Origin of the sequence: Paraplanobispora takensis (assembly GCF_016863195.1) — a bacterium.
Lineage (GTDB): Bacteria > Actinomycetota > Actinomycetes > Streptosporangiales > Streptosporangiaceae > Planobispora > Planobispora takensis.
Window position 1 is genome coordinate 1 of sequence record NZ_BOOK01000039.1, and the last position, 57,113, is coordinate 57,113.

Consider the following 57,113-nt stretch of genomic DNA (forward strand, 5'->3'; position numbering starts at 1 on the left):
CTCCACCATCCGGGCCAGCAGGGTGCGCTGGGGAGGCATGCGGGGACCCTGACAAGATCGCCGGATCCGCCCAGTCGAATTACGAGCCATCGCCTGGGGAGGGATCTACGGCGTGACCTGGTCGGCGGGCGGCCGCGTCAGGGTGACCCGCGTTCCCCACCCGCTGAGTCGGATGTCGCTGGTGGTCTTCACCGTCCCGAGGAGCTTGTTCTGCTTCCGCCAGGTGGAGACGAGCCGGCGGGGGAGCCGGTCGCGGCCGATCCACAGCGTCCAGCGCACCTCCATCGCGGCGTCGTCCTCGGTCGGGTCCCTGTCGTCGAAGGAGGACCGGTAGGACGGCGACACCCGATAGAGGGTGGCGCCGGTGAGGGCGCCCTTGTAGACGGTCGTCGAGTCAGCGCCGGGGGACGTGCTGGAGGCGGTGGTGAGCAGGGTGTTCAGCGTGGCGGGTTCCAGCATGTAGATCGGGGACGTGAAGGGGGAGGGCACGGCGCTTGATGTGACCCTCAGCCATTTCTTCCCCTTGGGGAGAATGTCGTCGGCGAGGCCGCCCCTTCCATATCTCGTTGAGCCTACGGCGAGAATGCGCCCGGGTTTGGTGTCCTTTCCCAGGGGATCGGATTTGATGAGAATGTCGTGGCCGGCGGGACCGGAACGGTTGAACCCGACGACGCCGTTCTTCTTCGCCGAAGAGGAGTGATAGTCGTCGGAGGACGACTCGGTCTTCTCTGTGATCTTCACGCCGCGCCCGGGGACGAACTGCTTCTTCAGCGCCGTCACCGGTCCGGGGGGAGCCGTCTGCGCGTGGGAAGGCGAGACCAGCGCCGGAACGGCCAGGGCCACGGCCGTGACCGCGGCCGTCGCCGCTCCGGAGGCGAAGCGATTCATGTGATTCTCCCGAGTCGTTCTCCCCGGTTCGCGTGGGAGGACCCTGGAGATCTTCGCAATCGGATGTAACGATCATGTATCCGGACCGGCCGGGTGCCAGGTGGTGACTCCTCCGGTCGCGGCGATCCGTGTCTTCGCGTGCGGGCGGGGCGAGGTGTGGAGGGGCGGGCGACCGGTGGCGCCCCGGGGGGCCTGGCCGGTTACGCTGCGGGCAGCCGCAATGCCGTGAATGTGGCGCAGACGAGGAGGTCTGTAGATGGATGCCGTGTCGAGAATCCGCGTCGTCATCGCCAAGCCCGGGCTGGACGGGCACGACCGGGGTGTGAAGATCGTGGCGAGGGCGCTGCGGGACGCCGGGATGGAGGTCGTCTACACCGGCCTGCACCAGACGCCCGAGCAGATCGTGCGCACCGCCATCCAGGAGGACGCCGCCGCGATCGGCCTGTCGATCCTGTCGGGGGCGCACATGACGCTCTTCGCGAAGGTGATCGAGCTGCTGAAGGAGCAGGACGCGAGCGACATCGTGGTGTTCGGCGGGGGGATCATCCCGGAGGACGACATGCCGGAGCTGGAGCGGATGGGCGTCGCCCGCGTCTTCACGCCGGGGGCCACCACCCAGGAGATCGTCGAGTGGGTTCGCAGCGCCGTTCCCGCCCGCGTCTGAGCGTGACCCGGCCCCGGTGGCCTCCCCGGGCCGCCAGGGCGGCTAGGCTTCATTGGCGCGAAAATCGCCAGGCTCCCGCCGAGGCCGTGGAGCCGGCCCGCCGACATCTGTACACAAGCCGGACAAGCAAGGACGGACCCTCGTGGACCTGTTCGAACATCAGGCGAAGGAGCTCTTCGCGGAGTACGGCATCCCGGTGCCGCGCGGCATCGTCGCGCACACCGTGGAGGAGGCACGCGCGGCAGCCGAGGAGCTGACCGGCCGTGTCGTCGTCAAGGCCCAGGTCAAGACCGGTGGCCGCGGCAAGGCGGGCGGCGTGAAGGTCGCCGACGACGCCGCCGACGCGGAGCGCAAGGCCACCGACATCCTCGGCATGGACATCAAGGGCCACACGGTCCACAAGGTCCTGATCGAGGAGGCGAGCAACATCGCGGAGGAGTACTACTTCTCCTTCCTGCTCGACCGCGCCAACCGCACCTTCCTCGCGATCTGCTCCGCCGCGGGCGGCATGGACATCGAAGAGGTCGCGCACAGCACCCCGGAGAAGGTCGCGAAGGTCCCGGTCTCCCCGATCGAGGGCGTGGACCGCGCGAAGGCCCGTGAGATCGCCGAGGCCGGCGGCCTGCCGGAGCGGTCGCTGGACGGCGCCGCCGAGCTCATCGAGAAGCTCTGGGCCGCCTTCGTCGACGAGGACGCCACCCTGGTCGAGGTCAACCCGATGATCCTGTCCGCCGACGGCCAGGTGAAGGCCCTCGACGGCAAGGTCACCCTCGACGACAACGCCGCCTTCCGTCAGCCCGAGCACGAGGCCTACGCCGACAAGGCCGCGGAGGACCCGCTGGAGGCCGCGGCCAAGGCCAAGGACCTCAACTACGTCAAGCTCGAGGGCAGCGTCGGGATCATCGGCAACGGCGCGGGTCTGGTCATGTCCACCCTCGACGTCGTCGCCTACGCGGGCGAGGCCTTCCCCGGCCAGCCCAAGCCCGCCAACTTCCTCGACATCGGCGGCGGCGCCTCGGCCGAGGTGATGGCGGCCGGCCTGGAGATCATCATCTCCGACCCCTCCGTCAAGTCGATCTTCGTCAACGTCTTCGGCGGCATCACCGCCTGTGACGCGGTGGCCAACGGCATCGTCTCCGCTTTCCAGCTCCTGGAGAGCCGCGGCGAGGCGGTCACCCGCCCGCTCGTCGTCCGGCTGGACGGCAACAACGCCCTCCTCGGGCGGCAGATCCTGGCCGACGCCAAGCTTTCCGGCGTCGAGCTGGTCGACACGATGGACGACGCGGCCAAGCGTGCCGCCGAGCTCGCTGCGGTAGGTGCGTAATGGCTATCTGGCTGACCGAGAACAGCAAGATCATTGTTCAGGGCATGACCGGCGGGGAGGGCACCAAGCACACCCGGCGCATGCTGGCCTCCGGCGCCAAGGTGGTCGGCGGCGTCAACGCCCGCAAGGCCGGCACCACCCACGAGGGCCTGCCGGTCTTCGCCACCGTGGCCGAGGCCGTCGAGGCCACCGGCGCCGATGTCTCGGTGGTGTTCGTGCCGCCGGCCTTCACCAAGGACGCGGTCAAAGAGGCCATCGATGCGGCCATCCCGCTGTGCGTGGTGATCACCGAGGGTGTGCCGGTGCACGACAGCACCGAGTTCTGGGCCTATGCGACGGCCAAGGGCAACGTCACCCGGATCATCGGGCCCAACTGCCCGGGCATCGCCTCGCCGGGCGCCTCCAACGCCGGCATCATCCCGGCCGACATCACCACCGCCGGCCGCATCGGGCTGGTGTCCAAGTCCGGCACGCTGACCTACCAGCTGATGTATGAGCTGCGTGACTTCGGCTTCTCCACGGCGGTGGGCATCGGCGGGGATCCGGTGATCGGCACCACGCACATCGATGCGCTGGCGGCCTTCCAGGATGACCCGGGCACGGATGCGATCGTGATGATCGGGGAGATCGGCGGGGACGCCGAGGAGCGGGCCGCGGCCTATATCGAGCAGCATGTGACCAAGCCGGTGGTGGCCTATGTGGCCGGGTTTACCGCGCCGGAGGGCAAGACGATGGGGCATGCGGGGGCGATCGTGTCGGGTTCGGCCGGCACCGCGCAGGCCAAGAAGGAGGCGCTGGAGAAGGTGGGGGTGCGGGTGGGCAAGACGCCCAGCGAGACCGCCCGCCTCATGCGCGAGATCATGAAGTCCCGCTGAGATCGTGGGAAGGGCGCCCGGTGTTCGCCGGGCGCCCTTCGCGCCTCCCGGTACGGGACTCGCGACACGCGGGTTCGATGAGAGCGCGTCCGCATCCAAGATCCTGAGACCATCGACTATTGTGACGGCCTTTCTCGACCAGCTCCGGACGGCTCCTCGGACCGTTCTCAGCCGCATCCCCCTGCCCGGCGTCACGGGTGACGACGACGTCCGCCGCCCGCTTCCCGTCTCCGGGATGCTCGCCGCGGTCTGGACGCTCGGCGTCGGACTGGCGGTGCTCACCACGCTCACCCTGATCGGCTGGATCGCCGCGCCCCGCGGGGCGGTCGGTCCCGGGCTGTCCGGGGTGTTCCGTACGGCGGCGCAGCTGTGGCTGGCGGCTCACCACGCGGGGTTCGCGATCCCCGGCGGGTCGGTGGGGCTCATCCCGCTCGGGCTCATGGTCCTGCCGGCCTTCCTGCTCTACCGGGCCGGGATCTGGATGGCCCGCGACGCCGACCTGCGGCTGCGGATGCCCGCCCGGCTGCCCAAGAACAGCCCCAAGGACGAGGCCAACGCCCGGCGCAGGGCCCAGCTCGTCCTGATCGGGCAGGCGGGCGTCTCGCTGGCGGCGCCGTACGCCCTGCTGGCCGGGGGGATCGCGCTGGTGGCCCGCAACGAGATCACCCAGCCGTTCCTCGGCGACGTGCTCGTCAGCCACCTGGCGCTGGCCTTCCTCGCCGGCGCGCTGGCCACCGTCAGGGCGATCGGGCCGTGGCGGGCGATGTTGCGCCTGCTGCCCGAGCGGGTGCGCTCGGTCGTGGTCGGTACGGCCGCCGCGGTGGGGATCATGCTGGCGGCCGGCGCCCTGCTGGTCCTCGGCTCCATCGTGGTGAACTTCGGCCAGATCAGGCAGCTGACCGAGGTCCTGTCGCCGGGGATCGTCGGCGGCGGCCTGCTCCTGCTGGTGCAGGGGCTCTATCTGCTCAACACGTTCATCTGGGGGATGTCCTACATCGTGGGACCGGGTTTCGCCGTGGGCACCGGCACGCTGATCGCCCCGACCGGCGTGCAGCTGGGCGGTGTGCCCAGCCTGCCCATCCTGGGCGCGCTGCCGGAGGCCGGGTCCACCTCGCCCTGGGTCATGACGGTGATCGCGGTCCCGTTCGTGGCCGGGGCGGTGGGCGGCGTCCTGCTCGTCCGGGTCGCCCCCTCGCCCTCCTACGAGGGCGCACCGCTGTGGGGGTTCGCCTGCGGGGCGACGACCGGACTGGTGGCCGGGCTGCTGGCGGCCCTGTCCGGAGGCTCGCTGGGCGGGACCAGACTCGCCGCGATGGGCCCGGCGGGCTGGGAGGTCATGCTCTCGGTGACGCTGGAGGTCGGCGTCGCCGCCGGGATCTCGGCGGGGCTGGCCAACTGGTGGCTGATCTTCCGGGGACAGAACGTCGCCGTGCTCAGGGCCGCCGCCAAGGTCGGTACGGCCACGGCCCCGGTCCGCAAGGCCGGCGCCAAGCTCGTCAAGGCCGCCGGATCGGTGGCGAGCAAGGCGGGGTTCGCCGAGGCCGACCAGCCCCACGTGCTGCCCGGCCACTGGATGGACGCCACCGAGTGCGACACCCAGCCCATACCGGTCATCCGCGACGACTGGGAGGACGAGCACGCCTCGGCCGCGGAGCAGGGCCCGCCGAAGCTGCGGGACCGCGAGCCGCCCCACCCGCCGCGGCGCGACATCGTCGACGAGACCGACGACAAGGGCGGCCATGTGATCTATCTGGACCCCTACGCCTGGGACCGCGACTGACCGCCGGCCCCGCCCGGACGACGGGCGGGGCCGGCGGTGCGGAGATCAGGGCGGGAACGGGAACTGCAGCTCGCCGGGCTGGAGGAAGGAGAACCTCTTCTCCATGGCCCGCTCAAGCTGGTCCACGCACTCGTTCTGGGCCGTGACGGTGCCGGCGCCGATCTTGCACTCGGCGTAGGCCGCCAGCTCGTCGCTGAAGTAGAACTGCATCGCGGTGACCCCGATCGCGACCAGGAGCGCCAGCGACGAGATGACGATGCCCACGACGGCCGTGGTGGCGGGCTTGGCCACGGACCTGAGCGCGGGGACGGCGCGGATCGAGACGACGAGCGCGAAGATCGCCATGAACAGCCCCGCGACGGGGAGCATGAGCGTCAGCACGATCGCCGCGAACGCCATCCACAGCGCCCGTCGTCCCGCGCCCTCCGCGGGCCGTAGCTGGACGGGTGTCGTCACCTGCAGGACCTCCTTGCGTCACGTGAGCGGCCAGGCCGATACCCTTGCAGCGGCGTGAGTCCCCTCTTCGAATGGAGTGCGTCGGTGTCATCCCAGGCCGCTCGGCTTGTGGTTCTCGTGTCCGGCTCTGGAACAAACCTACAGGCCCTGCTGGACGCCGTGGCAGATGAGGGTTATGGTGCGCGGATCGTGGCGGTGGGCGCCGATCGCGACGGCATCGAAGGGCTGGACCGCGCGGAACGCGCCGGAGTGCCCACCTTCGTCGAGCGCGTCCCCGACCATCCGGCCCGCGAGGCGTGGGACCTGGCGATCGCGGACAGGATCGCCGAGTACAAACCCGATCTCGTGGTCTGCGCGGGGTTCATGAAGATCCTCGGTGAGCCCACGCTCTCCGCCTTCCCCGTGCTCAACACCCATCCCGCTCTGCTGCCGTCCTTCCCCGGAGCGCACGGTGTACGCGACGCGCTCGCCCACGGCGTGCGGGTCACCGGCTGCACCGTGATGCTCGCCGACGCCGGGGTCGACACCGGGCCGATCATCGCCCAGGAGGCCGTGCGCGTCTACGACGGCGACGACGAGCACACGCTGCACGAGCGCATCAAGGCCGTCGAGCGGGGCCTGCTCGTCGAGACCGTCGGCCGGATGGCCCGCGAGGGCTGGACCGTGACCGGCAGGACCGCCCGCTTCGGGCGGCCCCGTGACGTCGGGCGCGCCGGCTAGCCGGCGACCCGCGACCCCCCGGGCGCGCCGGTCCCCCGGAACGCCCGGCGAACTCGGACGACCCGGCGCATGAGCCGGGCGACCCGGACCACCGGAGACAACAGGAGGACCAGGAAGTGACCCGCATCGCCATCCGGCGCGCGTTGATCGCGGTATACGACAAGAGCGGCCTGGAGGAGCTGGCACGCGGGCTCGACGCCGCGGGGGTGGAGATCGTCTCCACCGGCGGCACCGCCGCGAAGATCGCCTCCTTCGGCGTCCCGGTCACCCCGGTCGAGGCGCTGACCGGCTTTCCCGAGTGCCTCGACGGCCGGGTGAAGACCCTGCACCCGCGGGTGCACGCGGGCCTGCTGGCCGACAGCGGCAACCCCGCCCACGTCGCGCAGCTGGAAGAGCTGGAGATCGACCCGTTCGAACTGGTCGTGGTCAACCTCTACCCGTTCCAGCAGACCGTCGCCTCCGGCGCCTCCGACGCCGAGTGCGTGGAGCAGATCGACATCGGCGGCCCGGCGATGATCCGCGCCGCCGCCAAGAACCACGGCACCGCCGCGGTCGTCGTGGACCCCGCCAAGTACGGCGAGGTGCTCGCCGCGGTCGGCGCCGGCGGCTTCACCTCCACCGAGCGCCGCCGTCTGGCCGCCGCCGCCTACGCCCACACCGCCGCCTACGACACCGCCGTGGCCTCCTGGTTCGCCAACGTCTACGCCGCCGAGGGCGAGGAGTGGCCGGCCTTCATGGGCGCCTCCTGGGAGCTGGCCTCGTCCCTGCGCTACGGCGAGAACCCGCACCAGCGCGCCGCGCTGTACAGCGCGGGCACCGGCGGCCTGGCGGGCGCCGAGCAGCTGCACGGCAAGGAGATGTCCTACAACAACTACCTCGACGCCGACGCCGCCTGGCGGGCCGCCTGGGACTTCGCCGAGCCCGCCGTGGCGATCATCAAGCACCAGAACCCGTGCGGCATCGCGATCGGCGCCGACGTGGCCGAGGCGCACCGCAAGGCGCACGCCTGCGACCCGGTCTCGGCCTACGGCGGCGTGATCGCGGTCAACGGCGAGGTGACCGAGGAGCTGGCCCGGCAGATCGCCGAGGTGTTCACCGAGGTCGTGGTGGCCACCGGGTTCAGCGACGAGGCGCTGGCCGTACTGACCGGGAAGAAGAACATCCGGCTGCTGGTCTGCCCGCAGGGTCCGGCCAACCCGGCCGAGTTCCGCCGGATCGACGGCGGTCTGCTGGTGCAGACGGCCGACCGGGTGGACGCGCCCGGCGACGCCTCCGAGACCTGGGAGCTCAAGGCCGGGCCCGCGGCCTCCCCGGAGGTCCTCGCCGACCTGGCCTTCGCCTGGAAGGCCTGCCGCTCGGTGAAGTCCAACGCCATCCTGCTCGCCTCGGACGGCGCGAGCGTCGGCGTGGGCATGGGCCAGGTCAACCGGGTCGACTCGGCCCAGCTCGCGGTCACCCGCGCGGGTGAGCGCGCCAAGGGGTCGGTGGCGGCCTCCGACGCGTTCTTCCCGTTCGCCGACGGCCCCGCCATCCTCATCGAGGCCGGGGTGAAGGCGATCGTGGAGCCCGGCGGCTCGATCAGGGACGACGAGGTGATCGCCGCGGCCGAGGCCGCCGGGATCACGCTCTACTTCACCGGCACCCGCCACTTCTTCCACTAGAGAGCCCGGTTCCGCTGGAGAGCCCGGTTCCAGGGGAGATTTCCGGAAGAAGGCCCGGCGGAGGTTCCGAAAAGATCTCCGGGGGAAGGGGTCCCGCCCGAGGGGCGTGATCCCTCCCCGGCCGTGGCGGTCCCGGTGGCGAGGCGCGTAAGCCGCCGGGCCCGCCACGGTCACAGACGGCGGTCACAGACGGTGGTCACAGACGGTGGTCACAGACGGCGGTCACCGCATCCGGGCGCCGTGCCGGGGCGCTGAGACCCGTCACGGCCGTCGGCGCCGTCTCCGCGATGCGGCCGTCCCCGTGATGCGTGGGGACTCGTGAGGCGTGGGGACTCGCCCATATTTCCCCGACGAACTTGCCGGAAGACCTACACCCCGGGCGCGGGCCGCCGATACTTCTGGTGTCGCTCCCGTCCAGTCCCTCTCCGGCCACAACGCTGAGGCGTGTGGGATAGGTGACAAGAGAGTGGCGAAATAAGCAGGTTGCTTTGGGTTTAACCAGACTTTTGCCGTGGTTAGCCTGAAGCGTTCCTTCCCTAGGCCCGCTGGAGATCTCCCATGCCGATGCTCGACTTCATCCTGCCCGCCCTCGTGATGATCGGCGGGTTCTGGAAGACCCCGGTCGCCCTCGTGGTGATCGCGCTCGGCTCGGCCTACCTGAGCGGCAAGGCCGTGGAGATCATCCCCTTCACCCGCAGGATCATCGAGCGCCGGGAGGCCCGGGAGGCCGAGCGCGGCTGATCCCCGCCCTCCGGCCGTCTCATGAGGGTGCCGGGAGCCCGCTCCCGGCCGGTCCCATGAGAAGGTTGGCCCTATGAGCGCGCAGATTCTGGACGGCAAGGCCACCGCAGCGAAGATCAAGGCAGACCTCACGGCGCGGGTGGCCGCGCTGAAGGAGCGGGGGATCACCCCGGGGCTCGGGACGGTCCTGGTGGGCGACGATCCCGGCAGCCAGATCTATGTCGCGGGCAAGCACCGTGACTGCGCGGAGGTCGGCATCGCCTCCATCCGCAAGGACCTTCCGGCCAACGCCACCCAGGCGGAGCTCGACGAGGTCATCGACGAGCTGAACGCCTCGCCGGAGTGCACCGGCTACATCGTGCAGCTTCCCCTGCCCCGGCACCTGGACACCCAGGCGGTCCTGGAGCGCATGGACCCCGCCAAGGACGCCGACGGCCTGCACCCGGTCAACCTGGGGCGCCTGGTCCACATGGTCGACGCCCCGCTGCCCTGCACCCCGCACGGCATCGTGCTGCTCCTGCAGGAGTACGGTGTGCCGATCAAGGGCGCCGAGGTCGCCGTGGTCGGCCGCGGCATCACCGTGGGCCGCTCGCTCGGCCTGCTGCTGACCCGCCGCACCGAGAACGCCACCGTGACCCTCTGCCACACCGGCACCCAGGACCTGGCGGCCCACACCCGGCGCGCCGACATCGTGGTCGCCGCCGCGGGCGTCCCGCACCTGATCACGGCGGACATGGTCAAGCCCGGCGCGGCCGTGCTCGACGTCGGCGTCTCCCGGGTCGACGGCAAGATCGCCGGTGACGTCGCCCCCGACGTCAGGGACGTCGCGGGCTTCTTCTCGCCCAACCCCGGCGGCGTGGGCCCGATGACCCGGGCCCTGCTGCTGGCGAACGTGGTCGAAGCAGCGGAGAAGGCCGCCGGCAGGGCCTGACTCAGGACGCCCGGCGGCTGCCGACCGTGGTCGTGGCCGGTGACGACTCCGGGGTACCGGTCGCGCGCTGCGACGGCACCACCGGGGTCGGCCTGACCAGGCCCAGGGCGACGACCTCGTTGGCCAGTCTGGTGCGCCGGTTGGTGCCCTCCGGGATCCGGAACTTCTGATAGAGCCGCAGCAGATGCTGCTTGACCGCGGCCTCGGTCACCACCAGGTCGTCGGCTATCTCGCGCGCGGTGGCCGGCGCGACGAACGCCTCGTCCGACAGCGCGGGACGGCACAGCGACGTCAGGACGTCGACCTCCCGTCTGGTCAGCTCCGGTGCCGCGGCGCGGCGGAGCTCGACCTCGGGGGCGAAGTCCTCGCGGGGGACGCCGCCGATCCTGCCGCGAGCGGCACCGAAGGAGACGACGTCGCCGTCGTCAAGGACCCTCCGGGCGATCGGCCTGCCGTTCACCCGCGTGCCGTTGCGGGACAGGCCCAGATCAACGACGTACAGGTAGGGTCCGCGCCTGACGAATTCCGCGTGCAGCCGGGACACACTCGGATCGGTGAGCCGGATGTCCACTCCCCGGCCTCGCCCGATCGTTGTGATCTCGGGGCGCAACGGGACCACCTCACCGGTGTCCTCGATGCGTATGAACGGCCCCTCCACGGCAGTTCCTCCCCAGGTAGCCCGCCGTAACTATTACTACAGCTCCGGCTTACCCAAACGAGGGGATGCGGAATCGCCTTTGCCAGAAGCAGAATCCTTCGTGAAATTGGTCTGGACCTCTCGGGGAGGTTTCCGCTGCTCACGGGTAGACTTCGGGCGAAGATAAGCGGAGGAAACACTCATGGCGGACAAGCCCACCAAAGGCCTCGCCGATGTCGTGGCCGCGTCCACAGCGCTCAGCGACATCGACGGTCAGGCCGGTCGCCTCTTCTATCGTGGGTACGACATCCACGACCTGGCCGGCCGCACCACCTTCGAAGAGACCGCTCACCTGCTGCAGTGCGGCAAACTCCCGAACCGGGAGCAGCTGAACGCCTACGGGGCTGAGCTCGTCCGGGGCCGCACCCTCGGCGCCCTCGTCGAGGCGAACATCCCCGAGATCGCGGAGAAGCAGGCGCCCATGGAGGCGCTGCGCACGCTGGTCTCCCTGGCCGCGGCCGACGATCCCGACAAGGACTCCAACAGCCCCGAGGCGAACCTGCGCAAGGCCGCCAGGCTGACCGCGCAGCAGCCGCTCCTCGTGGCCCGCTACCACGGGGCCAGGACCGGGACCACGGTGCCCGACCCCGATCCCGAGCTGAGCATCGCGGCCAACTTCCTTCTGCAGATCACCGGCCGCCCCGCGGACTCCCGCGCCGTCGGGATCTTCGACGCCTGCCTGGTCCTGCACGCCGACCACACGATGAACGCCTCGACGTTCGCCGCCCGCGTCTGCGCCGCGACCCTGTCGGACATGCACTCGGCCGTCGTCGCCGCGATCGGCACGCTGAAGGGCCCGCTCCACGGCGGCGCCAACGAGCAGGTCATGCGCACCCTGGAGTCGCTCGACCCGAGCGGCGTGGCCCAGGCCGTACGGGACAAGCTCGCCGCCGGTGAGAAGATCATGGGCTTCGGGCACCGGGTCTACAAGACCGAGGACCCCCGCGCCACGCACCTGCGCCGGATGTCGCAGGAACTCGCGGAGGCCTCGGGCGACGACACCTATTACCGGATGTCCAAGGAGATGGAGGAGGTCGTCTTCGAGACGAAGGGCCTCTATCCCAACGTGGACTTCTACGCCGCGACGGTCTACCACTACCTCGGCATCCCGACCGACCTGTTCACGCCGGTGTTCTCGGTCAGCCGCATGTCGGGATGGACCGCGCACGTCATCGAGCAGCACGCCGACAACCGCCTGATCCGCCCGGACAGCGAGTACATCGGCGAACGCGACCAGAAGTGGAAGTCGATCGACGAGCGGTGAGCACGATTGAAGAGCGCTGGGGACCGTACCCGCTGATCCTGGTGGGTGCGGTCCTCGCCGTGGCGTACGCGGCACTCGTGGACCCCTACTGGGGTGGTTTCGCGCTCGGCGCCGTCATCGCGCTGGGCGCCGTCGTACGGCTGGCCGGGGGTGGGCGGCTGGCCGTGCGGAAGAAGGCGACAGACGTCGTCACACTCGGTGTTCTCGGCCTGGCGCTCATGGCGGGCGCCCTCGTCCTCGAATACTCGGAGCTCATGCCGTTCTGAGCACCGTACCGCCATGAGTCGGATGACCGGGTGGCCCGCGAACCGCGGGCGCCCGTCCGATAGCCTCAACGGTCAGTGAGCCTCAAAAGGACTGTCTGGCCAGTGTTCGTTCAGAAGGGGAACCACACGCATGCCCAAGATCAAGGTAGAGGGTCCCGTCGTCGAGCTTGACGGCGACGAGATGACCCGGATCATCTGGCAGTTCATCAAGGACCAGCTGATCCTTCCCTACCTCGACGTCGACCTGAAGTACTACGACCTCGGCATCGAGCACCGCGACGCCACCGACGACCAGGTGACGATCGACGCGGCCAACGCGATCAAGCAGTACGGCGTCGGCGTCAAGTGCGCCACCATCACTCCGGACGAGGCGCGTGTCGAGGAGTTCGGCCTCAAGAAGATGTGGAAGTCCCCGAACGGGACCATCCGTAACATCCTCGGCGGCGTCATCTTCCGCGAGCCGATCATCATGTCCAACGTGCCGCGGCTCGTGCCCGGCTGGACCAAGCCGATCGTCGTCGGCCGCCACGCCTTCGGCGACCAGTACCGCGCCACCGACCTGAAGGTGCCGGGCGAGGGCACGCTGACCCTCACCTTCGCCCCGAAGGACGGCTCGGAGCCGATCGAGCTGGACGTCTACGACTTCCCGGGCGGCGGCGTCGCCATGGCGATGTACAACCTGGACGAGTCCATCCGCGACTTCGCCCGCGCCTCCATGCGGTACGGCCTGGCCCGCAACTACCCGGTCTACCTCTCCACGAAGAACACGATCCTGAAGGCCTACGACGGCCGCTTCAAGGACATCTTCGCCGAGGTCTACGAGACCGAGTTCAAGAAGGACTTCGAGGACGCCGGCATCTCCTACGAGCACCGCCTGATCGACGACATGGTCGCCGCGGCGCTCAAGTGGGAGGGCGGCTACGTCTGGGCCTGCAAGAACTACGACGGCGACGTCCAGTCCGACACCGTCGCGCAGGGCTTCGGCTCGCTGGGCCTGATGACCTCCGTCCTGATGACCCCCGACGGCCGCACCGTCGAGGCCGAGGCCGCCCACGGCACGGTGACCCGTCACTACCGTGAGCACCAGAAGGGCAACCCCACCTCCACCAACCCGATCGCCTCGATCTTCGCGTGGACCCGGGGCCTGCAGCACCGCGGCAAGCTCGACAACACCCCCGCGGTGATCGACTTCGCCGAGAAGCTGGAGCAGGTCTGCATCGAGACCGTCGAGGGCGGTCAGATGACCAAGGACCTCGCCCTGCTCGTCGGCGGCGACGCCAAGTGGCTGACCACCCAGGACTTCCTGGCGGCCCTGGACGAGAACCTCAAGAAGAAGATGGCCTGACCGCCGCCTTCGAAGGGCCGCTCCACGAGGGGCGGCCCTTCGCTTTTCCCACCCGGCGTCCCCGCTTGCCCGCGGGGCTTGCCGCGGTCATCGCGCGGTGAGGGCGCCCAGGGCGATCCGGTCGGCCGCGGGCAGGTCCGGCAGGCGGCGGTACTGCCCGCTGACCGCGTGGATCCGGTACAGGCCGGCGGTGTCCCCGCCGGTCAGCGCGATGACGACCTCCCGGGTGTTCAGCCAGCCGACGACCTCGCCGGTGACGCCCGAGCCGGACGAGGGCAGCGGCAGGCGCTTGAAGACCCGCCGCGCGGTGGCGTCGACGATGTGGAGGACGCCCTCGCCCCCGGTGTCCCCCTGCGCGACGGCGGCGGCGTACCGGCCGCTGGGGGAGTCCTTCCAGGCGGGATAGCGGGTGCGGAGCCAGTCGGCGGCCTCCTCCGCGGGCGTCCGGTCACCCGGGGCCGGGCGGCTGGCCGACCCGGTGGCGAAGTCGGTCCGCAGCCGGCCGGTGGCCAGGTCCACGGTGAAGCGGCGGCCGTCCCCGGAGACGCTGACGGACGGGCCGCGCTCGACGTCGGCGGGGGTGAGCGCGGGTGACAGGTACCTCCTGGTCCCGGTCGTCAGGTCGTGGGCGACGTATCGGAGGTCCGCCGCGCTCAGGTAGGCCACGCGGTGGCCGTCGCGGCTGATGACCGGGCTGAGCGTGCGGTGGGCGCCGTCGCCGTACTCCAGGCTCTGGACCGCGTCGGGGACGTTCAGCGTGGTCTCGCCGGGCCCGCCGGACGCCTGCCCCCGCTCGCCCCCGGCGGCCAGCTTCAGCGTCCAGCCCGCGCACAGGACCTTCCCGGCCCAGGGCGTCCCGGGGCGCGCACCGCACTCGCCGGGGACGGCGTAGCGGATCACGGAGGAGGTGCGGGGCGCCCGCCAGGGCGCGGGGGACGTCTCGGCGGAGACGGGCGTCTCCGGGGACGCCGTGGAGGAGCCGGAGGGCTCCGGCGACGCCGACGCTGCGGGGGAGGCCGAGGGGTCCGTGGAGCCGGTGGAGTCCACCGTCGTCCCGGCCGCCGCGGGCGAGGTCGTCGCCTGGGACTGCGGGGCCTTCTCGCCCAGGGCCAGGGCGGAGGTCCACGTCTGTCCCTGCGGGGTCAGGGTCACGATGAACCCGGCCATCGCCAGTACGGCGAGCGCCGTCAGCAGGGCCCTGCGGCGGCCGCGGCGGCGCAGGGTCTTGAAGGAGCGCTCGGACAGGTCCGGCACGGAGGCCTCGCCCGCCTGCGTGGCGAACCTGTTGGTCAGCCGCTGCCGGTCGCCCTTGGTCAGGGTGGTCAGCGCCTCGGTGACCTCCGCCTCCACCGTCTCGACGGGCAGATCGAGGATGTCGGCCATCTCGGCGGGGGTCCTGCCGTTGTGGAGGCAGGCGACGACGACGAGGCGGCGCCGGGCCGGGAGCCGTACCAGGGCGGTGGGTCCCGCGGCGGCGGGCCGCCGCAGGAAGGCGTGGTAGAGCGTGACGTAGGCGTGCTGGGTGGGGTTCTCCCACGCGGTGGGGGGCCAGGCCTGGCCGACCGTGCGGAAGGCTCTCAGGACGAGGCGGATGGCCTGGTCGTGGCTGCCGGTCAGGAGCAGGGCGGTGCCCACGAGGGAACGCTGATCGCGTTGGACGAACTCGCGAAAACCGGTGTATCGCCGCATGGGGGCCTTGCTCCGCTGTGGTCGGGGATCTCCAACGGTAGCGATCCAAGCAGTTGTATCGCCAAATCGTGGAGATTGTCGGGAATTAGCACGGTCAGTGTGCCACGTGTGACCAGTGGGTCCGGTGAGGACCGGGGGAGCGCGTAAAGGGATAAACAGGGTCACGTCGGGGTAACACGTAGGGCTGCGCCATCCCCTGGTCGTAAAGTTTGGCTCGACGAGGATCGACGAGAGCGTGGGGACCGAGATGCCGCAGATCGAGCCACTGGGAGCGGGGGAGCCGCGCCAGCTGGGGCCGTTCCGCGTCGTCGGGCGCATCGGGGAAGGCGGTCAGGGCATCGTCTACCTGGGGACGGACGAGTCCGGTGGCCGGGTGGCGATCAAGCTTCTGCACGTGAAGTTCTCCGGCGACTCCATCGCCAGGTCCCGCTTCGCCCGCGAGGCGCGCGCGGCGCAGCGCGTCGCCTCCTTCTGCACGGCGGGCGTCGTGCACGTCGACCTCGAAGGGGACACCCCCTACATCGCCAGCGAGTACATCGAGGGGAAGTCGCTGCGGGAGGTCGTCGACGACTCGGGCCCGCTGCGGGGCGCCGCCCTGCAGCGGCTCGCGGTCGGCACGGCCACCGCGCTCACCGCGATCCACCACGCCTCGATCGTGCACCGCGACTTCAAGCCCGACAACGTCCTCATCGCCGCCGACGGCCCGCGGGTGGTCGACTTCGGCATCGCCCGCATCATCGACTCCACCGGCACGATCACCAGCCGGGCCATCGGCACCCCCGCCTACATGGCGCCCGAGCAGATCTCCGGTGACGACGTCGGCCCCTACACCGACGTGTTCGCCTGGGGAGCGACCGTCGCCTTCGCCGCGACGGGGGAGATGTCCTTCGCCGGCGACTCGATCGCGGTGGTGCTGAACCGCATCCTCAACCACGAGGTGGACGTCAGCTCGATGCCGGAGCCGCTGCGGGGCGTGGTCAGCTCGGCGCTGGCCAAGAATCCCGCCGAGCGGCCCTCGGCCGACCAGATCCTGCTGCGGCTGCTCGGCCACTCCGAGAGCGCGGGGGCCTCCCCGGCGGTGCTCACCCAGGGGGTCCAGGTCGCCAACCCGGAGGTGGTCCGCAACGGGACCCCGGCGCCGACCCGGCCCGAGGCTCCGCAAGCGGCCCGGCCCGGCGCCCCCGAGCCGGACGAGACGACCAGCCCGCTGCGCCTGCCGGACCACAGCGGCGTGTCCCACGTGCGCACCGCCGCCGACCCGCGCTCCTCCGGCGCCCACCCCCGGGCCACGTCCCCGGCCGACCACCCGTCCGGATCCCTGCCGCGCGGGGCGCTCCCGACGGATCAGGGTTCCCGCCCGCCCGTCCCGCCCCCGGCCGACCATCCGTCCGGGTCTCTCACGCGTGGCGCGCTCCCGGCGGATCAGGGTTCCCGCCCGCCCGTCCCGCCCCCGACCGAGAGGATCCCCGGCCCGCGCGGGAGCTCGTCCGCCGAGTCCCGTACGTCCCCGCCCGCGGACCGGGAACGCCACCCCGCGGGCGAGTCCTCCTCACTCTCGCAGGGGCCGTACGCGCCCTACCCGTCCCGTACGGAGCCCTCCGCCTCCGGCTGGCCCCCCGCCGAGGTCGGGCCGCCGAGCTGGCAGGAGACCCGGCCCGGCCCGTTCGAGGAGCCCGAGCCGCCGCGGCGCCCGCGCCGGAGCCGCTGGATCGCGCTGGCGGTGGCCGTGCTGCTGCTCGGCAGCGCCGGGGCGGTCGTCTACGCCACCGGCTGGCGCCCGTCCTTCCTGGGCGGCACCGGCCCCACGGACGGTCCCACGGAGGGCACAACGAACGGCACCGGGAACGGCACCGCCGAGGAGTTCACCTCCGTGGCGGACAAGGCCGCCGCGACGAAGAAGCTCACCGTCGGGATGCGCGACTTCCTGCCCGGCATCGCGCTCAACAGCGGCGGGAAGTGGAGCGGGTTCGAGGTGGACCTGGCCACCCGGATCGCCGAGGCGCTGGGGGTGCCCGAGAGCGGCATCACCTTCAAGGCGACCCGCCGGGAGGACCGGCCCCGGCTGCTGGCCGACGGCGAGGTCGACATGGTCATCTCGACGTACTCGATCAACGCCCAGGACGACGTCACCTTCGCCGGGCCGTACTACCTCGCCCACGTCGACGTGCTCGTCAGGGACGACTCGACGATCTCCTCCCTCGCCGGGCTGGAGGGCAGGCGGCTGTGCCGGCCGGCCGGGAGCGCCTCGACCGAGGAGGTGCGCAGCAGGGTGGCCGACCTCACTCTGGTCAACGGCCAGACCTACACCGACTGCATGAACAAGCTGCTGAAGGGCGAGGTCGACGCGGTGCCCGGCGACGACCTGCTGCTGGCCGGGTTCGCCGACCGGGAGAGCGTGCGCTACAGGGTGGCCGGGCTGAAGCTCACCGACGAGCGGTACGCGGTGGCCCTGAAGCGGGGCGACGAGCGCACCTGCCAGGCCGTCCAGGGCGTGATCGCGGACCTGTACCGGAAGGGCACGATGAAGGAGCTGCTCAACCGGCACTTCGCCAACGTCAACTTCCCCGGCCGCGAGAACGACCAGCCGGACATGGCTAGCTGCGGCTAGCCCGCTCGATCTCCTCGGCGGTCTCCGCGGCCCAGTCACGCATCATCCGCGTGTGGCGCAGGCCCAGGTCCAGGGCGTACCGGCCGAAGCCGGCGGTGCGCGGCCGGCTGGGCCTGCGCTCGATCTCCTCCAATACGGCGAGTTTGGCCTCGCATTCCCTGACCGTCTCGCGGAGCACCTCCAGGGCCTCCTCCGGCTTCAGGGTGGGCAGCAGGAAGGCGCGCAGCGTCTTCTCGTCGCGGGCCGAGCGGGCCGGCCCCGTCGTCAGCATCCACTCGCGGATCGTCCGCGAGCCCTCTTCGGTGATCGTGTAGGTCTTGCGCCCGCGCGGGCCCTCCTCCTCGACCGTCACCAGGCCGTCGGCGGCCAGTTTGTTGAGCTCGGGATAGATCTGGCTGTGCCGCGCCTGCCAGGCGTGGTTGATCGTGCTCTCGAAGAGCTTGGTGAGGTCGTAGCCGCTCGCCGGGCCCGAGACGGACAGCAGGCCGAGGAGCGCCATGCGCAGGGACATGCCCACATCATATATCCGGATTGACATGTAAAACTCGACACGTCAACATCAACACGTGGCTACCGACATGTTGAATCCTCCAGTACGCACCCGTTCGGGGAACGGGCTGCTCGTGCTCGCCGTACTCGGCGGGATGTTCCTGGCGATGCTCGACCAGACGATCGTCGGCACCGCCCTGCCCCGGATCGTCCGGGAGCTCGGCGGCGCGGACCTGTACACCTGGGTCGTGACGTCGTACCTGCTGACCTCGACGATCACCGTCCCGCTCTACGGCAGGCTGTCCGACGTCTACGGCCGCAAGCCGCTCCTGCTGACCGGCGTGACGCTGTTCCTGATCGGCTCGCTGCTGTGCGGCGTGGCGCAGGACATGACCCAGCTCATCGCCTTCCGCGCCGTGCAGGGCCTCGGCGCGGGCGCCCTGCTCCCGCTCTCGCTGGCCCTGGTCATGGACCTGTTCCCGCCGGAGCGCGGCGGCCGGGTGCAGGGCGCGATCGGCGGGGTGATGGCGTTGAGCTACATCGCGGGCCCGTTCCTCGGCGGGGTGTTCACCGACACGACGAGCTGGCGCTGGGCGTTCCTGGTCAACCTGCCCGTCGGCCTGCTCCTCATCGCCGTCATCGTGGCGCGGCTGCCGTACTCCCCGGGACAGGGCCGCGGCTCCCGCCCCGACTATCTCGGCATCGCCGTGTTCACGGCGGCGATCGGCGCCCTGCTCCTCGGCCTCACCGAGAAGGGCCTGGACGACCACTCGTGGACCAGCGGCCCGGTGCTCTGGCCGATCGTCGCGGCCGCGGTGCTGACGGCGGCCTTCGTCATGGTCGAGCGGCGCGCGGCCGAGCCGATCATCCCGCTGGAGCTGTTCCGCAACCGGACCTACACCCTGGCCAACACGGCCTCCTTCATCACCGCCTTCTGCCTGTACGCCGGGGTGGTCTTCCTGCCCCGCTACTTCCAGGAGGCCAGGGGGCTCAGCGCCACCGACTCGGGCCTGCGCATCTACCCGCTGATGCTCGGCATGGTCGCCGGCAGCATGGTGACCGGGGCGCTCATCTCCAGGACCCGGCGGTACAAGCCGTGGCTGGCGGCCGGGGCGTTCCTGATCGCGATCGGGGCGCTGCTGTGCGCCGGCCTGACGACCGGCACCTCGGGCGTGGTCCTGGCCGGGTGGATGGCCCTGCTCGGCCTGGGCATGGGACCGATGTTGTCGGGGCTCACGGTGGCGATCCAGACGTCGGTCCCGCCGCGCTTCATCGGGACCGCCAGCGCGAACCTGACCTTCTTCCGGCAGATCGGCGGCTCCGTCGCCCTGGCCCTGGGCGGGACGCTCTACACCGCGGTCATCCGGGAGCAGGTCCCGCTGCACGGACCCCAGACGGCGCACGCCGCGGCGACGGCCGCGGTCATCCCGTGGCTCGCCGTCACCGGCGCGCTCGTCGCCCTGGTCGCGCTGCTGGCGCTGCCCGGTGGACGGATCACGGCCCTCGCCGGGAGACCGCCGCAGGCAGAGGGGTAACATCCCACCGTCAGAATTCATCCTTCGAGTGGGGGAAGGTCATGGCCCAGACTCCCGTAAAGGTCACCGTCACCGGCGCCGCCGGTCAGATCGGCTACGCGCTGCTGTTCCGCATCGCGTCGGGCCAGTTGCTGGGCGCTGACGTCCCGGTCACGCTGAGCCTGCTGGAGATCCCGCAGGCCGTCAAGGCAGCCGAGGGCACCGCGATGGAGCTCGACGACTGCGCGTTCCCGCTGCTGCGGGGCATCGAGATCACCGACGACCCGAACGTCGCCTTCGACGGCGCCAACGTCGCGCTCCTGGTCGGCGCGATGCCGCGCAAGGCCGGCATGGAGCGCGGTGACCTGCTGGAGGCCAACGGCGGCATCTTCGGCCCGCAGGGCAAGGCCATCAACGACCACGCGGCCGACGACATCCGCGTCCTGGTCGTGGGCAACCCGGCCAACACCAACGCGCTGATCGCCCAGCAGCACGCGCCGGACGTCCCGGCCGAGCGCTTCACCGCGATGACCCGCCTGGACCACAACCGCGCGCTGTCCCAGCTCGCCGCCAAGCTCCAGGTCCCGGTCACCGAGATCAAGAAGATGACGATCTGGGGCAACCACTCCGCCACGCAGTACCCCGACCTGTTCCACACCGAGGTCGGCGGCAAGATCGCCGCCGAGCTGGTCGACGAGGCCTGGCTGCGCGACACCTTCATCCCGACCGTGGCCAAGCGCGGCGCGGCGATCATCGAGGCCCGGGGCGCGTCCTCGGCCGCCTCCGCCGCCAACGCCGCGATCGACCACGTCTACGACTGGGTCAACGGCACCGAGTGGACCTCCGCCGCCATCCCGTCCGACGGCTCGTACGGCGTGCCCGAGGGTCTCATCTCCTCCTTCCCCGTCGTCTCGCGCAACGGCAAGTGGGAGATCGTCCAGGGCCTGGAGATCGACGCCTTCTCCCGCGAGCGCATCGACGCCTCGGTGCGCGAGCTGGAGGAGGAGCGCGACGCCGTCCGCCAGCTCGGCCTGATCTGAGCGGAGCCTCCCGCACCTGAGGAGCACCTCGGACCGCGAGCGCCCGGCCACGTCCGGCCGGCGCCCGCACGGCTGATCCGAGCGCCGCGAGAGCCCCGGACCCGCGGGTCCGGGGCTCTCGCGCGTCCCGGCGAAGACGCGGCGTGTCGGTCGGCCGCGCGGGCGTGATCTGCGCGTTCAATCGTCACTGATGGTCGGGGGAATCGGTGTTCAACACGTATGCTGCGGCGCGGGTCGTCGCTGGAGTGGTCAGTCTCGTCCTCGCCGGATCGCCCGGTACGGCGGTGGCGGAGCCCGCGGGCCCGAACTGGGGCGGAGCGGACCTGTCGGTGCGGATACGGGTCTCGCCGGGCCGGGCCCAGCCGGGGCAGCCGCTGAGCTACCGGGTGAAGGTCCATAACGCGGGTCCGGGCGAGGCGGTGCTCCCGGTGCTCACCGTCCGGATCCCGGCCGGGGTGGAGATCCTCGGCACCGACGTGGCCGAGTGCGTGCCGGGCGCGACCGGGGGAGAGGTGGTCTGCGCCTCGCGGGCGGACGTGCCGCCCGGCGGCAGCGGCGCGGTGACGATCACCGGCATGGTCCGCCCCGCCGCCCGCGGACCGCTGGCGGCGGTCGCCACGATCTCCTCCGAGGTGGTGGACGACAACGTCGTCAACGACTCGGCGCGGACGCTGACCCCGGTGGACGAGGGCGCCGACCTGGCGATCCGGCCGGCGGGCAGGTTCCGGATCGGCCGGACGGTCACGATGGCCGCGGTCGTGCGCAACCGGGGGCCGCGGATCGTCCGCGACGCCCTGGTCTTCTTCCAGGCCAGGCGGGCGCGCTTCCTGTCGGCGCGGGGCGCCCGCTGCCGTCCCCGGTCCGGCTACGTCGGATGCAGGCTGCGGGCCGTCGCCCCCGGCGGGAGGATCAGGCTCGACCTCGACTTCAGCTCGCCCGGCCGCCCGGTGCGGGCCAAGGCCTCGGTCCACTCGGCGCGGGTGGGCGACCGCCGTCCCGGCAACAACGTGGCCCGCATGCGGGTGCGCTGAGACCGTCGCGATGGCCGGGCACCGGAGCGCGCCGCGCGGCGCCGTACCGCCCGCCCGGGGGCCGGCGCCGTCCGCGGTGTCAGCGGGGCAGGGCGGCCCAGGCGTCGGCGACGATGTCCCGGACCGACGGGTGCTCCGGCTTCCAGCCGAGCTCGCGCTGGATCCTCTCGGAGGAGGCCACCAGCACCGCCGGGTCCCCCGCGCGGCGCTCGGCGACGGTCGCGGGGATCGGGTGGCCGGTGACCTCGCGGCACACCGACAGGATCTCCTGGACCGAGAAGCCGGTGCCGCTGCCCAGGTTGTAGATCCTGTGCTCGCCCGGCGTGCAGGCCTCCAGCGCCAGCAGGTGGGCCCGCGCCAGATCGGCCACGTGAATGTAGTCGCGCACACATGTCCCGTCGGGAGTCGGGTAGTCCGTGCCGAACACGTTGACCGACTCGCGCTGCCCGAGCGCCACGGCCAGGACGTTGGGAATCAGATGGGTCTCCACGGTGTGCCGCTCGCGGTAGACCCGGCCGTCCCCGGCGGTGTGGGCGCCGCCCACGTTGAAGTAGCGCAGGCTCACCGCGGCCAGGCCGTACAGGCCGGCGAACGTGGTGAGCGCGGTGTCGACCGCCAGCTTGGAGGCGCCGTAGGGGTTGGTCGGGCGGGTCGGGTCGGTCTCCAGGATCGGGGAACGCTCGGGCTCGCCGTACGTCGCCGCGGTGGAGGAGAAGACGATCCGGCCGACGCCGGCGGCGCGCATGGCCTCCAGCAGGGCCAGGGTGCCGCCCAGGTTGTGCCCCCAGTAGAGCCCCGGCCTCTGCACGGACTCGCCGACCAGGGACTTGGCGGCGAAGTGCAGCACGGCGTCCGTCCCCTCCAGCACGGGGGCGGCCTCGGTGATCGAGCCCTCGACGAAGCGTGCTCCCGGCGGCACCGCGTCCGCGTGGCCGGTGGAGAGGTCGTCCAGCACGGTGACCTGGTGGCCCGCCTCGACGAGCTGCGCCGCCACGACGCTTCCGATGTAGCCGGCTCCTCCGGTGACCAGCAGCTTCACGGACCCTCCTGTTTGATTCTGTGGGTAGATGTTTATTTATGTAAGCCTACCGCCAGCATATGCTGTCAAATCCACTGTCGACTCCGGCCGGAACGGACGGCGGGCCTGATGGGGACGGTCCTGTGAACGGTGTCCTGGGCAATATCGCCCTGGTCCTGCTCTTCGTACTGATCGGCGGGTTCTTCGCGGGCGCGGAGATGGCGATGGTCTCCCTGCGCGAGAGCCAGATACGCAGGCTCGCCGAGCACGGGCGCAGGGGGACCAGGGCGGCCAAGCTCGCCCGCGACCCCAACCGATTCCTGTCGGCCGTGCAGATCGGCGTCACCGTGGCGACCATGCTGTCGGCCGCGTTCGGCGCCGACACCCTCGCCAAGGACCTGGTCCCCGTCGTGGCCGGCTGGGGCGTGCCCGAGGCCGCCGCCGCGCCGGCGGCGCTGGTGCTGGTGACCCTCGTGATCTCCTACGCCTCCCTGGTCCTGGGCGAGCTGGTGCCCAAGCGGCTGGCCCTGCAGCGGGCCGAGGGATTGTCGCTGCTGGTGGCGCCGTTCCTGGACCGGATGGCCGCGCTGTCCCGGCCGATCATCTGGGCGCTGTCGAAGTCCACCGACGGCGTGGTCAAGCTGCTCGGCGGCAACCCCGAGGCCGACCGCGAGGAGATCTCCACCGAGGAGCTGCGGGACATGGTGGTCGGCCACCACGAGCTCACCCCGGACGAGCGCAACCTGATCGCGGAGGTCTTCGCGGCCGGCAAACGGCAGCTCCGCGAGGTGATGCTGCCGCGCACCGAGGTGGAGTTCATGTCCGCCGACACGCGCCTGGCCGAGGCGGCCGTCCTGGCCGCGGCCATGCCGCACTCCCGCTTCCCGGTCTATCGCGACACCTACGATGACATCATCGGCTTCGTCCACATCCGCGACCTGCTCGACCCGGTCCTGACCGGCTCGATCGAGCCGATCAGCGAGGTGGTGCAGATCCGGCCGGTCAAGATGGTGCCCACCAGCAAGCGGGTGCTGACGACGCTGTCGGAGATGCGCGACGAGGGGCACCACCTGGCGATCGTAGTGGACGAGTACGGCGGCACGGCGGGGATCGTCACGCTGGAGGACCTCGTCGAGGAACTCGTGGGCGACATCCGCGACGAGCACGACGTGGAGGACGAGCATGTCGTGCTGCCCGCCGGCGAGGTCGAGCTCGAAGGGCTGACCAACCTCGGAGAGGTGGCGCAGGAGACCGGCATCCGGCTGCCCGACGGCCCCTACGAGACGCTCGGCGGGTTCATGATGGCGGCGCTGGGCCACCTGCCGCTCAAGGGGGAGCGGGTCGAGATCCCCGGCTTCGAGATGTCCGTCACAGAGATGGACGGGCGCAGGGTGGCGAGGGTCCGCATCAAACGCCGCGCGGCGGCCCCCGCGGAGGCCCAGCCCGAGGCTCAGGCGGGGGCCTCGGCGGAGGACCGCCCGGCCGGGGAGGCGGTGGAGTCCGGTACGGCTCCCGCCGTGGAGGCACCGAGCACTCCCGACAGCTGACACAATTCTTTTTATGGCGAGTCCCCGTGTTCTGTCCGGCATCCAGCCCACCGCCGACTCCTTCCACCTGGGCAACTACCTGGGTGCGGTGCGCCAGTACGTCGCGATGCAGGAGGGATACGACGCCTTCTACTGCGTCGTCGACCTGCACGCCATCACGGTGGACTACAAGCCGGAGCTCCTGCGCCGGCGCTCCAGGGTCGCCGCGGCCCAGCTCTTCGCCGCCGGCCTGGACCCCGAGCGGTCCACCGTCTTCATCCAGAGCCACGTGCGCGAGCACACCGAGCTGGCCTGGATCCTGATCTGCCTGACCGGCATGGGCGAGGCCGGGCGGATGACGCAGTTCAAGGACAAGTCGGCCAAGTACGGCGAGACCTCCGCCGGCGTCGGCCTGTTCACCTATCCGATCCTGCAGGCCGCCGACATCCTGCTCTACCAGGCGAACCAGGTCCCGGTCGGGGCCGACCAGAAGCAGCACCTGGAGCTCACCCGAGACCTGGCCCAGCGCTTCAACCACCGCTTCGGCGAGACCTTCACGCTGCCCGAGCCGTACATCGTCAAGGGCGTCGAGAAGATCACCGACCTGCAGGACCCGACGGCCAAGATGTCGAAGTCGTCCTCCTCGCCCGCGGGCATCCTGGACCTGCTGGAGGAGCCCGGGCCGCTCCGCAAGAAGGTCATGCGCGCGGTCACCGACACCGGGTCCGAGATCCTGTTCGACGAGGAGAACAAGCCCGGCATCGCCAACCTGCTGCGCATCCTGTCCGCGCTGACCGGCACGCCGATCCCCGAGCTGGAGACGCGCTACGCCGGTCAGGGCTACGGCACCTTCAAGAAGGACGTGGCCGAGGCCGTGGCCGTGGCCTTCACGCCGATCCGGGAGCGGACGGAGAAGCTGCTGGCCGACGAGGCCGGGCTCGACAAGATGCTCGCCGCCGGAGCCGCCAAGGCCCGGGCCGTGGCCGCCGAGACCATGGAGAAGGTCCGCGACCGGGCGGGCTTCCTGCCCACCCTGTGATCGGCGCGCCCGCCCGGTGATCCGTCACCGGGCGGGGCTTCGCCCGTCCTCCCGAGGCGCGGCGGGGCCTGTGGACGCCGTTTGACCACGGGGGCCGGGGGTACCGCAACCGTCACGTGCGGTGGTGCTCGACGGCTCGTCCGGCCTCCCGGTTCTCCGGACGCCGTGCGGGCTTCCTCCCTCCGCGTACGGCGGGCAAGGGGGTGCGGATGGTGGAACTGGGTGAACGTTTCGAGGCGTTCCACGCCTGGCGCCACAACCGGATCGAGGCCGGCAGAGTCAGGTGGCACTGGTTCGACCACCTGCTCAGGACCGTGCAGCGCTACCAGCTGCAGTTCGGCGACCGGCTCGCCGGGGCGATCACCTACTTCGCGTTCCTGTCGTTCTTCCCGATCGTCGCGCTGGCCTTCTCGTTCTTCGGCTTCTTCCTGTCCTCCGTGCCGAATGCCGAGAAAGCCCTGAAGGAGGCCATCAACAACTATCTCCCGGGCCTGGCCGACAAGCTCCCGATCGACCAGATCGCCGACTCCAAGACCACCGCCGGGATCATCGGCCTGCTCGGCCTCCTCTACGCCGGTCTCGGCGCGATCGACGTCCTGCGCGGCTCCCTGCGGGAGATGTCCATGACCACCGAGCCGCCGCTCAACTTCGCCCTCGGCAAGCTCCGGGACCTGTCCGCGCTGATCCTGGTCGGCATCACGATGCTCGCCTCGGTCGTGATCGGCGGCTTCGCCACCCAGGCCAGCGAGACGGTGGCCGGATGGCTGGGCCTGTCTAAGTCGTTCGTCGCCACCGCCACGATCTCGCTCGTCGGCCTGGCGGTCAGCGTGGCCGCCGACACCGTGGTCTTCCTGATCCTCCTGGGCTGGCTGGGCCGTTCCACACAGCCCTTCCGGATAGTGATCCGCGGCGCGCTGCTGGGCGCGATCGCCTTCGCCGTGCTCAAGCAGCTCGCCGTGTTCCTGCTCTCGTTCACCCTGGGCAACCCCATCTACGGGGTGTTCGCGGTGATGGTCGGCCTGCTGGTCTGGATCAACTTCTCTTCCCGGATCATCATGTACGCCGCCGCCTGGACCGCCACCGCCTCCTTCGGCCCGCCCCCGGAGCCCACGCCCTTCCCGAACACGGGCAACGACCTCGTCGACCCGGCCCAGTTCCGCCAGGGGACCGGATACAGGCCCGATCCGGGCGACTGAGGCGGGGCGGGGGTCTCCACCCGCGGGCGTCGGGGGGTGTGCGGGCCCGTCTTCGGGAGGTACGGCGGTGCGTGGCAGGCCGGGTGCCGCCGTACCCGTCTCACGCATGGACGGCACCCGCTCCGCCGTACCCGCCCGCCTCCTGCCTCAGGACCTACCCGTTCAGTGCTGACGGCGGCGGCGGTGTATGCCGTACCCGAGCCAGACCAGGCCGCCGAGCGCCCCCGCGACGAGCAGGTAGGTGAGCGGGCCGGTGGACTCCGGGACGGTCCTGGCGGCCGTCGCGTCGGCGGCGGGGGCCGGTGTGGCGGCCTCCGCCTTCAGCGGCACGGCGGAGGCTGAGGCGGAGGAGGAGGGCAGCGGTGCGGGGCCGGGGGCCGGGTCCACCAGCCGGCCGACCGGGGCGACCTTGCCGTGGGCGGCGAACCCCCAGTCGAGCAGGTCGGAGACGTCCTCCCAGAAGTAGCCGTCGTGTCGCATGATCGACACGATGACCGTGCGCCCGTCGCGCCGGGCCGCGCCGACGAAGCTGGCCTGGGCCTTGGAGGTCCAGCCGTTCTTGACGCCGATCATGCCCTTGTAGCGCCACAGCAGCCTGTTGTGGTTGCCGATCTCGTAGTACCCCTTGGGCGCGGGGAACTTGTCGGTCTTCAGGCTGACATAGCGACGGAAGTCGTCGTTGGCGAGACCGGCGCGCGCGATCAGCGCCAGGTCGTAGGCCGAGCTGCTCTGGCCGGGCTTGTCCAGGCCGCTGGGCGTCTTGGCCACGGTGTCGAGGGCCTGCAGCCGCCGGGCCTCGGCGTTCATGTCCGCCAGCGTCTTGTCCAGGCCGCCGTTGGCCTCGGCCAGCGCCATCGCCGAGTCGTTGCCCGAGACCAGCATCAGCGCCTTGAACAGGTCCTCCACCGTGTAGAGGGGCTTGGTCACCAGGCCGACCGCGCTGCCCTCCTGGTTGACGGCGTTCCTGCTCGGCCGGATCTTCGTGGCCTTGTCGAGCTTGGGGATGAGCGTCAGGGCGGTCAGGGCCTTGAGCGTGCTGGCCGGACGGTAGCGGCCGTGCGGGTTCTTGGCGGCGAGCACCTCGCCGGTGTCGGCGTCCGCGATCACGTAGGACTTCGCGGCGGTCCTGGGCGGGGCCTTGACCCCCTCGGGCACGATGACGCCGCGCTCGCCCAGCCGCACACCTCCCACGGGCTCGGCTCCGGTCGGAACGGCGCGGGTGAGGGTGCCGAGGCTCGTGGGAGTCCCGGCACCGTGCACGGGAGCGCCGCCGGAGGCTCCGGCATACGCGGGAGCGGACAGGAAGGTGGTCGCCGCGAGCAGTACCCCGACAGGCGCGACATGTTTCATCGCCATAGTGATCTCAGGGTAGCTTCGTACCGATTCGCATGTGTTTGCCCATGCCCGACCAGGTCAGGAGCACGCGACAGGATGCCGACATAATGCAAATATCACGAAAGATCGCCGGATTCCTACTGGCACTTGCCGCTTTCATGATCTTCGAATGGATCAACCTTGGCTTCAACCTCGCGGACGGCCATCCCACGTCCTTCTACGTGGTGCACGGCGTCCTGATCGGGGTCAACATCGTCCTCGCCCTGGTGCTGGGCGCGATCGGCCTACGAGCCTGGGCAAAGAGCCCGAAGCGTCCGCCGGTGTAGGTCGGCGGCCTCCTGCGCGGAGTCGCCGATGCTGGTGAAGCCGAGCTTGCCGTACTCCGGGACCGCGCCGAGCAGGTGGAGCACGTTCCCGGTGAGGGAGTCGCGGTCGAAGCCGAGCCCCGCCGCGCGCACCATCTCGACGACCTCCCCGGGCGTACGGCCCCGCAGGCAGTCGGCGGCGCAGTTGTCCGTCGCGACGTAGTACTTGGACTGCTCCCCGCACTTCAGCGTGCCGCTCCCGGGGTCGTAGACGGCGCCGGTGGTCAGCAGTGCGGCGCCGAAGGGATGGGTGGTGCCCCCGATGCGCAGGTTGATCTCGCACAGCAGCGTGCGGTAGCCGCCGTCGGTCTTGACGGCGAAGAAGTCCATCCCGAACACCCCCACCACGCCCCGGCCCGACAGGACCGCGGCGATGCGCTCGGCGCACTCGCCCACCGCCGCGCGGTACTCCGGCCGCGCCGGGAAGGTGCACCCCTGGTAGACGTCCCCGTTGGCCCCGCCGAGGACCTGGTCGTGCGTGGCCACGACGTCGTAGGCGCCGCCGGGGGTGATCCTGGCCAGGGCGCTGGGGGAGTACAGGGGACGGCCCTCGACGAACTCCTCGATCACGGCCCCCCGCTCGGCGATCTTCTCGGCGAAGGTCGTCCAGTCCTCGTCGGTGGCCGAGAAGCTCGTGTGGCAGGCGGTGAGCGGCCGGTCGTCCTTGACCACCACGGCGTTGCCCAGACCGGAGTAGCTGTTGTTGAGCTTGATCATCAACCGGCCCTCGCCCAGGACCCGGGCGGCGTGCTCGACCTCCGTCAGCGACCGCAGGTCGGCGAAACCGCGGGCCAGCGGCACCTTGGCGTCCTCGGCGACCAGCCGGCCCCCGCTCTTGGAGCCCAGGTGGGCCAGCGCGGTGGCGGGGCCGTAGATCGGCATCCCGAGCAGCGAGGACAGCCGCTCCTCGGCCTCGCTGACGACGAAGGGCACCATCCACGCGTCCTCGGTGTCCCGTACCGCCCGCCGGATCCGCGCGACCGTGCCGGGGTCGCGGAGGATCTCCTCGGTGAGGGGACCGGCCGGATGCCCGCCGCCGGTGGGACCCCCACCCAGATGGATCATTTCCAGGCGGTCGCGCGCCTCCCGGGGATCGTCCAGGAAGCTCAGGTAGTAGTCGACGATCGCCGGATCCACCGGTGCCGAGGTGAGGTACACCAGCCGCAGCGCCGGTCTCCGCAGGGCCATGAGCAGGAAGAGGAGCCGCTCCTCGTAGCATCGCGCCCCGGTTATCCTGCGCAGTTCGTCCTGGGGAAGCGACAACGAGGGGATGACCACCACGGTTCCCTCGTTCGGTTCGAAGATGCTCAATCTGGAGTGCTTCTCCCCAAATGGGATATTAGTGATCATAAGCGGAGTGAATCACGCATTCTTCTTGCTTACATCCATCCGCCGGGTTCGATGAGTGGCACCTGAAGTCACCTAAGGTGCCAGTTCAGCGAGGTTTCAACCGCCGCCGGACGGTGCACGCGTGGTCTAGGCCACTTGACTCCGGCTACCGCCCGTGGTCGTTCCGGACTATTCGTCATGGTCCTCCTGGGTCAGGAGGGACGAGAGATGTGTATGGGGCGGCGAAACATTTGGCACAGATGTCGACGACTGCCAGCCCAAGAGAGATACAGTCGATGCATACGTCGGTGTGCCGCCGGCGGCCCCACACCGGCCTGCCGTTCCCGCACTGGCGCATTGTCATCCGCGCTGACGGCCCGTGCACCCACTCCGGCATCTCCGTGCGGTGATCGCTTTCGGCGCTGCATCATGGGTCGCGTGATTCTGGGCAGTGGCATATCTGGTATCTGGGCAGTTGGCGGGCAGTTGGCATAGGCGTCGATATTCAGAAGTACTGACGCGGATGGGACGGTGACCGATGCGGGGGATGGATCTGCGAGGGGAGCTCGACGCGTTCCTCGCCGGCTGTGAGAGCGAGCTGATCGGGTTCCGCCGTGATCTTCACATGCACCCCGAGCTCGGCTTCGCCGAGTACCGCACGACGCAGCGCATCGCCGACAAGCTCACCGCCGCCGGCCTGCTGCCGTCGGTGCTGCCCCGCGGCACCGGCCTGATCTGCGACGTGGGCAGCGGCGACGGGCCCACCGTGGCGCTGCGGGCCGACATCGACGCGCTGCCCGTGCCCGACGAGAAGGACGTCCCCTACAGCTCGACCGTGCCCGGCGTCTGCCACGCCTGCGGACACGACGTGCACACCACGGTCCTGCTCGGCACCTCGCTCTTCCTGGCCCGCCAGGCGGAGGCCGGGCTGCTGCCCGGCCGGGTCCGGCTGATCTTCCAGCCCGCCGAGGAGCTTCCCGGCGGCGCGCTGGAGGTCATGGCCGCCGGCGGCCTCAGCGGCGTGGACCGGATCTTCGGCCTGCACTGCGACCCCCGGGTGGACGTCGGCAAGGTCGGCCTCAAGATCGGCCCGATCACCTCCGCCTGCGACAGGGTCACCGTCCGGGTCAGCGGCCCCGGCGGGCACACCGCCCGGCCGCACCTGACCGCGGACCTGGTCTTCGCGCTGGCCAAGATCCTCACCGAGCTGCCCGCCGCGCTCTCCCGCAGGGTCGACCCCCGCTCGTCGCTCAGCCTGGTCTGGGGCCGGGTCGAGGCCGGTTCCGCGGCCAACGCGATCCCGGACGACGGCGTCGCCGAGGGCACCGTGCGCTGCCTGGACGAGGAGGCCTGGCACGCCGCCCCCGACATGATCAAGGCGCTGCTGGAGTCGGTCGCCGCCGCCTACGGCATCGAGGCGCAGATGGACTACGTGCGCGGCGTGCCTCCGGTGGTCAACGAGGAGGTCAGCGTGCAGATGCTGATCGAGGCGGCGGAGGGCGTGCTCGGCGAGGGCGCCTCGGTGCCCACCCAGCAGAGCCTGGGCGGCGAGGACTTCGGCTGGTACCTCGAGTCCGTCCCCGGCGCCTTCGCCCGGCTCGGCACGCGCACTCCGGGTGAGGCGCACGCCGGCGACATCCACCAGGGCACCTTCGACGTCGACGAGACCTGCATCGGCACCGGCGTGCGCTTCCTGGCCGCGACCGCGCTGACCGCGCTGTGGGAGGAGCCGCGGCCGGGCACCGGGGAGCAGGTCGTGATGTTGAATTTGGACAACTAACACCGCGGACTGGATTTCTCCTTACGCCATAGCGGTCACGTTAATCACCAAAAAAGTGCATCGCGTACCGAGATAGTCGCCTGCTGCCAGGGCGGAAGCGGGGAGACCCGCCGGCCGGACCGTCGGCCCCCTGGCGGCCTCCTGTGAGGCCGGTCGATCCTACTCATCAGTAGTGTCGTCCGCCTTCGCGTGTCACAAGGTGGCGTGAGCTGGGTAACGGACCTATTGCGGAGCTGTGTGCTGGTTTGGTCCATGCTCGCTGAACAACTATCTTCCGTGCAGGGTTGCCGTGCGTCTCTTCGCGCGTGCACTGAGAACGCGAAGGGAGTCCATCTTGCTTCAGAACCGATTCGGCAGGCTGGCCGCGACTGCACTGGCCGGCGGCATGCTCATGGGCGCCGCCGCGTGTGGCGGCGACGAGCCGGCCACGTCCGCCAGCCCGAGCGGTGCCGCGAGCAGCGCTCCGGCCGCCAGCGGCGCGAAGGTCGGTCTCGCCTACGACATCGGCGGCCGTGGCGACCAGTCGTTCAACGACGCCGCCGCCGCCGGTCTGGACAAGGCCAAGACCGAACTGGGCCTGGCCGAGACCAAGGAGCTCGAGGCCGGCAACGGCGAGACCGACGCGGCCAAGGAGGAGCGGCTGCGCCTGCTCGCCCAGGGCGGGTTCAACCCGATCATCGCGGTGGGCTTCGCCTACTCCGGGCCGGTGAAGAAGGTCGCCACCGAGTTCCCCGACGTGAAGTTCGCCATCGTCGACGACGAGGCCGCCACCGGGCCGAACATCTCCAACCTGGTCTTCGCCGAGCACGAGGGGTCCTTCCTGGTCGGCGCCGCCGCGGCGCTGAAGTCGACCAAGAACCACGTGGGCTTCGTCGGCGGCGTCGAGGTTCCGCTGATCAAGAAGTTCGAGGCGGGCTTCGTCGCGGGTGCCAAGGCCGTCAAGTCCGACATCAAGGTCGACGTCAAGTACCTGACCCAGCCGCCGGACTTCGGTGGCTTCGCCGACCCGGCCAAGGGCAAGACCGCGGCCGAGGGCATGTTCGACGCGGGCGCCGACGTGGTCTACCACGCCGCGGGCGGCTCCGGCGGCGGCGTCTTCGAGGCGGCCAAGGCCGCGAACGGCAAGGCGATCGGCGTCGACTCCGACCAGGCCAAGACGGCCGCCGAGGACGTGCGTGACGTCATCATGACCTCCATGGTCAAGAAGGTCGACGTCGCGGTCTTCGACTTCCTGAAGGGCGCCACCTCCGGCGCGGCCAAGGCGGGCACGACGGTCTACGACCTCAAGGCGGGCGGCGTCGACTACTCCACCACCGGTGGCCAGGTCGACGACATCAAGACCAAGCTCGACGAGTACAAGCAGAAGGTCATCTCCGGCGAGATCACCGTGCCGAAGGAAGTCTCCTGACCTGATATCAGCGGTCCTGTGACCTGATATCTGACCTGGTATCAACGAAGGGCCCGGCGGACGATTCCCCGGGCCCTTCGATCTACTCTCCCCATCACGTAATCGTGGCCGTCCGCATGGAGGAGGCCGTCATCAGCACCTCGACACCGGCCGTCGAGCTCGCGGGGATCACCAAGCGTTTCCCCGGCGTCGTGGCCAACCGCGACATCTCCCTGTCCGTACGGCAGGGGCACGTGCACGCCATCGTCGGCGAGAACGGCGCGGGCAAGTCCACCCTCATGAAGATCCTGTACGGCATGCAGCGCCCGGACGAGGGGGAGATCCGCGTCAACGGCTCGGCCGTGACCTTCCGCTCTCCCTCCGACGCCATCGCCGCCGGCATCGGCATGGTCCACCAGCACTTCATGCTGGCCGACAACCTGACCGTCCTGGAGAACGTCGTCCTGGGCAGCGAGCCGCGCAAGGGCGGCATCGCCCTCGACTTCGGCACCGCGCGCAGGAAGATCAAGCAGATCTCCGACACCTACGGCCTGGGCATCGATCCCGACGCCATGGTCGAGGACCTGGGCGTCGGCGCCCGGCAGCGGGTGGAGATCCTCAAGGTCCTCTACCGGGGCGCGCGCATCCTGATCCTCGACGAGCCGACCGCGGTCCTCGTGCCCCAGGAGGTCGACGAGCTCTTCGGCAACCTGCGCGAGCTGGTCCGCGAGGGCCTGACGATCATCTTCATCTCGCACAAGCTGGACGAGGTGCTCTCGGTCGCCGACGCGATCACCGTCATCCGCCGCGGCACCACCGTGGCCAGCGTGGACCCCAAGGGCGTCACCGCCCGCCAGCTCGCCGAGCTCATGGTCGGCAGCGAGCTGCCCAGCCCCGAGACGCGCGAGTCCACCGTCACCGACGTGGTGGCGCTGTCGGTGCGGAAGGTGTCGGTGCACTCGCCGGACGAGCGCTGCATCGTGGACGGCGTCAGCTTCGACATCCGCAAGGGCGAGGTGCTGGGCATCGCCGGCGTCGAGGGCAACGGCCAGGCCGAGCTCGTCGAGGCCATCATGGGCATGCGTCCCGCCGACGGGCAGATCGTGCTCGGTGAGCAGGACATCTCCGCCTGGTCCACGTTGCGCCGCCGCGAGGCCGGCATCGGCTACATCCCCGAGGACCGGCACCGGCACGGCCTGCTGCTGGAGGCCCCGCTCTGGGAGAACCGCATCCTCGGCCACCAGACGCGCAAGCCCAACGTCAAGGGCCCGTGGATCGACCGCGGCGGAGCCCGCGCCGACACCCGGCGCATCGTCGAGGAGTACGACGTGCGCACCCCCGGCATCGACGTGGACGCCGCGGCCCTGTCCGGCGGCAACCAGCAGAAGCTGATCGTCGGGCGGGAGATGAGCGGCGACCCGGTCTTCCTCATCGCCTCCCACCCGACGCGCGGCGTGGACGTCGGCGCCCAGGCCGCGATCTGGGACCACCTGCGCGCCGCGCGCGCCGCGGGCCTGGCCGTCCTGCTGATCTCGGCCGACCTGGACGAGCTCATCGGCCTGTCCGACACGCTGAAGGTGATCCTGCGCGGGCGCATCGTCGCCGACGTGGACCCGCAGAACGTGACGCCCGAGCAGCTCGGCTCGGCCATGACGGGAGCCGGAGAAGCGGCATGACCATCCACGTAGTGCGCGCCGTACCCGGAACCCCCGGAGGCATCGAATGAACGCCGCAGAGTCCAGCTTCGCCGACCGCCTGCTCGGGCGGGTACGGCTGAGCGGCCTGCTCTCGCTGGCCGCGCCGCTGCTGGCGATCGTCTTCGCGGGCGTGGTCACCTCGATCGTCCTGCTGATCAGCGGCGACCCGCCGCTGGAGACGCTCGGGATCATGGCCGAGTACGGCGCGCAGCCGCGGTCGATCGTGCTGACGCTGAACTACGCGACGACCTACTATCTGGCCGCGATCGCGGTGGCGATCGGGTTCCGGATGAACCTGTTCAACATCGGCGTCGACGGCCAGTACCGCCTGGCGGCGCTGGTCGCCGCCGCGGTGGGCGGCGCGGTCGCCCTGCCCGGCCCGCTGCACATCGCCATGATCATAGTCGTGGCCATGCTGGTCGGCGCCGGATGGGCCTCGATCGCCGCCCTGCTCAAGGTCAAGCGCGGGGTCAGCGAGGTCATCTCCACGATCATGCTGAACGCCATCGCCACCTCCCTCGGCGCCTGGCTGCTCAACAAGGAGCGCCTGGCCGTCGAGGTCGCGGGCAGCAACAACATCGGCACCAAGCCGATCGCCGAGTCCGGGCAGGTGCCCGGTATGGCGATCATCCCCGGGACCGAGGCGAAGGTCTTCGGTCTGATCATCCTGGCGATCGTCGTGGGCGTGATCTACCACGTGCTGCTCAACCGGACCCGCTTCGGCTTCGACCTGCGCGCCACCGGCCGCTCGGAGACGGCCGCGGTCGCCAGCGGTGTGAACGTCAAGAGGATGATCATCGTCGCGATGCTGCTGTCCGGCGCGGCGGCGGGCCTGATCGGCATGCCCCAGCTGCTCGGGTCGTCCTACTCCTACAGCCTGGACTTCCCCACCGGCCTCGGCTTCACCGGCATCGCGATCGCGCTGCTGGGCCGCAACCACCCGGTCGGCATCGCCTTCGGCGCGCTGCTGTGGGCCTTCCTCGACACCTCGTCGAGCATCCTGCAGCTCCATGAGATCTCTCCGGAGATCGTCCTGATCATGCAGGGAACCATCGTGCTCTCGGTCGTCATCGCCTACGAGCTGGTCCACCGTTATCAGATCACGGCCGAGCAGCGCCGGGTGAGCAAGGAACTGGCGGGCGGGGCCTCGCCGCGGCCCGAAGGAGCGTCGGCATGAGCGCAAGCGGCCTGAAGACGGATCAGGCTCCGGTGGAGCCGACCGCGACCGCCGGCAGGTTCAAGCTCACCTGGCGGCTCCTGCTGATCGGCGTGGCCGCCCTGGTCTTCCTGCTGGCGGTCACCCGGTTCGTCACCGGCGCCGTCGACCTCACCTCGGGGGGCGCGATCAACGCGGCCGTCGCGCTGGCCGTGCCGATCGGCCTGGCCGGCCTCGGCGGTCTGTGGTCCGAGCGGGCCGGCGTGGTCAACATCGGCCTGGAAGGCATGATGATCCTGGGCACCTGGGCCGGCGCCTGGGGAGCCATCCAGTTCGACAACCCGTGGGCGGGCGTGCTCGCCGGCGCGGTCGGCGGCGCGGTCGGCGGCCTGCTGCACGCGGTGGCCACCGTGAGCTTCGGCGTCGACCACATCATCTCCGGTGTCGCGATCAACATCCTGGGCCTGGGCATCACCCAGTACCTGTCCAAGGTGACCTTCGCCGAGATGCCGGGCGGCGGGGACACCCAGTCGCCGCCGGTGCCCAAGCCCGGGGTCGTGAGCCTGCCGTGGGTCGGCGAGGCGCTGGCCGACCTGGAGGCCAGGCACTGGTTCCTGATCTCCGACGTGGCCGGGATCCTGCGGGGCCTGACCACCAACGTCTCGCTCTTCACCATCCTGGCGATCCTGCTGGTGCCGCTGACCTTCTACGTGCTGTGGCGTACGGCCTTCGGCCTGCGGCTGCGCTCCTGCGGCGAGCGGCCGGTCGCGGCCGAGTCGCTCGGCGTCAACGTCTACACCTACAAGTACGTGGCGGTCGTCATCTCCGGCGCCCTCGCGGGTCTGGGCGGGGCGTTCCTGTCGCTGGTGGCCTCCAGCGCCTACCGCGAGGGCCAGACCGGCGGACGCGGCTTCATCGGCCTCGCCGCCATGATCTTCGGTAACTGGCGGCCGGGCGGCCTGGCGGGCGGCGCGCTGCTGTTCGGCTACACCGACGCGCTCCAGCTGCGCCGGGGCGGCGAGTCCGTGCACGCGCTGCTGCTGCTCGTGGCGATCCTGCTCGCGGCCGTGGCGGTCCACCAGCTCGTCCGGCAGAACCGCAGCCGGGCCGCGCTGCTCACCGGTGTCTCGGCGCTCGCCGTGCTCGTCGCCTTCGCGCTGACCGACACCATCCCGCCGCAGTTCACCTCCGTCACCCCGCACATCACCACGCTGCTGGTGCTGTCGCTGGCCTCCCAGCGGCTGCGCATGCCGGCCGCCGACGGCCTGCCGTACCGGAAGGGTCAGGCGAAATGACCGACACGATCGACTGGGCCGCGCTGCGGGCGGAGGCCGTACGGGCCATGGGCAACGCCTACGCGCCCTACTCCAAGTTCCCGGTGGGCGCCGCCGCGCTGGTGGACGACGGGCGCATCGTGTCCGGGTGCAACGTGGAGAACGCCTCATACGGCGTCGGCCTGTGCGCCGAGTGCGGGCTGATCTCGGCGCTGCAGGCGAGCGGGGGCGGCCGGCTGGTCGCCTTCACCTGTGTGGACGGGCATGAGGAACTGCTCATGCCGTGCGGGCGCTGCCGCCAGTTGTTGTTCGAGTTCGGCGGTAACGCGCTGCTCGTGGAGACCGTGGACGGGCCGAAGCCAATGGCGGAGATCCTGCCGTACGCCTTCGGGCCCGACGACCTGAGCCGGGGGGCCTGATCATGGACGCCATCGACGTCATCGTCACCAAACGGGACGGCCGCGAGCTGTCGCGGGAGCAGATCGACTGGGTCATCGACGCCTACACCAGGGGTGTGGTCGCCGACGAACAGATGTCCTCGCTCGCGATGGCGATCCTGCTCAACGGCATGAACCGGCGGGAGATCGCCGAGTGGACCCAGGCCATGATCAGGTCGGGGGCCAGGATGGACTGGTCCGCGCTGCCGGGCCGTACCACCGACAAGCACTCCACCGGCGGCGTCGGCGACAAGATCACTCTGCCGCTGGCCCCGCTGGTCGCCGCGTGCGGCGGCTACGTCCCGCAGCTGTCGGGGCGCGGCCTGGGTCACACCGGCGGCACGCTGGACAAGCTGGAGTCCATCCCCGGCTGGCGGGCCCTGCTGTCCAACGACGAGATGCTCGACGTGCTGAGGAAGGCCGGGGCGGTCATCTGCGCGGCGGGCGACGGGCTCGCCCCGGCGGACAAGAAGCTCTACGCGCTGCGCGACGTGACCGGCACGGTCGAGGCGATCCCGCTGATCGCCTCCTCGATCATGTCCAAGAAGATCGCGGAGGGCACCGGCGCGCTGGTGCTGGACGTCAAGGTCGGTTCCGGTGCGTTCATGAAGACCGTCGACCGGGCCCGCGAGCTGGCCACGACCATGGTCGAGCTGGGCACCGACGCCGGGGTGAACACCGTCGCCCTGCTCACCGCGATGGACCGGCCGCTGGGCCGCGCGGTGGGCAACGCGCTGGAGGTGACCGAGTCCGTCGAGGTGCTCGCCGGCGGCGGGCCCGAGGACGTGGTCGAGCTGACCGTGCGCCTGGCCCGCGAGATGCTCCAGGCGGCGGGCGTCTCCGGCAAGGATCCGGAGGAGGCGCTGAAGGACGGCTCGGCGATGGACGCCTGGCGCCGGATGATCACCGCCCAGGGCGGCGACCCGGACGCCCTGCTGCCCAAGGCCGCCGAGACCATGGAGATCACCGCGCCCTCGTCGGGCGTGCTGACCGGGCTCGACGCCTACGGCGTGGGCCTGGCCGCCTGGCGGCTCGGCGCGGGCCGGGAGCGCAAGGAGGACCCGGTGTCCTTCGGCGCGGGGATCATGCTCCACGCCAAGCCCGGCGACATGGTCCGCCAGGGCCAGCCGCTGATGACCCTGCACGCCGACGAGACCTCGCGCTTCGAGCGGGCGCTGGCCGCCCTGGAGGGGTCCTACACGATCGGCGCCTCCGGCGACGGGGGCCTGCTCCCCCTGGTGATCGACCGCATCACCGCCTGACCGGCGTCTCCGCCCGACCCGCGTTCCCGGTTGCTCGCCGTACGGCGGCGCCGGGAACGCCCGCGCGGCCGCCCGCCGTACCGGCGCCATGGGAGAGGGCCGGAAGGGCGGCGGAGACGGCCGGTGCGTGCCTGTGCTCGGCGTGGGCCGCGTTGCTCCCGGTTCTCCGCGAGGGGTTCGGCGCGGGGCGCGCGGTCAGGGGGTGGGGACCGGTTCCGGGGCGGGCTCATCCTCGGGGGCGCAGGACGTCGGGGGAGGGGCGCCGGGGGCGAAGGCCGAGGTGATGACGGCACGGTGGGTGGGGACGGCCTCCGCGTGGCGTTCGCGGCCCTCCTCGGTGATGAGCACGTAGATGCCGCGGCGGTCGACCTCGCACATCCCCCGCCGGACCAGACCCGCCTTCTCCAGGCGGGCGATCAGCCGGGAGCACGCGCTCTGGCTCAGGTGGACGGCGTCGGCGATCTCCTGGACGCGGTACTTCTCCCGGCCGAGCTCGACCATGCGCTCCAGGACCTCGAACTCGCTCATGCCGATGCCGTGCCGGTCGGAGAGCGCCCGCTCCAGGGCGCAGGCGGTCGTGGCGTGCCTGGCCAGCACCTCACGCCACGCGCGGACAGCGGCATCCTCGCTCATGCGGCGGATCGTACCATGCGCGAACATTAAATGCACACGAATTAAATTCTCTTGCATTAGATGCGTATGCATGTATTGTTGGGCCCCATGATCCCTTCCTCCCATGAAGGACGCTGGGACGCGCGCCTGTGGGCCGCCCTGGCGGTCCTGTGCGCGGTCGTCTTCCTCGACGCCCTCGACGTCTCCATGGTCGGCGTCGCCCTTCCCTCCATCCAGGCGGACCTCGGGTTGTCCACCTCCGCCCTGCAATGGGTGGTCAGCGGCTACGTGCTCGGATACGGCGGACTGCTCCTGCTCGGGGGCCGCACCGCCGACCTGCTCGGGCGGCGCAGGGTGTTCCTCGTCGCGCTGGCGGTCTTCGCCGTGGCCTCCCTCCTCGGGGGCATCGTGGACGACGGCGGTCTGCTGATCGCCGCCCGGTTCGTCAAGGGCATCAGCGCCGCCTTCACGGCCCCCGCCGCCCTGTCCATCATCACGACCACCTTCGCCGAGGGCCCGGCCCGCAATCGGGCCCTCAGCATCTTCACCGCCTCCGGCGCCAGCGGCTTCTCGCTCGGCCTGGTCATCTCCGGCCTGCTGACCAGCCTCAACTGGCGCTGGACGTTCCTCATGCCCGTCCCCGTCGCGATCATCGCCCTGGTCGCGGCGCTGAAGTTCCTGCCCAGGCACCGCGAGGAGCGGGCCGAGGGCGGTCACGACCTCATCGGCGCCGTGACCATCACCGCCTCGATGCTGCTGCTGGTCTTCACCGTGGTGGAGGCCCCCGAGGCCGGCTGGGGATCGGTCCGCACCATCGGATCGCTGCTCGGCGCCGCCGCCCTGCTGGCCGTTTTCGTCATCGCCGAGCTGAAGGTCAGGCACCCGCTGGTACGGCTGGGCATCCTGCGCTCCGGACCGATCGTCCGGGCCAACCTCGGGCTGGTGATCCTGTTCGGCTCCTACGTCGGCTTCCAGTTCGTGGCGATGCAGTACTTCCAGAACTTCCTGCACTGGTCCGCCCTGGAGACCGCGCTGGCGTTCCTGCCCGCCGGCCTGCTGGTGGCCGTGACGTCCACCAAGATGGGGGACCTGGCCGACCGCTTCGGCACCGCCCGGCTGATCGTGATCGGCTCGGCGGCGCTGGCCGGGGGATACGCGTTCTTCCTGCGCCTGGACGGCGCCCCCAGCCTGGCCACGCTGATCATCCCCGGCATGGTCCTGCTCGGCGTCGCCTTCGCCCTGTCCTTCCCCTCACTCAACATCCAGGCCACCAACGGCGTGGCCGACGACGAGCAGGGACTGGCCTCCGGCCTGCTCAACACCTCCGGTCAGGTCGGCGGCGCGGTCGTGCTGGCGGTGGTGACGGCGGTGCTGACCTCCAGCACCGGCGCCGACCCGCTGGACGGCTTCCACGCCGCGATCGCGGTCTCCGCGATCCTCGGCCTGGTCGGGCTCGGCATCTCCCTCACCGGCCTGCTGGGATCCCGTACGGCCGTGCGGGAGGAGGAGAAGGTCCTGGAGACCGTCTGAGGACCGCGTTCCCCTTCCGCGACCGGGGCCCGGAAGAGGACTGATCCCGCCGCCGCGGAGGGCCCGCCCTCCGCGGCGGCCTCTCCCATGCCGTCTCGATATCCACCCCGCGGACAGGGAGATGTGGCTGAACCTTTCATGGGTATGGCACGTCCTACCAGGCAGGAGGCCCACATGAACCGTTCCCGTGCCGCGTTCGCCCTCGTCCCCCTCGTCCTGCTGCTGACCGGCTGCGGCGGCGAGGCGACCCGGGCCACCTCCGCGCCCGCCGCGCAGGAGAGCACCGCCGAGACCACGGCCGCTCCTGAGCCGGTCTCCCCGGACTCCTCGCCGGGCTCCTCCTCGGACCGGTCGGTGGGGCCGGCCGACCTCAAGCCGCCGACCGGGACCCGGACGGTGGAGGTCAAGCGGAGCCTGGACGAGCCGCCGATCGTCACCGGCGTGCGCTACGCCGAGCACCGGGGCTTCGACCGGGTGGTCGTCGACTACCGGGGCGACCTGCCGGGATACCGGGTCGAGTGGGTGCCCGAGCTGGTCCAGGACGGGTCGGGCGAGCCCATCGAGGTCGAGGGCGGGGCCTACCTCCAGGTGACGATCATCCCGGCCAACGCCCACGACGAGGACGGGGCGCCGACCTGGAAGGGCGGACCGATCTTCAAAGCCGGCCTGGGCAACGTGAAGAACGTCGTCAAGACCGGTGACTTCGAGGCCGTGGTCGGCGTCGGCATCGTGCTGGAGCACCGGGCGGGGTTCCGCGTGAAGGAGTACCGCTCGCCGAACCGGCTGGTCATCGACGTCGCCCACTGAGGCGTGGCCCACTGAGGGGCCCGGCCGGGCCGGTGACAAAATGGTCTGATGGTACGGAAAATCGATAGCGCGACACGGATCCCCGTCCCGGGCGGCAAGGTCATCGACGAGTACGTCGGCCGGGTCAACAGCGGCGAGAGCGCGATCTCGATCGCGCACATGACGGCCCCGGCCGGATGGGACGAGCCCGCCCAGGCGCCGGAGTTCGCCGAGTACACCCTGGTGCTCAAGGGTACGGTCATCGTGGAGCACGCCGAGGGCGTCACCGAGGTCCACGCCGGTCAGGCGTTCGCGTGCGAGCCGGGGGAGAAGATCCGCTACAGCTGCGGTTCCGAGGGCGCGGAGTACGTCGCCGTCTGCCTGCCCGCCTTCTCTCCCGAGACGGTCCACCGCGACGAGTGACGCGGTGACGCGGTGACCGAACGACCAGCTGACCACCTGACCGCCTGATCGACGCAGATCGCCGACGGGACCCTGACAGTAGGATGACGAGATGAGCCAGCCACCCACCCTTGAGGAGATCCGCCGGGCCCCGAAGGTCCTGCTCCACGACCACCTCGACGGTGGTCTGCGGCCGGAGACCATCGTCGACCTGGCCCGCGAGACCGGCTACGACCGGTTGCCCACGACCGACCCGGACAGCCTGCGGACCTGGTTCCAGGAGGCCTCCGACTCGGGTTCGCTGGAGCGCTACCTGGAGACCTTCGACCACACGGTCGGCGTCATGCAGACGCGCGAGTCGCTGGTCCGGGTCGCCGCCGAGTGCGCCGAGGACCTCGCGAACGACGGCGTGGTCTACGCGGAGGTGCGCTACGCGCCCGAGCAGCACACCTCCCGGGGGCTGAGCCTGGAGGAGGTCATCGAGGCCGTTCTGGAGGGGTTCAGGATCGGCTCCGAGGGCCGGGGCATCCGGGTGGGCACGCTGCTGACCGCGATGCGTCACCAGGCCAGGTCCATGGAGATCGCCGAGCTCGCGGTCCGCTACCGCGACGTCGGCGTGGCCGGGTTCGACATCGCCGGAGCCGAGGCGGGCTACCCGCCCACGCGCCACCTGGACGCGTTCGAATACCTGCAGCGGGAGAACGCCCACTTCACCATCCACGCCGGCGAGGCCTTCGGCCTGCCGTCCATCTGGCAGGCGATCCAGTGGTGCGGCGCCGACCGGCTGGGCCACGGCGTGCGGATCATCGACGACATCGCGGTGTCCGGTGACGGCGAGCCCAAGCTCGGCCGCCTGGCGGCCTACGTCCGTGACAAGCGCATCCCGCTGGAGATGTGCCCCACCTCGAACCTGCAGACGGGCGCCGCCTCCTCCATCGCCGAGCACCCGATCGGGCTGCTGCGGCGCCTGAACTTCCGGGTCACCGTCAACACCGACAACCGGCTGATGAGCGCGACGACCGTCTCGCAGGAGTTCGCCAAGCTGGTGGAGGCGTTCGGCTACGGCTGGGACGACATGCAGTGGTTCACCATCAACGCCATGAAGTCGGCCTTCCTGCCCTTCGACGACCGCCTGGCGCTCATCAACGGGGTCATCAAGCCCGGGTTCGCGCGGCTCAAATGGCAGGCGTGAGCGGGCGCCCGGTGAGGCGGGCCCGATGAGACAGGTGTTCCGGTCGAAGCTCGCCCTGATCCTCGGCTGGGTGTGGATGGTCTTCGCCGCACTCAGCGCGGCCGACCTGATCATCCGCTACAGCGGGCCGTCCTCGATGGTCGCGGCGGCGGTGCTGGGCGTGCTGACGGCGCTGGTCTACATCACCTGCCTGCGCCCGGCGGTCATCCTGACCGAGGAGAGCCTGCGGGTCCGCAACCCCTTCAGGACCGTCTCCGTGCCCTGGGCGGATGTGGACGACGTCGTGGTCTCCCACGCGATCACGATCACCGCGGCGGGGCGGGTCGTCCGCTGCTGGACGCCCCAGACCACGGCCAGGGAGCGGGCGGCGGCCACACGGCGCGGGCAGTCCGCCCCGCAGCGCGGCGCTTTCGCGACCGAGCCCGTCCGCACCAAGGGGGAGCAGGCCGCGGCCGAGGCGCTGTCGGGCAGGACCCACGCCGACTGGGTGGCACAGCAGATCACCGAGCGGGCCGAGGCCGCCCGCCGCTCCGCCGCCTCCCGCCCCGGACCCGCGTCCCCGGCCGCATCGGGAACCCCCGCCGAACCCGGCGGAGCGGCGTCCGGCCCGGCCGGCTCGACGGCCTCCACCGATCCGACGGCCTCCGGCGGCTCCACCGCGGCCGGTGCCGGAGCACTGCGCATCGGCTGGGCCCCGGACGCCCTGGCCGCCGTCGGGGCCGCGCTCGTCCTCATCGTGGCCGCCGTCATCGTCTCCTGAGCCGCCTCCCCGCGGGGGGTCAGCTCCCCCGGGGACGCCAGGCGCCGACGAGGTCGTCGGGGGTGACCAGCCTGACCTCGGCGGTCTCCGTACCGCTCCGGGAGACGGCGAAGAGCGGGACCTCGGCGCCGGCGCCGGGCAGCTTCGAGCGGCGGATGATGAGCTCGTGCAGGTCGCGCCGGTCGAAGGGGCGGTCCTCGCGCCAGGTGACCGCGCCGACCATGGTGATCGTCTCGCCGACCGGCTCGCGGTCCGCCCCCACGATGTCGATCTCCGGGTCGCCGGTGCGGGTCCAGTAGCCGCCGACCGCGCCCGTGCGCCGGGGCAGCCCGTCCATCCGCCGCAGCGACTGCCTGACCAGGGGGACCACGGCCGCGCCGCGCCAGGAGTCCCAGGAGCCGAGCACACGGGCGAGGGCGAGGTCGCCCCGCCCCCGTTCGATCTCCGGGAGCCCGGGGCCGACGAAGGACAGCCAGAACCACAGATGCGCGTCCGCGACCCGGTAGCGGGTCTCGCGTGAGGGCCGGGTGGCCAGCGGCAGGTCGGCGACGACCAGCCGCCTGTCCACCAGGGACTGCAGCGCCCGGTTGAGCGAGGCCCGGGGGACCTCGGGGACGGCGCGGCCGATGGCGGAGTGGGTGCGCGCCCCCGAGGCGACGGCGTTCAGCACGGCCCGCGCCTGCGCGTCCGGGGCCATCTCCGCGGCGAGGGCGCGCTCGCCGGTCACCACCAGCGCCGAGGCGGGGTCGGCCAGGGCGCGCCGGAGGTACTCCCCGGTCGTGAGCCCCCGCGGCCACCTCCCGCAGATCATCGGCAGGCCGCCGGAGACCAGGCGGGCGTCGACGGCCTCGGCCGCGGGCAGTTCCAGGGCGTCGGCCACGTCGGCGGGGGTCAGGGGGTGGACCACCATCTCGGTGGCCCGCATGTAGAACGGCCGGCCGGGCCGGTTGACCGCTTCCATCACCGGCAGGTCCGAGCCGACGAGGACGAGCAGCACCGGGCGGCGCGACAGCTCGCGGGCGAACGTCACCTGCAGCGTGCCCTCGAAGTCCGGGTCGGCGGCCAGCAGGTGCGGCAGGTCGTCCACGACGAGGATGCTCGGGGCGTCCTGGGGCAGGGCCGCGGCCACCAGGGCCAGCGCGTCCTGCCACGACCCGGCGGACCGCCCGGCCAGGCCCCCGTCGCCGGGGAGGCCGGAGGCGCCGGCCGCGGCGAGGAACTCGCGCAGCTGCTGGGCCGGTGACCCGGGGGGAGCGGAGTAGAACACGCAGGGGACGCCCGAGCGGCGGGCGAACTCCTCCACCAGGCGCGACTTGCCGACGCGGCGGCGCCCGCGCATCAGGACGGCCCGCCCGGGCCGCCCCCCTCTGCCGCCCGACTCCACCCGGTCCAGCAGAAGCTGGAGTTTTCCCAGCTCAGCAGGCCTTTCAATGAACCGGTCCATCGCCCTCCGACGGTCTCGGCCGTGAGACTCTCCGCAGTGAGACTCTCCGTCCCGAGACCATCGCAAGCGGCCGTCTCCTCCATGAGATGACCAAATGCGCTCAGACTCCCGCCGGGGACGGCCGGACGGCCCGACCCCGGACGGCTACAGACCCAGGACGGCGGACAGGTCCGTCTTCAGGGCGTCGAGATCCCGTACGGCCTGCGCCCGCGCGCCGGCGACCTCGCCGTCCACCGGGACGACGACCTCCAGATAGCACTTGAGCTTCGGCTCGGTGCCCGAGGGCCGGACCACGACGCGGGCGCCGCCCGCCAGGACGTACCGCAGGCCGTCGGTGGGCGGCAGGCCGCCCGCGCCCAGGCTCAGATCCTCGGCCGACTCGACCGCGCGGCCGCCGAGCTGTGCGGGCGGGGTGGCGCGCAGGCGGGCCATGGCCCCGGCGATCAGCGACAGGTCGGCGACCCGGACCGAGAGCTGGGAGGTGGCGTGCAGGCCGTACCTGCGGGCCTGGTCGTCGAGCAGGTCGAGCAGGGTGCGGCCCTCGCGCTTGGCCCGGGCGGCCATGCCGGCGACGGTCAGGGCCGCGCCGATGCCGTCCTTGTCGTGGACGGGCAGGCCGGTGTCCGAGCCGACGCTGTAGCCCAGCGCCTCCTCGTAGCCGAAGACCATGCCGTCACCGGCCTTCATGATCCACTTGAAGCCGGTGAGGGTCTCGGCGTAGCGCACGCCGTACTCCGCGGCGATCTTGCCGAGCAGGGACGAGGAGACGATGGTGGTGGCCACCAGCCGGTCGCCGGAGGTGCTCGCGATCACGTGCTCGCCCAGGAGCGCGCCGACCTCGTCGCCGGTGAGCATCCGGTAGCCGCCGCCGGGCAGCGGCACGCCCACCGCGCAGCGGTCGGCGTCCGGGTCGTTGGCCAGCACGATGTCGGCGTCGATCTGCCCGGCCAGCTCCAGCGCGAGGTCCATCGCGCCGGGCTCCTCCGGGTTGGGGAAGGAGACGGTGGGGAAGTCCGGATCGGGATCGGCCTGGGCCTTCACGGTCACCGGGCTCGCGAACCCGGCGGCCAGGAACGCGGCCGTGAGCGTGACGCCGCCGACGCCGTGCAGGGGGGTGTAGGCCACCCGCAGGTCGCGGTCCTCACCGAGCGGCAGCAGGGTCACCGCGTCCAGGTAGGCGGCGACGATCTCCTCGCCGAGATCGGTCCAGGCGGGGTCGGACGGAGAGCCGAGGGGAAGCTCGGAGACCGGCCCGGCGGCGTCGATGGCCGCGGAGATCTCCGCGTCGATCGGCGGCACGATCTGGGAGCCGTCGCCCCAGTAGACCTTGTAGCCGTTGTCCCGGGGCGGGTTGTGGCTGGCGGTGACGGTCACGCCCGCGTCCGCGCCCAGGTGCCGTACGGCGAAGGCCAGCACGGGGGTGGGCAGCGGGGCGGGCAGCAGCGACGCCCGCAGCCCCGCGCCGGTGAGCACGGCCGCGGTGTCGCGGGCGAAGACGTCGGAGTTGTAGCGGGCGTCGTAGCCGATCACGACGTGCCGGTCGGGGCCGAGGACGGCGGCCAGGCCGGCGGCGGCGCGCATGACGGTGACCCGGTTCATCCGGTTGGGCCCGGCGCCCAGCTCCCCGCGGAGCCCGGCGGTGCCGAACTCCAGCTTGGCCTGGAACCTGTCGCGCAGCGCCGTCTCGTCGCCGCCGGAGAGGAGGGCCTCCAGTTCGGCCCGGGTCTGCGGGTCCGGGTCCTGGGCCAGCCAGGCCTGTGCGAGCCGTACGAGATCGCTGCTCATGTCACCTCACGCTCCGGGGCGGGGGGATCGCCCCCGCCGGTTGTGCCTGGAGTCCGCGGGGCCCGTGCCCGGTCGGACGGGGCCCGCGGCCGCTTACAGCTTGCTGACGACCTGGCCGAGCAGTTCGCCCATCCGGGTGGCGGTGGCGCGGCCGACCTCCAGCACCTCCTGGTGGTTCAGCGGCTCGCCGACCAGACCGGCGCCCGGGTTGGTGACCAGGGAGATGCCGAGCACCTCGGCGCCGCCCTCGCGGGCCGCGATGGCCTCCAGCACGGTGGACATGCCCACCATGTCGCCGCCGATGGTCCGGCACATCTGGATCTCGGCCGGGGTCTCGTAGGTCGGGCCGCGGAAGGCGATGTAGACGCCCTCGGCCATGCCGGGGTCGACCTCGCGGACCAGGGCGCGCAGCCGCCGGGAGTAGACCTCGGTGAGGTCGATGAAGGTGGCGCCGGTCAGGGGGTTGGCGCCGGTCAGGTTGATGTGGTCGCTGATCAGGATCGCCTCGCCGACCTTCTGGGTCTCCGGGCGCAGGCCGCCCGCGGCGTTGGTCAGCACGACCGTGCGCACCCCGGCCTTGATCGCGGTCCGCACGCCGTGCACGACCGGCTCGACGCCCCGGCCCTCGTAGAGGTGGGTGCGGCCGAGGAGGATCAGGGCGCTCGCGCCCGTCGCGGTCCGCACGGCGCGGATCCGGCCCGCGTGACCGGCCACGGCGGCGGGGGTGAACCCGGGCAGGTCGGTCACCGGGATCTCGGCGAGGGTCTCTCCGATCGCGTCGGCGGCCGGGACCCAGCCCGACCCCATCACCAGCGCGACGTCGAAGGAATCGACTCCGGTGGCGCTCCTCAGCGCGATCGCGGCGTCCGTGGCGAGTGCATAAGGGTCATTGGTCACCTCACCGAGCGTACTCGTCCGGTCCCCCGGACCACGCCGGGGGCGCGTCGCGTCGCCCGGTGACGTGCCCACCGGCCGCCCGGCGGCGTGTCGTCCGCTAGCCGCCCAGCGACGTGCAGGGACGGCCGCGCAGCGCCTTGACGTAGTCGTCGGGGGCTCCGGCGTGCTCCGCGGCGTCGGCCAGGATGCCGAGGTAGCGCGCCGAGGGCAGGCCGCCCTCGTAGCCGTCGAGCACGTAGAACCAGGCCACGACCTCGCCGTCCAGGGTCTGCACCCGCAGCCGCACCTTGTGGTAGAGGCCGCGGATGGCGCCCTCCCACTGGTCGAGGGAGGTCTCGTCCCACTCGGGGACGTCGTAGAGGACGACGAAGACCTCTTCGGCGGGATCCTCGACGATGGTGGCGAGCGCGCCCTCCCAGCCGAGGTCGTCCCCTCCGAAGGTCAGACGCCAGCCCTGCAGCCAGCCCGACCCCCGCATGGGGGAGTGCGGGGCCCGCTGGGCCATCTGCTTGGGGTCCATGTTGCTGCCATAGGCGGCGTAGACAGGCACGGCATCCAAGAGTAATCCACGATCGCGGAGATGCTCACTCTCCGGCGGCGCGCCGCTAATTTTCTCCGAATATGGGTGGTTTCCCTGATTCCGGGCCGTCACCGAGGGGGACCGGGCGGTGATGCGGTCCGGCGATGCGGGACAATGGGGGACGTGACAAGGATCGTGATCATCGGTGGCGGGCCCGGCGGATACGAGGCGGCCCTGGTGGCGGCGCAACTCGGGGCACAGGTCACCGTGGTCGAGCAGGACGGTCCCGGCGGGGCCTGCGTGCTCACCGACTGCGTGCCGTCCAAGACCCTGATCGCGACCTCCGTCCGGAAGCAGGCGCTGCTCGACGCCGCCGCCCTCGGCGTGCACTACAGCGGCGGCCCCGACGGCGACGTGGGCAGCCCGGTGGCGGACATGCCGCTGGTCAACACGCGTGTGAAGGAGCTGGCCCAGGCGCAGTCCGCCGACATCGCCGCGCGGCTGGCCGCCGAGGGCGTCGAGGTGGTCAGGGCTCCGGGGCGGCTGGTGGACCCGCAGGTGGTCCGGGCCGGCGACCGGACGATCCGGGCCGACGTCGTGATCGTGGCGACCGGCGCCACCCCGCGCATCCTGCCCACCGCCGAGCCCGACGGCGAGCGCATCCTCACCTGGCGGCAGATGTACGACCTGGAGGAGCTGCCCGAGCACCTCATCGTGGTCGGCTCCGGCGTCACCGGCGCGGAGTTCGCCGGCGCCTACCGCTCGCTCGGTTCCGAGGTGACGCTCGTGTCCTCGCGCGACCGGATGATGCCGAACGAGGACGCCGACGCCGCCGAGGTCCTGGAGGAGGTCTACCGGCGCCGCGGGATGAACGTCATGGGCCGCTCCCGCGCCGAGTCGGTCAAGCGCACCGCCGACGGAGTGGTGGTCACGCTGGAGGACGGCAGGACCGCCGAGGGCAGCCACTGCCTGATGACCGTCGGCATGGTCCCCAACACCGCGGGGATCGGCCTGCAGGAGGCCGGGGTCACCCTCGACCGGGGCGGGTTCATCCAGGTGGACAAGGTCTCCCGCACCTCCGCGCCGGGCGTCTACGCGGCCGGCGACTGCACCGGCGTGCTGATGCTCGCCTCGGTCGCCGCCATGCAGGGCCGCATCGCCGTCTGGCACGCCCTCGGCGAGGCCGTCCAGCCGTTGCGCCTGGCCACCGTGGCCTCCAACATCTTCACCGACCCCGAGATCGCCGCGGTGGGCGTCGCCCAGAAGGCGATCGAGGCCGGCGAGATCGACGCCAACGTGGTCAAGCTCCCGCTGGCCACCAACGCCCGGGCCAAGATGCAGGGCTTCCACGACGGCTTCGTGAAGCTGTTCTGCCGCCCGCACACCGGCATCATCCTGGGCGGCGTCGTGGTCGCCCCGCGCGCCTCCGAGCTGATCCTGGCGGTCTCGGTGGCCGTGCAGCAGCGCCTCACCGTGGACCAGGTCGCCCACACCTTCGCGGTCTACCCGTCGCTGTCGGGCTCCATCACCGAGGCCGCGCGCCGCCTGATGCAGCCGATGACCCCCACCGGCATCTGACGACGGCGCTCACGCGGTCCGGCGCTCACCGGCCGTCCGCACCCCTCGCGCCCACCCGGTCCGGCCCGCCGGCCGGGTGCGGGACGGCGATGACGTCCCGCGGCGGCAGGGCGGCCTGCTCGACGCGGTTGCGGCCCCGCTCCTTGGCGGCGTAGAGGGCCCCGTCGGCGGCGTCGAGCAGCCCGTCGACGCTCCGGAAGCCGGGGAAGGAGGCGAGGCCGATGCTGACGGTGACCGGCAGCCGGTGCTCGCCGGCCCGGGTCCGGGACCGCGCCACCAGCTCACGGATCTCCTCCAGGCGGGCGCGGGCCACCTCGCCGCTCGCGCCGGGCAGGACGATCACGAACTCCTCCCCGCCCAGGCGGGCCACGATGTCGTCGTGCCGGACGCCGGAGGCCAGCAGCCGGGCGACGCCGATCAGGACGGCGTCGCCGGCGGCGTGGCCGTAGGTGTCGTTGACCCGCTTGAAGTGGTCGACGTCGACGACGGCCAGGGTCAGCGGGGTCCCGCCGGCGGCGGCCTCGGCCAGCTGCCCCGGCAGGGTGTCCATCAGGTGACGGCGGTTGTACAGGCCGGTCAGCGGGTCCCGGACGACCTGCTCGCGCAGCAGCGCGTTGGCCTCCTCGACCTCGCGGCGCAGCCGGTTGGCCTCGGTCACGTCCCTGGCGGCCAGGGCCCAGCCGATGGCGTTGCCCCTGCGGTCGTGCAGCGGGCTGATCCGCAGGTGCAGGTCGACCCCGCTGCCCGCCACGTCGGTGAGGGCCTGGTCGGTCTCGGTCTCCTCCCGCAGATGCAGGTCCGCGCCGAAGATCTCGCGGGCCGGCGATCCGGTGAGGGACGCGTCGGGCGGTACGGGCGATCCGGTGGAGAGTGCCGCGGGCGGTACCGGCGGCTCGGCGGAGGGTACGGCGGGCGGATCGGACGACCCGGCGGAGGGCGGGGCGGACCCGCGCGCCGCGGCCGGGCGGATCCGTTCCGCCAGCCGGCGGGCGGCGGGGTTGTGGTCCAGGATCCGGCCGCACCGGTCGGTCACGATGACCGCGTCGGAGAGCGTGTCGAACACCTGCTGGCGTCCCACGGGGATCTGCTCCGGCAGGGTCGGATGCGCCACCATCCGGTAGGCGATGATCACCGTGATGGCGAACCCGACGGAGGTCATGTCCGAGTAACGGCCCTCCAGCGGCAGGCCGACCAGGTTGATCAGCATCGGCGGCAGCGCGGTGCAGAGAGTCCAGTTGTAGATCCAGCGCTGCTCGCGCGGGACCCGGCGGCGGGCGCGGGCCACCCGGAACAGGGCCACCAGCACCAGGACGTAGCCGTAGACGACGTGCGGCCAGTAGAGCGGCCCGATCTGGAGGATGAACTCCCCCTGCCACGCCGCCCTGGTGACTCCCGGGATGAGCAGCCGGTGCCACGGGTTCGTCGCGATCAGGGCGATCAGGATCGCCGGCTCGATCAGGAGCGGCGTCACCGTACGCCACGAGACCCGCCAGGCGCGGTCCGCCACCGTCGCCGCCAGGCAGAAGAACCCGGCGGTGACGACGGACTCCGCGGGGAACAGGATGCTGCCCCACAGCAGCGCCTCACCGGGGTCGACGACCAGGAAGGCGATCACGTCGGAGACCGCCCACAGGGCGACGCCGGTGGAGAAGACCGACAACACCCCGAACAGCGGCGCCCGGCGCCACCGGGTCCAGCCGATGGCGGCCACGCCGGCGGCCACCACGGCCGCCAGTGTGAACATCGCGATCAGTACCGGCACGGTGTCATCCCCCTCTTCGACGCGCTCGCGGCACACTTCGTCGATGTCCCATCGGCAGCGCGCCGGAGGAGTTGAGCCGGTCCTAGCCGCGCAGGGGGATCGAGACGTACGACGGGTTGCCGGCGGGGGAGGAGAAGGTGAGCCCGGCGCCCGGCGGGTTGTGCTCGATGTAGAGCGGATCGGCGGTGTCGACGACGAGGGCGAGCCGGTGACCGGCCGGGACGTCGTAGGCCGTGGAGAACAGCTCCAGATCGAGGCCGGAGGCACGGCCGGGTGTCCGGCCGTGGAAGGTGAACGGCGCGTGCGTGATCAGCCTGCCCCCGCCGCCCGGGCCCACGTCGTAGAGGTGGGCGATGACGGTGCCGCTCTCCCGGGTGGCGGTCATCGTGGTGTGCAGCTTCACCGTGCCGCGCACGCGCAGGCCGTCCGCGTGGCGCGGAGACTGCCAGACGGCGGCCCGTGAGCGCGGCAGCAGGGGGACCGTCACCTCCGGCGGGGCCTTGGCGAACTGGTCGAGGATGCCGGACAGGAACACCGTGCCGCCGTTCGCGCCCGAGTCGGCGTCCGCCGCTATCCGCCGGGTGCCGGTGAGCGGGACCCTCCGGGTGGCCGAGGTCAGGGCCCGCCAGGTGGGATAGCCCTCGTAGCCGCCGCCGGTGCGAGGCAGGACCCGGACGGGGTCCTCCCGGTCGATGCCGTTGTCCGCGCCCTTGAGGTGGTGGTCGAACCAGCGCCGGCAGTTCCTCCACACGTCGTTCGGCAGCCCCAGCAGGCCGGTCGCCTCGGGGGTGGCGTGGTCGCCCGGCCGCAGCTCCAGGCGCTTGGGGCCGGTGAGCCTCTCGTAGAAGCGCGCGTACTGGTTCGGCGGGAACAGCGACTCGCCCCAGGCGTTGCCCAGCATGATCGCGGGACCGTTGGCGTTGATCCTGGACAGGTGGGTGGCGGGGGAGCGCACCCGGGCCCACGCGATCATCTCGGCCTCCCGGTTCAGCTCCGAACGGAAGAAGCCCCGCATGTGCCGCTGCAGCTCCGCGCTGGGACGCCCGGTGACGAAGCCGGAGCCGACCAGGATCGCCGACGCCTGGGAGTGCTGGGTGCGGCCGCTGTAGATGGAGGCCACGAGGTCGGCCCAGCCGCTCATCGCGACGACGGCCCTGACCCGGCGGTCGAAGGCCGAGGCCAGCAGGCTGATGCCCGCGCCGTAGGAGACGCCGGCCATGCCGACCCTGCGCGGGTCGGCGGGGGTGTTCCGCAGCGCCCAGTCGACGACCTTCGAGGCGTCGGCGACGTCCCGGGGACCGGCGACGTCGATCTTCCCGCCGGACTGCCAGAAACCGCGGGTGTTGTAGCTGACCACCACGTAGCCGGCGCGGGCCATCTTCTCCGCCTGGACGAGATACTCCACCTGCGGCACGGACCAGCTGGTGGGCAGCACGATGACCGGATGGCGGCGCCCGCCGTCCCGGCCGCCGGGCGTGACGACGTTGGCCGCGAGCTTCGTGCCTCCGGCGCCGGGGATGGTGACGAACCGGATGGACGGTGCCGCCGCGTCCCCGGCGGTCCGGACGGAGACCGTGTCCCGGGCCGGCCGGAGGGAGGCCGCCGTGGCGGAGGCCGGGCTCCAGACGGAGCACAGGAGCGCCGCGGCCACGACGGCGGCGGTGGCGGGTCGGGGGTGCGGACGTCTCATGGGCCGTCTCCTGCCGTCGTCGCCGACCGGTCCCACCCGGTGGTCGGTACGCCTGAGGGGAAAGTGACCCGACGGTAACCCGTGGTGTTACCGTTGGTAACCAGGGGGCGTGTTACGCGTCGGTAACAATCGTCGTACCGAGGCTGCGCGGGGGACGGCGAGGTGTGGCGGCGGGGATGTGAAGGCGGAAGGACGCGCCCCGTCACGGTAAAAGCACCTTCTGCCGAGTACGGCCCGCACCGAGCATCGCTGCAGGAGCGGTGAGCGTCCGGCCGCCGCGGTGATCGTCAGGAGTCCCCATGCGGCAGCGCGAACCCGGCGTCCCCGGGCGGCGATGTGATCCCCGTGTCCTCGTACGGCGGGGCAGTCTCGTACGGCGCGGCGTCCTCGTGCGGCGGGGATGGCGGGCAAGGGCGGTCACGGCGTTCCTGATCGCCGTGGCCCTGGCGGCCTCGCCGGCGGCGACCGGATCCGCCTCGGCCGCCCGGGCTCCGGCCGTGACGGACTCCGCCTCGCTCGCCGTGTGCGACTTCACGATCGAGAACACCGACGACGTCTTCGGCGACGAGGTCAGGGCGGTCGACCTTCAGGAGGGCGGGAACGGTGACGAGATCTTCCTGCGGATCGGCGGGAACCTCTTCCCGCTGTCCGGGGGGACCGTACAGTTCCCGACCGCGGGGACGGGCAGGCCGGCCGGCGCGTTCGGGTTCGTCCCGCCGGTGCGCGTGCAGTTCACCGACGGCATCCTGGCCTTCCAGCTGATCGAGGACGATCTCACGATCAACGACAGGATCGCCGACGCGGAACTGCCGTGCGGGAACGTGCGCACGCAGCTCACCTTCGTCAACCGGCGTGGGAACGCGGCGTACGAGGTGGAGTTCGCGATCCGCGTCGTCGGGTGAGGAGACGGGTGAGGAGACGGGGGAGGAATCGGGCGGGGACGACACCGGGCGGGCGCCGTACCGGGCGGGCGGGATACCGGCGGGCGCCGTACCGGATGAACGGGAGGCCCCGGCGGGCGCCGGGGCCCGCCGTCAGCGGACCCGGGCGCGCAGCCGTCCCAGCGCCGCCTTGCCGTCGTGCACGGCGCGGGCCACGAAGTGCAGATCCTGCTCCCGCCTGGCCATCCCCAGGGCGTTCTTGGCGGCCTCGTAGGCGTCGATGGCGTGCCGCCAGTCCTGGTCGGCCGTCATGCCGCCGCGCCCGCTGATCTGGAACTCGTAGTCGAGCTGGTCGATCTCCTCGCCGAGCCGGGTGATGTCCTCCTCGGCCCCCCGGCGCATGAGGGCGAAGCGGGCGTTGCGCCTGCTGCGCCGCTGGGCGCTGACGCCCCAGGCCACCACGGTGAGCGCCAGGCCCACCGCGCTGAGCACGACCATGACGAGCCCGACGGAGATCCCCTTGTCCTCCTGCGCGGCCACGGGGTCCGGGTCACCGGCCGGCGACTCCTCGCCGGCGCTGTCGGGGGTCGGGAAGACGAAGCCGTCGACGTCCTGCGGGGTGCCCTTGGCGCCCTTGAGGTTCGCGTCGTCGGCCTGGGTGAAGGAGGCGTCCTGGACGGTCGCCCCGGTGAAGTCGGCCCCGGCCAGCTCGGCCTGGGTGAAGTCGACCTCGGTCAGGTCGGCGTCCTTGAAGGTGGCGTTGCGCAGGTTGGCCTGGCCCAGCTTGGCCTCGCGCATCTTGGCGCGGGTGAAGTCGGCCTTGCGCGCCTTGAGCTGACCGGGGGTGCTCTCGGTGAGGTCGGCGTCGACGAGCTTGGCGCTGGTGAAGACGGCCTGGGTCAGCTCGGCCCGGGTCAGGGTGGCCCCGGTCAGGTCCGCGTACGGGAACTGGGCCTGCCCCGCCTCGGCGTCGATCAGGATCGCGCCGCGCAGGTCCGCGTAGTCGGCGTGCATCTGACCGAGGTTCGCCTCGGTGAAGTCGGCGCCGCGCATGTCGGCGTGCTTCAGCGTGGCCTGGGTGAACCGGGTCTTCTTGAGCGAGGCGTTGCGCAGGATCGCACCCGTCATGTCCTCCTGGACGAACTCGATGCCGTCCAGCTTGGCGCCGGTCAGGTCGGCGCAGCGCAGGTTGTCGGGGAGCTGGGCCCCCTTGGTGAAGTCCTTGCCGCGCAGCTTGGCGCCCTCGCCGGGGCGGCAGGGGTTGGTCTGCGCGGCGGTGAGGTGCCCGGCCGAGGCGTGGGCGGGAGCGATGACGGACCCCGACAGCGCGAATGTCGCGGCGATGAGTGTCAGGGGGATGGAACGACGCACGGGTGCCTCCTTCAACAGCAGTCCCGAGCGTGCCAGGGGATCATTTCATCCCGCTAGACACTCACTTGAACCGCGCACGGTCACTCCGGCCGGGGCACCTTGGCCACCGCGTATCCGCCGGGGGGAAGCAGCAGATTACCCGGGATCTTCCGCTCCTCGCCGCCGTGGTTGATCGCGAACAGCCACTCGCCGCGCCGTACGAGCTCGACGGGGGCGGGTGAGCCGAGACCGAGCAGGCGGGCGTAGGCGTCGTCGGACAGGCGCGTGGAGACGTAGACGGCCCGGCCGTGACGTGTGATCGCCGGGGTGCCGTCGGGATAGCGGGCCAGGGCCTCGGCCCCGGCCAGGTGGACCCGCTCGGTCCACACGGACGCGGTGTCGCCGGTGTCCAGCGTGACCGGCTCGCCGACCGGGAGGAACTCCTCCACCCGGACGCCGAGAACGCCGCGCAGGGCGCCCGGGTAGCCGCCGACCCGGATCCGCGCGTGCTCGTCGGCGATCCCGCTGAGGAAGGAGACCACGAGGGTTCCGTGGCCGCCGTCCGCGTAGCGGCGCAGGTTCTCCGCCGCGTCGTCGGAGATCAGATAGAGGCTGGGGACGATCACCAGCTCGTAGCCGGACAGGTCCGCCGAGGGGTGGACGAAGTCGGCGGTGACACCGTGCCGGTAGAGCACCCGGTGCGCCTGCCGTACCGCCTCCAGATAGCCGATCCCGGTGGAGGGGAAGCCGGGCGACTGCAGCGCCCAGCCCGCCTCGGTGTCCCACAGGATCGCGGCCGAGGCCTCGACCGGGTCCCCGCAGGCCTCGGCGAGGGCGGGCAGCAGGTTGCCGAGGTCGCGGATCTCGCGGAAGATGCGCGAGTCCGGTCCGGCGTGCGGGACCATGCCGCCGTGCCAGAGCTCGGCCCCGCCCCGCGAGGCCCGCCACTGGAAGAACATCGCCCCGCGCGAGCCCCGGGCGACGTGCGACAGGCTCAGCCGGGTGATCTCCCCGGGCCGCTTGGCGGCCATCCGGGGGCCGGTGTAGGTCACCACCGCCTGCTCCATCAGCAGCCAGGGCTTCCCGCCCGCCCAGCCGCGCGCGAGGTCGGCGGCGAACGCGGTCTCCTCCGGGGGGTTC

50 protein-coding genes (1 of these 50 running past the window's edge) are annotated in these 57,113 nt (G+C 71.5%); 33 read left to right on the forward strand and 17 right to left on the reverse strand.

The features are described 5' to 3' along the window. Positions 1-105: 105 nt before the first annotated feature. Positions 106-888, reverse strand: coding sequence for a hypothetical protein (locus Pta02_RS26945; RefSeq protein ID WP_203877741.1), 783 nt, complete (start codon positions 886-888; stop codon positions 106-108). Positions 889-1,144: 256 nt separating this feature from the next. On the opposite strand from Pta02_RS26945, the gene icmB reads away from it, so the two are divergent. From icmB to Pta02_RS26965, 4 genes are all read left to right on the forward strand, one after another. After that, positions 1,145-1,552: a coenzyme B12-dependent isobutyryl CoA mutase small subunit gene (icmB, locus tag Pta02_RS26950; protein ID WP_203877742.1), complete on the forward strand. Its 408-nt coding sequence runs from the start codon at positions 1,145-1,147 to the stop codon at positions 1,550-1,552. Between the two features lie 142 nt (positions 1,553-1,694). Continuing rightward, positions 1,695-2,876 (forward strand): ADP-forming succinate--CoA ligase subunit beta, encoded by a 1,182-nt coding sequence (gene sucC, locus Pta02_RS26955; RefSeq protein WP_203877743.1) that lies wholly within the window; start codon positions 1,695-1,697, stop codon positions 2,874-2,876. Then, entirely contained in the window at positions 2,876-3,751 is an 876-nt protein-coding gene (sucD, locus tag Pta02_RS26960) for a succinate--CoA ligase subunit alpha (protein WP_203877744.1), read from the forward strand. Before sucC ends, sucD begins: the two co-directional genes overlap by 1 nt. Positions 3,752-3,872: 121 nt before the next feature. Beyond that, the gene (locus tag Pta02_RS26965; RefSeq protein ID WP_203877745.1) at positions 3,873-5,531 is read left to right on the forward strand and encodes a cell division protein PerM; all 1,659 of its coding nucleotides are present in this window, start codon (positions 3,873-3,875) and stop codon (positions 5,529-5,531) included. 45 nt (positions 5,532-5,576) lie between these two features. Here Pta02_RS26965 and Pta02_RS26970 read toward each other — a convergent pair whose 3' ends face one another. Then, the gene (locus Pta02_RS26970; RefSeq protein WP_203877746.1) at positions 5,577-5,987 is read right to left on the reverse strand and encodes a hypothetical protein; all 411 of its coding nucleotides are present in this window, start codon (positions 5,985-5,987) and stop codon (positions 5,577-5,579) included. Positions 5,988-6,071: 84 nt separating this feature from the next. Between Pta02_RS26970 and purN the strand changes: the two genes are divergently transcribed. From purN to Pta02_RS26990, 4 genes are all read left to right on the forward strand, one after another. Next, the gene (purN, locus tag Pta02_RS26975) at positions 6,072-6,707 is read left to right on the forward strand and encodes a phosphoribosylglycinamide formyltransferase (RefSeq protein WP_203877747.1); all 636 of its coding nucleotides are present in this window, start codon (positions 6,072-6,074) and stop codon (positions 6,705-6,707) included. A 116-nt stretch (positions 6,708-6,823) separates the two neighbouring features. Next, entirely contained in the window at positions 6,824-8,368 is a 1,545-nt protein-coding gene (gene purH / locus Pta02_RS26980) for a bifunctional phosphoribosylaminoimidazolecarboxamide formyltransferase/IMP cyclohydrolase (RefSeq protein ID WP_203877748.1), read from the forward strand. Positions 8,369-8,926: 558 nt separating this feature from the next. Then, complete coding sequence (locus Pta02_RS26985) at positions 8,927-9,109, forward strand: hypothetical protein (protein ID WP_203877749.1); 183 nt, start codon at positions 8,927-8,929, stop codon at positions 9,107-9,109. A 73-nt stretch (positions 9,110-9,182) separates the two neighbouring features. Further along, positions 9,183-10,040, forward strand: coding sequence for a bifunctional methylenetetrahydrofolate dehydrogenase/methenyltetrahydrofolate cyclohydrolase (locus Pta02_RS26990; protein ID WP_203877750.1), 858 nt, complete (start codon positions 9,183-9,185; stop codon positions 10,038-10,040). A 1-nt stretch (position 10,041) separates the two neighbouring features. On the opposite strand, the gene Pta02_RS26995 is transcribed toward Pta02_RS26990, so the two are convergent. After that, positions 10,042-10,698 (reverse strand): FHA domain-containing protein, encoded by a 657-nt coding sequence (locus Pta02_RS26995; RefSeq protein ID WP_203877751.1) that lies wholly within the window; start codon positions 10,696-10,698, stop codon positions 10,042-10,044. A gap of 181 nt (positions 10,699-10,879) precedes the next feature. Here Pta02_RS26995 and Pta02_RS27000 point away from each other — a divergent pair, with 181 nt between their 5' ends. The 3 genes from Pta02_RS27000 (at position 10,880) to Pta02_RS27010 (ending at position 13,612) form a co-directional block, all read left to right on the forward strand. Next, entirely contained in the window at positions 10,880-12,001 is a 1,122-nt protein-coding gene (locus tag Pta02_RS27000; protein ID WP_203877752.1) for a citrate/2-methylcitrate synthase, read from the forward strand. Beyond that, positions 11,998-12,267, forward strand: coding sequence for a DUF3017 domain-containing protein (locus Pta02_RS27005; protein ID WP_203877753.1), 270 nt, complete (start codon positions 11,998-12,000; stop codon positions 12,265-12,267). The genes Pta02_RS27000 and Pta02_RS27005 overlap by 4 nt, the downstream gene beginning before the upstream one ends. A 130-nt stretch (positions 12,268-12,397) precedes the next feature. Continuing rightward, entirely contained in the window at positions 12,398-13,612 is a 1,215-nt protein-coding gene (locus Pta02_RS27010) for an NADP-dependent isocitrate dehydrogenase (protein WP_203877754.1), read from the forward strand. An 87-nt stretch (positions 13,613-13,699) separates the two neighbouring features. Here the strand turns inward: Pta02_RS27010 and Pta02_RS27015 are convergent, their stop codons facing one another. Beyond that, the gene (locus tag Pta02_RS27015; RefSeq protein WP_203877755.1) at positions 13,700-15,247 is read right to left on the reverse strand and encodes a sigma-70 family RNA polymerase sigma factor; all 1,548 of its coding nucleotides are present in this window, start codon (positions 15,245-15,247) and stop codon (positions 13,700-13,702) included. Positions 15,248-15,536: 289 nt separating this feature from the next. Between Pta02_RS27015 and Pta02_RS27020 the strand changes: the two genes are divergently transcribed. Continuing rightward, entirely contained in the window at positions 15,537-17,909 is a 2,373-nt protein-coding gene (locus Pta02_RS27020) for a protein kinase domain-containing protein (protein ID WP_203877756.1), read from the forward strand. Here the strand turns inward: Pta02_RS27020 and Pta02_RS27025 are convergent. After that, complete coding sequence (locus Pta02_RS27025; protein ID WP_203877757.1) at positions 17,896-18,420, reverse strand: PadR family transcriptional regulator; 525 nt, start codon at positions 18,418-18,420, stop codon at positions 17,896-17,898. The genes Pta02_RS27020 and Pta02_RS27025 overlap by 14 nt on opposite strands. A gap of 55 nt (positions 18,421-18,475) precedes the next feature. Between Pta02_RS27025 and Pta02_RS27030 the strand changes: the two genes are divergently transcribed. The 3 genes from Pta02_RS27030 to Pta02_RS27040 all read left to right on the forward strand — a co-directional run bounded on the left by Pta02_RS27030 (position 18,476) and on the right by Pta02_RS27040 (position 21,983). Then, positions 18,476-19,933 (forward strand): MDR family MFS transporter, encoded by a 1,458-nt coding sequence (locus tag Pta02_RS27030; RefSeq protein WP_239131253.1) that lies wholly within the window; start codon positions 18,476-18,478, stop codon positions 19,931-19,933. 41 nt (positions 19,934-19,974) lie between these two features. Then, the gene (locus Pta02_RS27035) at positions 19,975-20,952 is read left to right on the forward strand and encodes a malate dehydrogenase (protein ID WP_203877758.1); all 978 of its coding nucleotides are present in this window, start codon (positions 19,975-19,977) and stop codon (positions 20,950-20,952) included. 206 nt (positions 20,953-21,158) lie between these two features. Beyond that, positions 21,159-21,983, forward strand: a complete 825-nt coding sequence (locus tag Pta02_RS27040) for a DUF11 domain-containing protein (protein WP_203877759.1) — start codon at positions 21,159-21,161, stop codon at positions 21,981-21,983. A 79-nt stretch (positions 21,984-22,062) separates the two neighbouring features. Here Pta02_RS27040 and galE read toward each other — a convergent pair whose 3' ends face one another. Continuing rightward, positions 22,063-23,022, reverse strand: a complete 960-nt coding sequence (gene galE / locus Pta02_RS27045) for a UDP-glucose 4-epimerase GalE (RefSeq protein WP_203877760.1) — start codon at positions 23,020-23,022, stop codon at positions 22,063-22,065. Positions 23,023-23,144: 122 nt separating this feature from the next. Between galE and Pta02_RS27050 the strand changes: the two genes are divergently transcribed. The 3 genes from Pta02_RS27050 to Pta02_RS27060 all read left to right on the forward strand — a co-directional run bounded on the left by Pta02_RS27050 (position 23,145) and on the right by Pta02_RS27060 (position 26,762). Then, positions 23,145-24,548 carry a hemolysin family protein gene (locus Pta02_RS27050; RefSeq protein ID WP_239131254.1) on the forward strand — a complete coding sequence of 468 codons (1,404 nt, stop codon included), beginning with the start codon at positions 23,145-23,147 and terminating at the stop codon, positions 24,546-24,548. A 13-nt stretch (positions 24,549-24,561) separates the two neighbouring features. After that, complete coding sequence (trpS, locus tag Pta02_RS27055) at positions 24,562-25,566, forward strand: tryptophan--tRNA ligase (protein ID WP_203877762.1); 1,005 nt, start codon at positions 24,562-24,564, stop codon at positions 25,564-25,566. Between the two features lie 209 nt (positions 25,567-25,775). After that, the gene (locus tag Pta02_RS27060; protein WP_203877763.1) at positions 25,776-26,762 is read left to right on the forward strand and encodes a YihY/virulence factor BrkB family protein; all 987 of its coding nucleotides are present in this window, start codon (positions 25,776-25,778) and stop codon (positions 26,760-26,762) included. A gap of 162 nt (positions 26,763-26,924) precedes the next feature. On the opposite strand, the gene Pta02_RS27065 is transcribed toward Pta02_RS27060, so the two are convergent. Beyond that, positions 26,925-28,118 carry a D-alanyl-D-alanine carboxypeptidase family protein gene (locus Pta02_RS27065; RefSeq protein WP_203877764.1) on the reverse strand — a complete coding sequence of 398 codons (1,194 nt, stop codon included), beginning with the start codon at positions 28,116-28,118 and terminating at the stop codon, positions 26,925-26,927. Between the two features lie 44 nt (positions 28,119-28,162). On the opposite strand from Pta02_RS27065, the gene Pta02_RS27070 reads away from it, so the two are divergent. Further along, positions 28,163-28,423, forward strand: coding sequence for an SCO4848 family membrane protein (locus Pta02_RS27070; RefSeq protein ID WP_239126887.1), 261 nt, complete (start codon positions 28,163-28,165; stop codon positions 28,421-28,423). On the opposite strand, the gene Pta02_RS27075 is transcribed toward Pta02_RS27070, so the two are convergent. Then, on the reverse strand, positions 28,382-29,773 hold the full coding sequence (locus Pta02_RS27075) for a peptide ligase PGM1-related protein (RefSeq protein ID WP_239131255.1): 1,392 nt from the start codon (positions 29,771-29,773) through the stop codon (positions 28,382-28,384). The genes Pta02_RS27070 and Pta02_RS27075 overlap by 42 nt on opposite strands. 556 nt (positions 29,774-30,329) lie before the next feature. Here Pta02_RS27075 and Pta02_RS27080 point away from each other — a divergent pair. The 7 genes from Pta02_RS27080 (at position 30,330) to Pta02_RS27110 (ending at position 38,784) form a co-directional block, all read left to right on the forward strand. Further along, positions 30,330-31,571 (forward strand): M20 family metallopeptidase, encoded by a 1,242-nt coding sequence (locus tag Pta02_RS27080; protein ID WP_203877766.1) that lies wholly within the window; start codon positions 30,330-30,332, stop codon positions 31,569-31,571. 334 nt (positions 31,572-31,905) lie between these two features. Further along, positions 31,906-32,979, forward strand: a complete 1,074-nt coding sequence (locus Pta02_RS27085) for a BMP family lipoprotein (protein WP_203877767.1) — start codon at positions 31,906-31,908, stop codon at positions 32,977-32,979. A 116-nt stretch (positions 32,980-33,095) separates the two neighbouring features. Further along, positions 33,096-34,634 carry an ABC transporter ATP-binding protein gene (locus tag Pta02_RS27090; protein WP_203877850.1) on the forward strand — a complete coding sequence of 513 codons (1,539 nt, stop codon included), beginning with the start codon at positions 33,096-33,098 and terminating at the stop codon, positions 34,632-34,634. Positions 34,635-34,680: 46 nt separating this feature from the next. Continuing rightward, positions 34,681-35,832 (forward strand): ABC transporter permease, encoded by a 1,152-nt coding sequence (locus Pta02_RS27095; protein WP_203877768.1) that lies wholly within the window; start codon positions 34,681-34,683, stop codon positions 35,830-35,832. Beyond that, positions 35,829-37,106 (forward strand): ABC transporter permease, encoded by a 1,278-nt coding sequence (locus Pta02_RS27100; protein WP_203877769.1) that lies wholly within the window; start codon positions 35,829-35,831, stop codon positions 37,104-37,106. Before Pta02_RS27095 ends, Pta02_RS27100 begins: the two co-directional genes overlap by 4 nt. Beyond that, a complete protein-coding gene (locus Pta02_RS27105; RefSeq protein WP_203877770.1) occupies positions 37,103-37,504 on the forward strand; it encodes a cytidine deaminase in 402 nt (133 codons plus the stop codon). The genes Pta02_RS27100 and Pta02_RS27105 overlap by 4 nt, the downstream gene beginning before the upstream one ends. Positions 37,505-37,506: 2 nt before the next feature. Then, the gene (locus tag Pta02_RS27110) at positions 37,507-38,784 is read left to right on the forward strand and encodes a thymidine phosphorylase (protein ID WP_203877771.1); all 1,278 of its coding nucleotides are present in this window, start codon (positions 37,507-37,509) and stop codon (positions 38,782-38,784) included. A gap of 195 nt (positions 38,785-38,979) precedes the next feature. Here the strand turns inward: Pta02_RS27110 and Pta02_RS27115 are convergent, their stop codons facing one another. Continuing rightward, positions 38,980-39,417, reverse strand: a complete 438-nt coding sequence (locus Pta02_RS27115; protein ID WP_239131256.1) for a MarR family transcriptional regulator — start codon at positions 39,415-39,417, stop codon at positions 38,980-38,982. 87 nt (positions 39,418-39,504) lie between these two features. Between Pta02_RS27115 and Pta02_RS27120 the strand changes: the two genes are divergently transcribed. The 5 genes from Pta02_RS27120 (at position 39,505) to Pta02_RS27140 (ending at position 44,066) form a co-directional block, all read left to right on the forward strand. Next, entirely contained in the window at positions 39,505-40,926 is a 1,422-nt protein-coding gene (locus Pta02_RS27120; protein ID WP_239131257.1) for an MFS transporter, read from the forward strand. A gap of 174 nt (positions 40,927-41,100) precedes the next feature. After that, positions 41,101-41,733, forward strand: coding sequence for an AMIN-like domain-containing (lipo)protein (locus tag Pta02_RS27125; RefSeq protein WP_203877774.1), 633 nt, complete (start codon positions 41,101-41,103; stop codon positions 41,731-41,733). Positions 41,734-41,781: 48 nt separating this feature from the next. Beyond that, a complete protein-coding gene (locus tag Pta02_RS27130) occupies positions 41,782-42,135 on the forward strand; it encodes a cupin domain-containing protein (RefSeq protein ID WP_203877775.1) in 354 nt (117 codons plus the stop codon). A 91-nt stretch (positions 42,136-42,226) separates the two neighbouring features. Continuing rightward, on the forward strand, positions 42,227-43,306 hold the full coding sequence (locus tag Pta02_RS27135) for an adenosine deaminase (protein ID WP_203877776.1): 1,080 nt from the start codon (positions 42,227-42,229) through the stop codon (positions 43,304-43,306). 25 nt (positions 43,307-43,331) lie between these two features. Beyond that, positions 43,332-44,066, forward strand: coding sequence for a PH domain-containing protein (locus Pta02_RS27140; protein WP_203877777.1), 735 nt, complete (start codon positions 43,332-43,334; stop codon positions 44,064-44,066). 19 nt (positions 44,067-44,085) lie between these two features. On the opposite strand, the gene Pta02_RS27145 is transcribed toward Pta02_RS27140, so the two are convergent. From Pta02_RS27145 to Pta02_RS27160, 4 genes are all read right to left on the reverse strand, one after another. After that, positions 44,086-45,510: an ATP-binding protein gene (locus tag Pta02_RS27145; RefSeq protein WP_203877778.1), complete on the reverse strand. Its 1,425-nt coding sequence runs from the start codon at positions 45,508-45,510 to the stop codon at positions 44,086-44,088. Between the two features lie 144 nt (positions 45,511-45,654). Next, positions 45,655-47,295 (reverse strand): phospho-sugar mutase, encoded by a 1,641-nt coding sequence (locus Pta02_RS27150; protein WP_203877779.1) that lies wholly within the window; start codon positions 47,293-47,295, stop codon positions 45,655-45,657. 93 nt (positions 47,296-47,388) lie between these two features. Next, the gene (locus Pta02_RS27155; RefSeq protein ID WP_203877780.1) at positions 47,389-48,192 is read right to left on the reverse strand and encodes a purine-nucleoside phosphorylase; all 804 of its coding nucleotides are present in this window, start codon (positions 48,190-48,192) and stop codon (positions 47,389-47,391) included. A gap of 97 nt (positions 48,193-48,289) precedes the next feature. Then, positions 48,290-48,742 carry a gamma-glutamylcyclotransferase family protein gene (locus Pta02_RS27160; protein WP_203877781.1) on the reverse strand — a complete coding sequence of 151 codons (453 nt, stop codon included), beginning with the start codon at positions 48,740-48,742 and terminating at the stop codon, positions 48,290-48,292. A 153-nt stretch (positions 48,743-48,895) separates the two neighbouring features. On the opposite strand from Pta02_RS27160, the gene Pta02_RS27165 reads away from it, so the two are divergent. Beyond that, positions 48,896-50,290 (forward strand): NAD(P)H-quinone dehydrogenase, encoded by a 1,395-nt coding sequence (locus Pta02_RS27165; RefSeq protein WP_203877782.1) that lies wholly within the window; start codon positions 48,896-48,898, stop codon positions 50,288-50,290. 25 nt (positions 50,291-50,315) lie between these two features. Here the strand turns inward: Pta02_RS27165 and Pta02_RS27170 are convergent, their stop codons facing one another. Together Pta02_RS27170 and Pta02_RS27175 are read right to left on the reverse strand one after the other, a co-directional pair. Beyond that, positions 50,316-52,052, reverse strand: coding sequence for a histidine kinase N-terminal 7TM domain-containing diguanylate cyclase (locus Pta02_RS27170; RefSeq protein ID WP_203877783.1), 1,737 nt, complete (start codon positions 52,050-52,052; stop codon positions 50,316-50,318). An 82-nt stretch (positions 52,053-52,134) separates the two neighbouring features. After that, entirely contained in the window at positions 52,135-53,742 is a 1,608-nt protein-coding gene (locus tag Pta02_RS27175; RefSeq protein WP_203877784.1) for a CocE/NonD family hydrolase, read from the reverse strand. Positions 53,743-54,041: 299 nt separating this feature from the next. Here Pta02_RS27175 and Pta02_RS27180 point away from each other — a divergent pair, with 299 nt between their 5' ends. Next, positions 54,042-54,644 carry a hypothetical protein gene (locus Pta02_RS27180; RefSeq protein ID WP_203877785.1) on the forward strand — a complete coding sequence of 201 codons (603 nt, stop codon included), beginning with the start codon at positions 54,042-54,044 and terminating at the stop codon, positions 54,642-54,644. A 132-nt stretch (positions 54,645-54,776) separates the two neighbouring features. Here Pta02_RS27180 and Pta02_RS27185 read toward each other — a convergent pair whose 3' ends face one another. Next, positions 54,777-55,994 (reverse strand): pentapeptide repeat-containing protein, encoded by a 1,218-nt coding sequence (locus Pta02_RS27185; protein WP_203877786.1) that lies wholly within the window; start codon positions 55,992-55,994, stop codon positions 54,777-54,779. Positions 55,995-56,074: 80 nt separating this feature from the next. Next, a protein-coding gene (locus Pta02_RS27190; protein ID WP_203877787.1) for a beta-galactosidase crosses the window boundary here: on the reverse strand, positions 56,075-57,113 show its 3' portion. The gene runs 827 nt beyond the window's last position; the window shows 1,039 of its 1,866 coding nt (coding positions 828-1,866); the start codon falls outside the window, past its right edge; its stop codon occupies positions 56,075-56,077.

Excerpts from the sequence above, each read along its gene's own strand:
- Pta02_RS26945 (WP_203877741.1), bottom strand. The coding sequence starts at position 888 with ATGAATCGCTTCGCCTCCGGAGCGGCGACGGCCGCGGTCACGGCCGTG.
- icmB (WP_203877742.1), top strand. The coding sequence starts at position 1,145 with ATGGATGCCGTGTCGAGAATCCGCGTCGTCATCGCCAAGCCCGGGCTG.
- sucD (WP_203877744.1), top strand. The coding sequence starts at position 2,876 with ATGGCTATCTGGCTGACCGAGAACAGCAAGATCATTGTTCAGGGCATG.
- Pta02_RS26985 (WP_203877749.1), top strand. The coding sequence starts at position 8,927 with ATGCCGATGCTCGACTTCATCCTGCCCGCCCTCGTGATGATCGGCGGG.
- Pta02_RS26990 (WP_203877750.1), top strand. The coding sequence starts at position 9,183 with ATGAGCGCGCAGATTCTGGACGGCAAGGCCACCGCAGCGAAGATCAAG.
- Pta02_RS27000 (WP_203877752.1), top strand. The coding sequence starts at position 10,880 with ATGGCGGACAAGCCCACCAAAGGCCTCGCCGATGTCGTGGCCGCGTCC.
- Pta02_RS27010 (WP_203877754.1), top strand. The coding sequence starts at position 12,398 with ATGCCCAAGATCAAGGTAGAGGGTCCCGTCGTCGAGCTTGACGGCGAC.
- Pta02_RS27025 (WP_203877757.1), bottom strand. The coding sequence starts at position 18,420 with ATGTCCCTGCGCATGGCGCTCCTCGGCCTGCTGTCCGTCTCGGGCCCG.
- Pta02_RS27035 (WP_203877758.1), top strand. The coding sequence starts at position 19,975 with ATGGCCCAGACTCCCGTAAAGGTCACCGTCACCGGCGCCGCCGGTCAG.
- trpS (WP_203877762.1), top strand. The coding sequence starts at position 24,562 with ATGGCGAGTCCCCGTGTTCTGTCCGGCATCCAGCCCACCGCCGACTCC.
- Pta02_RS27060 (WP_203877763.1), top strand. The coding sequence starts at position 25,776 with ATGGTGGAACTGGGTGAACGTTTCGAGGCGTTCCACGCCTGGCGCCAC.
- Pta02_RS27065 (WP_203877764.1), bottom strand. The coding sequence starts at position 28,118 with ATGGCGATGAAACATGTCGCGCCTGTCGGGGTACTGCTCGCGGCGACC.
- Pta02_RS27070 (WP_239126887.1), top strand. The coding sequence starts at position 28,163 with ATGCCCGACCAGGTCAGGAGCACGCGACAGGATGCCGACATAATGCAA.
- Pta02_RS27080 (WP_203877766.1), top strand. The coding sequence starts at position 30,330 with ATGCGGGGGATGGATCTGCGAGGGGAGCTCGACGCGTTCCTCGCCGGC.
- Pta02_RS27090 (WP_203877850.1), top strand. The coding sequence starts at position 33,096 with ATGGAGGAGGCCGTCATCAGCACCTCGACACCGGCCGTCGAGCTCGCG.
- Pta02_RS27095 (WP_203877768.1), top strand. The coding sequence starts at position 34,681 with ATGAACGCCGCAGAGTCCAGCTTCGCCGACCGCCTGCTCGGGCGGGTA.
- Pta02_RS27100 (WP_203877769.1), top strand. The coding sequence starts at position 35,829 with ATGAGCGCAAGCGGCCTGAAGACGGATCAGGCTCCGGTGGAGCCGACC.
- Pta02_RS27105 (WP_203877770.1), top strand. The coding sequence starts at position 37,103 with ATGACCGACACGATCGACTGGGCCGCGCTGCGGGCGGAGGCCGTACGG.
- Pta02_RS27110 (WP_203877771.1), top strand. The coding sequence starts at position 37,507 with ATGGACGCCATCGACGTCATCGTCACCAAACGGGACGGCCGCGAGCTG.
- Pta02_RS27115 (WP_239131256.1), bottom strand. The coding sequence starts at position 39,417 with ATGAGCGAGGATGCCGCTGTCCGCGCGTGGCGTGAGGTGCTGGCCAGG.
- Pta02_RS27120 (WP_239131257.1), top strand. The coding sequence starts at position 39,505 with ATGATCCCTTCCTCCCATGAAGGACGCTGGGACGCGCGCCTGTGGGCC.
- Pta02_RS27125 (WP_203877774.1), top strand. The coding sequence starts at position 41,101 with ATGAACCGTTCCCGTGCCGCGTTCGCCCTCGTCCCCCTCGTCCTGCTG.
- Pta02_RS27130 (WP_203877775.1), top strand. The coding sequence starts at position 41,782 with ATGGTACGGAAAATCGATAGCGCGACACGGATCCCCGTCCCGGGCGGC.
- Pta02_RS27135 (WP_203877776.1), top strand. The coding sequence starts at position 42,227 with ATGAGCCAGCCACCCACCCTTGAGGAGATCCGCCGGGCCCCGAAGGTC.
- Pta02_RS27140 (WP_203877777.1), top strand. The coding sequence starts at position 43,332 with ATGAGACAGGTGTTCCGGTCGAAGCTCGCCCTGATCCTCGGCTGGGTG.
- Pta02_RS27145 (WP_203877778.1), bottom strand. The coding sequence starts at position 45,510 with ATGGACCGGTTCATTGAAAGGCCTGCTGAGCTGGGAAAACTCCAGCTT.
- Pta02_RS27150 (WP_203877779.1), bottom strand. The coding sequence starts at position 47,295 with ATGAGCAGCGATCTCGTACGGCTCGCACAGGCCTGGCTGGCCCAGGAC.
- Pta02_RS27175 (WP_203877784.1), bottom strand. The coding sequence starts at position 53,742 with ATGAGACGTCCGCACCCCCGACCCGCCACCGCCGCCGTCGTGGCCGCG.
- Pta02_RS27180 (WP_203877785.1), top strand. The coding sequence starts at position 54,042 with ATGCGGCAGCGCGAACCCGGCGTCCCCGGGCGGCGATGTGATCCCCGT.